Here is a 57,671-nt window from a genome sequence, read left to right as displayed (position 1 = left end):
AGATATGGTGCAAAAGCTTCTAACTCTATTCTTTGTCTAAAAGATAAAACCAAAGACAATAAAAATGGTACTGCTGTTATGAACCACAATATTTCTACATCTTTGGTCAAATATCTTCTATACAATATATAAAACAAATAGATAAAAACTATGGGAGTAAATATTGCGCTATAAACACCTATAGCATCTAAGAAGTGCCCTTGTGGTCGACCTCCTGTGTCAATCTCATACAAAAATATTGAGATAAAAAATGTAACTATATTGAAGATGAAAAAATTTTTCTCTTTTTTATAAATAGCATAAATACTAAGTGCTAAGAAAAGATAAACAAATTCTCCTGCTACTAAAGCGTAGATAGTCAAAAGGAAGTATGTAAATTTTATAGAGAAATTTTTATATATATAGACAAAAAGCAGAAGTCCAAATATAATGAATCCTGCATTGTTAAGTATGATGGCTGAGCTTACAACGCCTGGCAATAGAACAAAAACAAATACTAACCATAGTCTGATTTTTTCTTTTTGCACATACTCTTTTGATATTTTATAGAGTAGCATTGCACTAAGGAGATGTAGTATAATCATAGGAAGCCTAAGAGCAAAATCATTTGTACCAAAGAAGTAGATAGAAATATTTGCTAGAAAGCTTAAAAAAGAGAACTCTTCATACAAAATCATAGACTCTCTGTAAGAGATGGAGAGTGAAGATGTCTCAAAGAGAAGTATTGCGGCATCTATTCCTAGGATTAAGAATAAGATGATTCTATATTTCATAGTTTTAAAAAATTTCCTATTATCTCATGTCCATACTCACTCATGATGGACTCTGGATGAAACTGGACTCCATAAATAGCTCTATCTTTTATCTTTAGAGCCATTATCTCACCATCATCTGTACTATATGCAGTTGGTTCTATATCTTTTGAAAGCACATCTTTATCAACTATCAAAGAGTGATACCTTGTAGCTATAAACTCTTTTGGAATACCTTTAAATATCTCACACTCTTTTACTACTTTCATAGTTGAAGTCTTACCATGCATCATGTTTTTTGCTCGAACTACATTTCCTCCAAAAGCTTGTGCTATGCTTTGATGGCCTAAACAGATACCCAAAATCGGCACTTTATCTTTAAAATGTTCTATTACACTTAAGGTCACACCAGCTTCATCTGGAGTCGCAGGACCGGGTGAGATGATTATTTTTTTAGGGTTTAGTGCCTCTATCTCTTCTAAACTCATCTCATCATTTCTAATAATTTTTAAATCTGCACCTAATTCTCTACAATACTCAACCACATTATAAGTAAAGCTATCGTAGTTGTCTATCATTAAAATCATCTTTTTATCCATTCTTTTGTTTATCATAAAAATAATTTGTGGCTTCTACAAAGCCATCTACGCTTCCGCAGTCAAATCTTTTACCCTTAAACTTGTAAGCTATTACTCCACCTTTTTTTGCTTGAGCCAAGAGGGCATCTGTTATCTGTATCTCTCCACCTTTTCCAGCTTTTGTCTCTTTTAGGATATCAAAAATATCTGGGGTTAGTATATATCTTCCTATGATGGCTAGGTTTGATGGAGCAAGCTCAGGCTGCGGTTTTTCTACCATATCACTAACTCTTATAATGCCATCTTCTATAGTATCACCAGCTATAACCCCATACTTGCTAGTATCTTTTTGTAAAATCTCTTGGACTGCTACTATACTACACTTGTACTTTTCATAAAGTTTTACCATTTGAGTGAGGACTGCATCTCCACCATTATCACACAAATCATCTGCGAGTATTACTGCAAAAGGTTCATCTCCAATAAGTGTCTCACCACTTGCTATAGCATGTCCTAAACCTTTCATCTCTAGCTGTCTTGTATATGAAAATGTACACTTCGTAAGAACATCTCGTATCTCATCTAAGTAGTGCTCTTTTGAAGTTCCTTTTATCTGATGCTCTAACTCATAAGAGATATCAAAATGATCTTCAATAGCCCTTTTTCCTCTCCCTGTAACTATTGCCATAGTCTCAATCTCGGCTTCAATAGCCTCTTCTACACCATATTGAAGAAGTGGTTTTGTAAGAACAGGTAGCATCTCTTTTGGGATAGCTTTCGTAGCTGGTAGAAATCTTGTTCCATAGCCGGCTGCTGGAAAGAGACATTTTTTAATTTTTTCATTGTTTTTTGACATATTAAGCCTTGAAATATTTTAAAGCAAGAGTCTATCTTCATTACTCTTTTATTTTACTTTTTTTCTACTAAATTATCCGCAGAACCAAGTAAAACTGCTATAAATTTTGTTTCCCTATTAGAATCAAAGACAATTTTTGCCATCATCGTAAGTGGAATAGAGAGTAGCATTCCCACAATTCCAAGTAGCCATCCCCAAAAGATAAGTGATAAAAAGACTACCAAAGTTGAAAGCCCTAAATCTTTACCCATAACTTTTGGCTCTATCACAGATCCAATCACAACATTTATAACTATATATAATAGACTTACTATAGCTGCACTTAGAGAGCCGAGTTGTACAAGAGTTAATAGTACAACTGGGATTGCAGCTATAATTGAGCCAATATTTGGAATGAAGTTTAACATAAAAGCCAAAACTGCCCAAAGAAAAGCGTAGTCTGTACCAATGAGTAAAAGTGCTACATATATAACCAAAGCTGTAAAAAGAGATATAAGTGCTTTTAAAACCATATACCTTTTAATCTTTTTAACTATCTCTTGTATGTTTTCTTTCATACCTCTGTCGCCACTTGCAAACGCTATTCTTTGAGTAAAATGCTCTGATTCTAAGAGCATGAAAATAACACTTAGTAAAATCACGAAACCGTTTGTAAACATAGAACCAATGCCTTGAACTATGCCACTTGAGAGTTGCATAATCTGCTTTGGGTCTATAATGCTTAAGAGTTCGCTCTTTGGCAGATCAAATCCCATACTCGTAAAAATCTCAAAAAGTTTATCAAAACTACTTGAGAGTTGTTGTTCATAAATATAGATGTTTGAGCTAAACTCTTGAACTGAAGAGCCAATAAGCTTTGCCACAAGTAACAAAAATATTACAAATATACTCATAACTAAAGTGAGTGATAGGGCATTTGGCAATCCCTTTTTGTTAAAATAGTTATAAAATGGAGAGAGAATTATAGCGATGAAAAGCGAGAGTAAAAATGGTACAACTATCTCTGAAGCACTTTTTATACCTGCTAAAATAATTATAACACTTGCACAAACTATAAATACGTAACCAAAATTTCTCTCTTTCATTATTGGCCTTTAGCTCTGTATCTGTTTTTGATTTGTGAGTTGTTGGAGATAGTTAGAGATATTTATAAGTGAAAAGGTTACTAAAAATATCATCAAACCTGGAAAAAAACTAACCCACCACGCTATCTCTATAACCTCTTTTCCTCCGCTTAAAATTGTACCCCAACTCATCTGAGGAGCTACAATGCCAAGACCTAAAAAACTAAGTCCTGACTCTGCGAGTATTGCTCCGCCAACTCCAAAAGTAAAGCTTACAAAGTAGATGGGAGCTAAAAGAGGTGTGTAGTACTTAAAAAGTATCTTTATTTTAGATACTTTTGCTATGTTTAGTATCTTTACATATGGTTGGCTTGTGATGCTAAAACTCTCTGAGCGGATAAGTCTAGCAGTTGTCATCCAACCTGTGATGGAGATGATAATTATTAAAACCCATGCAGAGGCATTTACATAACTCACAAGAGCAAGAAGTAAAAAAAATGTAGGAAACGTTAAAAAAAGATCAACTATAATGACAAAAGATTTATCAACTGCTCCTCTAAAGTAGCCTGCCATCGAGCCAAGTATCAAACCTATCATGGAAGCTATAAAAGCACTACCAACACCAATGATAAGTGAGATTTTTCCACCCTCTATAAGTCTAGCTAATATATCTCTGCCTAGTCTATCAGTTCCTAGGGGATGTTCTAGTGATGGAGGAACAAGTATAGAGTTACTTTGTAGTGCGTAAGCATCAACTCCATAAAAAATAGAGCCAAAAAAAGAAAAAGTAAAGATGCAAAACAGAATTGCGATGCTAACTTTTGGCATCTTCTTTATTGCTTGATGCCAAGAAGTGTAGTCATCATTTGATCAACTGTAGTAATAACCTTTGCAGCAGCACCATATGAAGTTTGATATTTAATTAAGTTTGTCATCTCTTCATCTATACTAACTTTAGAGACTGAATCATACTCCATCTCTGTAGCTCTAAATTGCGTTGTAATAGTCTCATTTCTTAGAGTTGCCGCCATAGTTTTACTACCAACTTCTGTAGCTGTTAAATCAAACATAGCATAAGTTGTTAGATCATACTTTTGAGAACCAACTTGAAAATCAAATTTTTCATACTGATGTTGAACCATGTTTAGTGCTACAACATTATCTCCAGATGAAGGAGTTTGTCCAGCCGATACCAAAGTAGGATCGTTGGCTATTGCATAATTTAGTTCTATACTTTGTGCATCATCTCCATCAAAATATCTGTTTAACCCCATAGCTCCTGCAAAGTTAGTTCCTGATTTATAAGAGTCATTTTTTAAAGTATCATGAAGAGCAAAAGTGTAACCTTTTGACTCTGCAGCAGGATCAAGAGTAAGCTCCATTCCACTTTTTCCATTTTTAAACGACGCCCAATTAAAGCTTATAAAGTCATCTATATCATTGTTAGCGTTACCATCGGCATTGTCATCCTTTTGTGCTTCTAATTGACCTTGGATAGAGTTTGAACCAACTGCTCCAGTCATAGTAGTTGCCTGATTTATAGTTATATCTCTAGATGATGTTACATTTCCATCTATATCATATACTACTACGCTAAAAGTGCCTTCATTTATATTTAGTGAGTTCATAATAGCATCTGTAGAATTTAAAGTTGTCTCATTTGACTCCATTTTGGTTGTAGCAGCTCTTGCGTAAATGTTGTTAGTTGACTCTATAAGTCCTTTTGCAAAAGCGTCCATTTGAGATATTACATTTTGGATAACTCCATCAGTTGGCATGCCACTAGTCGTATCAATAGATCCTCCACGAAGATTCAGTATTGAGCCTACAACTCCGCCATTAATTTTTTCATCCATAGGTATAAGAGTACCATCTTGCCTCTCATATGCCACTTCATAAAAGCCATTTGGATTATCTTCATTAGAGATATGTATAGGGTGATGCGTGTTTCCATCTACTATATTAAAGCCATTTACATGGATGCTATAACTTCCTGTTTTTGTATTTGATGAACTATCTATTTGTATATTTGATGTTAATTCTCCTGAGTTTACTTCAGCCCCAATAAGTTTAGATAAGCTTCTCTCTAAGACATTTCTTTGGTCTCTTAAGTCATTTGCTGTAAATGTATCCCCAGCTTCTGCAATATCTATTGACTTGTTTATATCCGCTATCTTTTGAGCTATAGAATTAACTTCATTTATATTTACGCTAAGTTGGTCATTTAGTTGACTTTGGAGAGACTTTACTTGATTTTGCGTAGATGAAATGTGTTGTGTTAGCGTCTCTGTCTGAGTTGTAAGTGCTAGTTTTATCGCATCATTATCAGGGTTATCAGCAAATGTTTGCCACATATCATAATACTTTGTCAAGTCAGCTTTTATACCAACTCCGTCGATCTCTGGAAAATAAGTTGAGAGTTCATCTAGAGTTTTTTTCTCAAAATCACTATACTCTTTATCTCTAGATACTGCACTATATCTATCAAAAACAAAGTTATCAAAGATTCTTTTGATATCTTGAACCTCAGCACCATTTCCAACATTTCCAGGGTACGTACTAAGTGGAGTAGCTGCTTTTGCGACAACTCTTTGTCTGCTATAACCCTCAACTTCTGCGTTTGAAATATTATGCCCAGTCGTATTGATACCTGTTTGAGCTACTTGTAACCCTGTATAACCAATATGCAATGCGTTAAATATAGATGCCATATTACACTCTCACTTGCAAGATAGATGAGTTTTTAGATGCCACTTTGCTGTAACCCTGCATCTCTGTTGGTACTATTTTTTCCAAAAATGTGTTGTACAAGTTACTAACTACTAAAACAAGTCTTGCGTAGTGTTTATTTACATCTCTTAGCTTGTTTAGTTCTATTTTTAGGTCATCTAACTGGCTATGTTGCTCTTTACTTAGGAGTTGTGGGAGATCCATATCAGGGTTTTTACTCATCAAAGAAGATATCTCATGGTCAATCATAGCTTTTTTAGTCTCAAAACTTTTTAATTTTTCCTCTTTCAATGACAACCTATCAAATTGCGGATCATTTTTAGCTTCTTTAATATCTGCAATATCAGACTCTGTAATTTGTATCAAATCTCTTAAATCAGCTAACGCTCCCTGTAAATGATGAGACAACATTTTAACTCCTATCTTTATCTTAAACCTAAAGTAACTCTTGTGCTATCTTTTTTGAGAGTTCTTCTAGGTTGATTTTATACTCACCCGAATCAATCGCTTCTTTTATACGCTCGATTTTGCTCGTATCACCTTGTTTTGTTATATTTGTATTAGTTTTACCAGCTTCTTTTGACTCACCAAAATTACTAGCGTGCAAACTGCGAATAGCAGAACTATTTAGTTGAGAAATCATCACTCATCCTTTTTTTGTCATCATAGACTTTTTCATATTACATCTATATCGACAAAACTCAAAAATACTTCAACCTAATATCTAGCGTTTCTCGCTCAAAAAGTCATAAAGCATCTGTGAAAAACCAAATCCACCAGCACTTGCTTTTGCAAGCTCGTCTCTGTACATGGACTTATAAATCTTCTCACCTGGATCATTTTGCTCGGTAAAGAGATTTTTCTCATCTTTCATAGCATTGTCCATCAGCATCTTAAGTATTACAGATTCAAAAGCATCAGTCTGTTCTCTTAGTTTGTCTTCTTTAGAATTTTCATCTATCTTAGGAATATTCATATTTTTAGACATCATCTGGGCTTGTGCGTCTATAGAGTTACTATACATTATTTTTCCCTCTCATAAAATTTTACATAACCTTTAATTGTGCTGAGATGCTTCCAGCACTCTTCATAGCTTCAAGTATAGCTATGATATCTTTTGGAGTAGCTCCTAACTTTTGAAGTGAACGAACTACATTTGCTACAGTAGTAGTTCCTCTTTTTGTATAAAGTTCATTTTGGTTTAATCCAATGACTAAGTCATTATCCACCGTCAAAGCACCCTCTGGTTGTGACAAGTTATCTTGCTCAAGTATCTTTATAGTTATATCTCCATGAGTTAAAACTACAGGCTTTACTTCTATATTGACTCCAGCAATTATAGTTCCTGTTCTCTCATTTATGATGATTTTGTTTTTAGGTTTGTAATCCATATCTATGCCTTGAACCTCAGCTAAAAACTCTATCATACTCTTGTTTTGTGGTTTTTTTAGGCGAATTGTTCTTGGATCCATAGCAACTGCAACTTGAGTGTTGTAAAAATCATTTATAGCTCTTTGGATTGCTACACTGTTTTTAAAGTTTGACTCCTTTAGTGAAAGGTTTGCGTACTCTTGATTGTAGAGATCTATGTTTATCTCTCGCTCTACAAATCCGCCCTCATATACTATTCCTACCGTTGGGTGCGACTCACTTCCTGCTCCTCTAGTGTTTTTTCCACCGATGCTTATATGACCTTGAGCAAGTGCGTAAATTTTCCCATCAACACCTTTTAGTGGAGTCATCAAAAGTGTTCCACCCTCTAGTGATTTTGCATCCCCGATGGAGGAGACTGTTATATCAAACTTATCTCCTTGTCTAGCAAAGGGAGCTAAATTTGCAGTTACAACAACAGCGGCGACATTTTTTGATTTGATATCTATAGGATTCATGTCAATATTCATGGCTTTTAACATATTTGAGATGGACTGGAGTGTAAACTTTGAAGTAGTCCCATCTCCTGTTTTTTGAAGACCAACTACAAGAGAGTAACCGATAATCTGATTTTCACGAACACCTACAATATTAGCAACATCATTTATTTTAGTAGCCCAAATAGTACTTAGTGTAAGTAAGAGAAGTAGAAAAATTTTCATAGCAGTCCTTTTAACTAGCTATGTTTGAGCAATATTTATTCCACTTCTTAGCTCAACCCTTCTTCTAGATATGTAAGTGTGGTATTTCCAAATTTTTTAGTTTTTTTAATTTTATATGGGCCCATATTTTGTGGTATCTCTAAGACACTTATATGCTCTATGATAATGGATTCTACTACTTCTGCTGGTATTGAGGCTAACATTTTTACCATATTGTCATAGATATCTTCCATCCCTTCTCTAATATTAAAAGGAGGATCTACATAAAAGTAAGCTTTTTGAGAGGTTTTCAAAAGTTTTGATACTACATTTTTCATATTAGCAAAGCTATCTCCACTAAAGATTTCACATGCAGCTGGGTCAGTCAAAGATATGTTTTGTTTTAAAACTTTTATCGCATCTCTATCTTTTTCCATAAAGATAATCTCTTTTGCTCCACGGCTTAAAGCTTCAAGCCCTATGGAACCACTTCCTGAGAAGACTTCCACAAAAGTTGCATCTATGATATCAAACTGAATAGTGTTAAAAAAGGACTCTAAGACTATGGCTTTTGAGGCGCGAGTAGTTGTCTTTGATGGAAGTTTTAAGACTCTGTTTTTAAACTTACCTGAGATTATTTTTTTTGTTAGTGGTTTTGTATTTTTATCTTTCATAAAATGCTCTAACTGCCTTTAAAACATTGTCTTGATACTCTTTTGTCAAGCTCTCTATGCGTCTTTGCAAGATACTAAAATCCATCTCATTTTCATCTAAAATATCTAAGTTATGAACATCTACCTTTGGACTTATCTTTTTATATTTTTTTTGCAAAGCCATAATGAGACTTGATTTTGAAAATGGCTTTATAAGATCTCCATCACTATCTTTTGAGATATAAAATCCTCTATCATCGCCCAAAACTTTATAGTCACGAACAACAATATGAGAGTTTTTTATAGAGCTTAAGTGCGAAGATAAAAAGATTTCTAATGATTTTTGCAATAAGGGAGATTTACATTCAACCGCAACTTTCATGCTTTTCCTTATAAAAAGTAGATACTGTTTTTTCATAAGAAGTATAACACACGACACTTAACTTTTTATAGTTTTAATCTATTTTAACCTCATATTAAATGCTAATATTATAAGTCATTGATTTACTATTTTTATTCATTTTAATTTAAAGGTACCAAATTGTAAAAAGTTTACAATATATTTCAGTGTTATTTCTTTATGGTGAATTTCATCGTGACCAAAGGGTAGTATAATAAACTCATCTGCATCATCTGACATTGCAGACTCTACAGATACCCTGCCATCGCTATTTTCTGGCATAAAAATACGTCCCAATATATCTTTATTGCTACTCCCTGCTATAAGTCCTAGTTTGAATGATTTGTTCAAAAATGGTGTGTAGGAGATGTCACTTGATAGTTCTTTTATAGGCCTAAAAACAGATAAAAACCAAGGTATTTTGCTCTTTGCGATATCTGCTAGCTTAGTTCCTTTGTGTGGAGTGGATATAAATACACATGACCCTACCCTTACCTTTGGATGTGTTTGGATATATCTTCTTGTGATAAGACCACCCATGCTATGTGCTACAAAATTCATCTTGAGCTCTTTGTCTTGAAATACTTTAAGCTGTAGAGCCATAGAGTCTACCATATCCTCAAATGTACCAAAAGTGCTAGGCAAATTGACTACAAATGTTTCAAATCCTAAAGAGTCCAAACCATAGTGAAGATAAGACATATCTGTTTTGTCTCTGTAGAAGCCATGAACCAAGACAGTCATTTTATAAATGCTAACTTAGTTATCAATTTTTTCCAATCATACGCAATCTCTTCTCTATACATTGATTGCACTACATGCATAAAAATCATCCTTTGCTGGTTTTAAGCATGGTCATTATATCAAGTTTTGTAAATTTTAATAGCTAGGTGCTTTAACCTTATTTGCTCAAATACTTTTTTTAAAATGAAGCAAAAGTATCCCCTGTTATTGCTTCGAACCAGCCAACCAATCCTTCACCACCAGATTCATCATAATATTTTCCATCTTCATTTACTTCTAAAGAATCACGAACCCACATATCATTGTTTTTGTCAAATCCAAACTCTTTCATTATATTTATACCAAGTTTAAGCGGTTTTGTAGAGACCATAGAGGAACATCCAACTACAAAAGAATTAAGCTCAGTTTGCTTATTTTTTATAACTCTATTTGCAATCATTGCACCAACCTCTTTTCCCAGAGAGTATGCAGATTGTGCCGCAGGAGGGATACTTACATTTTTACTATTTGCAAGAACGGCACTATCTCCTACAACATAGATACGAGAATCGCTAAGGCTTGTAAGTCTTCTTGGATCTATGAGTGCCCCACCCCAACTATTTGTTTTTATATCTGCCATCTCTACTACACTACTCGCTTTTTGAATTGGAATAAGATTTAAGATATCATATTTTCGTCTTAATACAATGTAGTTCAAATCATCATCAATATCTCTATAGAGTATCTCTTTGGTGTCAAAATCTACATCAATCAAGTCAAAACCACCTACATATTCGATTACTCCCTTGTATAAATCATCAAATACTTGAGCAAAAGCGGCTGGTTTAGCCTGAGGCGAGAGAGAACTATCTAGCACAACTACTTTAGCCTTACCAACAAGATTGTTTCGTTTAATCCAATCGCCTATCATACACGCTCTCTCATAAGATGCGGGTGCACATCTAACCACTGATTTGTGAGAGAGACTTTTCTCTAGAGAGCTAAAGATTTTTGTTCTTTGAGGGATGATAACTATCTCTCCCTTAGCGCCTTGCTCTTTAAACTCCTCTAACTGCTCTAATAAAATAGAGTGTTCCACACCAGCATCACTAATTAGCCCACCTGGAGCTTCAATTTTTGCTCGGGCAATTTTAGCATCACTCCAATTAGGAAACTCTACTCTGTAGTCATATTCAATCCCTGGTGCTAAAACGAGATAATCATAAGATATAGTCTCTTTATTTGTAAATACTTTTTGTTTCTCTCCATCAATATCATTCACTTCTGCATGAAGAACTTCATAACCATAAGCAAGTTGCGCCTTACGGTAGGTAAAGAGGAAGTTTTCTTTTTTAAAGTCCGGATTACCGCTTAAGAGTGTATTGCTCATAGGACAGGCAAAGTAGTATGGGTTTTTTTCTATAACCAACACTTCTATCTCATTATTTGGATCATTTTGTTTGATTGCAGAAGCAGTGTTTAATCCTCCAAAACCACCACCTACAACCACAACACGAAATCCTTTTCTTTTTGCACGTTCAGGTAAACCTGTTGTTCGCTTATCTATCTGTGGTACTTGTACATTTTTACATCCACTCATCGCTAAAGCACTTGCACTAAGTCCCCAAAGTGCTAAAAATTTTCTTCTATCCATCATGAAAAGCTCCATTTATAAGTATCATATATAATAAATATTAGTTTTATAAATGTAAGTCTATAGCTATGCTAATAAAAAAATGCTTAATATTTTTTTTAATATATTATATTAATTATAATTTCATCAAAACTAAAAGAGCTTAAGTATACACATAAAAGAGAGAAAAAAAGTTTTATACTTTTAAGATTATTTGGAAGCTTTGTTCAAAGATAAATAGTTTTATCTCACCCACCAAGATAGTAAGAGATGCTATAGCGTAAGTCTTCATCTAGATCCACGATATTTGCTAGCATCCACTCCAAGTATCCTCTATCACATATGCTTATCTCTTCTATATATCTTCCATTATATTTTCCAAACTCAAACTTCTCAAGCAGAACTTTCTCACTTGTGAGTCTTACAAGTTCACTCTCATTTGCCAACTCTAAAAGCAATTTATAAAGATTCTTAGCAATTAGGGCATCACTGAGTGCATGATGGGCTACTAGTGGCTCTTTTTCTTCTTTATATAGTTTTAATTCGTATCTTAAAAATTGTAAAGAAAAAAACTCACACTCTTTTATGAGATGTCTTGTAGCTCGAAGGGTATCTATAACTTTGCCATAAAACTCAAATCCCGCGACTCTAAGCATTTTAAGATCAAAGTTAATGTTATGTCCAACTATAGTTGTATTTATATCATTGTGATTTTGTAAAAACCTATAAGCTTGTGTATCTTGAAGCTTTGGTCTGTTTTTTATCATCTCGTTTGTTATATGGTTGATGCTAGATGCTAAAGGTGGGATTTTTTTGCCCTCATTTACAAGTTCGTAGATACTCTTTACTTCTCTGTTTTCTTCATATACAACTGCTATAGAGCATATCTTGTCAGCTACTTCTAATCCTGTTGTTTCTGTGTCTAAAAAGATTAACATCTGCTAACCTTCACTCGTTTGCATCTAGCCGACATAAAGATAAAAGAGATATAGCCACTCGCTAAGATAAAGAGATATAACCAGTAGATGTTAAACCACTCAAAAACGCCGCTATATGTGCTAAAGAGATATGTAAAAACTAAAGAGATTATCATAAAAGAGCCTACAAGCCATATCATTAGCATAAACCATTTTCTCCAAACTCTAAGTAAATCTCCATAGCCTATAGCTTTAAGTTCCTCTTTTGCATCGCAACTAAGAAGTGTTAGTTTGTAACCATAAATGCAAGTATTAAAGAGATACTTCATCCCTCTAAAGAGTGCTAAGAGAAGAGTCGCATTTAAAAACAGAGCAAACCAAAATATAAATACCTCTAAAAGTGCTTGTATTATATATCTATCTAAGGCACTCATTCCTTGCGACACATATATATAAAACGTAACTACAAATGAAAAAAGAGCTGCAAAGGCAACGCTACAAAGAGTGAGTCTCACCGCCCATCTAAGCCATAGAAAAAAATAAAATCTAGCCATCTACTTCAAATTCTCTTATCATGTCATAGTAATTTTCTAAGGTCATAAAACTCTTCTCAAACCTATATCTTACGATAAACTCTACCACCATGTCTTTTATTTGCACATTGACATTTTGTGCTTTTCCAAAGTAAGCTAAAGAGACATTTGTACTCTTTTTAGTAGCATTTTTATCGTAGCTAATTGCAAGGATTTGAAGGTATTTTCCCTCTTTTATCTCGCCTAAACTCTCAGCTAAAAGCGAAGCTCCTGATAGATTTATGGCTTTAAATTCAAAAAGATCTTTAAACTCTTTTACTTTTTTGTTTATCTCTAAAACTTTATATAATTTTTGCAAAATTTTTAAGTTCTCTTTTCTAGCTGTCTCATAAGATGATATTTTATTTGTTAAACTCTTTAGTCTATCTAGTGGCGAACTCATCTTTTGCTCTCTCTTTTTTTACATTTTAAAAACATTAGCAGTATAACAAAAAAGCTATCCTTTATAAATAAAATAGTAAAATCATCGGATTTTACTTGATTGGTTTGTATATGAATATATCTTTTACTTCTTTAACATTTAAAACTCTTGGACTACTTTTTGTGTCATCAAGCGTTTTTATACTCTTTATTCTTTTTATAGCCAAAGACTCTTTTTCGGAGGGCTATATATACCTTGTTAAAGAAGAAGTAGCCTCTATAGAGAGAAAACTTCATGACGAGATCTCAACTAACCTACAAAACAGATCTTTTGACAAACTAGAAGTCATAGTTAAACCTTATCTCAAACACAAAAAAATCCTACTTATTAAGATAGACTCAACCCTTATTGATAAGCCTATTTTAGTTTATAAAAAAGAAAAATCCATTCAAAAACTACAAGATGATACTCACTTTGCATCTACTAAAGATATCTACAAGCAAGGTACTTTAAACAAACTAGCTACTGTTACACTCATCTACTCAAATGACTCTTATCAGATATATATGCAAAATTTCTATAGATACTTCATCGGTGGTGTTTTTGTCTTTGGGCTTGCTAGTGTTTTTCTTGGGTTTTTACTATACAACTCTTTAAAAAAGCTCAGACTTCTCGCTTCATCGCTTGAGAAGTTTAACCCCTATGATGCAGATGCTAACATTGTTAGCATAGACACAAATGATGAGATAGGGACTATAAGCAAATCTGCTGGCATAATGGTAAAGAAGCTAAAGTCTTATATACAAAGTACTAAAGAATTAAATGAAACCATCAAGCAAAAAGAAGCCCACTTAAAAGAGGCTCAAAGGATAGCTAAAGTTGGAAGCTGGGAATACAATGTTGTAGAGAAAGAGCTAACTCTAAGTGATGAAGTTTACCGCATCTTAGGAGTGAAATTTGGAACTGTTATAACTTGGGACAGTTTTTTAGCTTATATCTCAAAAAAAGACTCTAAAAGAATTTTAGATATTTTAGAAGAAGCCATAAAAAATGGTTCAAAGTTTAACATAAGATATGCACTTACACTTCAAAACCAAAATGAAATTTTTGTTCAAACAAAAGGCAAAGTTAGAAAAAAACAAGGTGGGCATATAAGAATAACCGCAGTAACTATGGATATAACCAACGATATAAAAAACAAGCAAACTATAGAACGACTTGCTTACTATGACTCTCTAACAGGGCTTGCAAATAGAACACTTCTTCAAGATAGAATGCAAAAAGCTTTGCAATTTGCAAAAAGACAAAAAACAAGTTTAGCAATTATGTTTTTAGACCTTGACCACTTCAAGCTTATAAACGACACTCTAGGCCATAGCGTTGGAGATGAACTCTTAATACACATTGCAAAAATATTGCAAATTCATCTAAGAGAGTCCGATACTCTCTCAAGGTTAGGAGGAGATGAGTTTATCATACTTTTGCCATCAGTAAACTCACACGAAGATGCTCGCATCATAGCCCAAAAAGTTCAAAATACTCTTCAAGGCAAACACGACATTGGCAAACATCAACTCTACATAACCTCAAGTATAGGAATGGCTCTGTATCCACAACATGGAATGAGTGCTGATGAGCTTATAAGAAATGCAGATACTGCCATGTATGAGGCTAAAAATAGTGGTAGAAACAGTTATTCTATCTACTCTAAAACTATGGGAAATTTTGTAGATAAACAACTCAATTTGGAGCAAGACTTAACCCAAGCAGTTAAAAACAAAGAGCAAATAGAAGTATATTATCAAGTAAAAGTCAATGCTAAAGATGAGTTTATTTCAGGAGCAGAAGCTCTAGCGAGGTGGATTCATCCAACTAAGGGAGTTATTATGCCTGATGATTTTATTCATATTGCAGAGAGCACAGGCTTGATGGTTGAACTTGGTAATATCGTTATAGAAAAATCCATCTCAAAACTACAAGAACTAAATATATTGGGACTAAGCGGACTTAAAATTGCCATCAACCTCTCTGCTAGACAGTTCCAAGATCCAAGTTTAATCTCTTTTGTAGCGACTATGATTGAGCGTTATGAAGTAGATCCTGCTCAGGTTGAGTTTGAGATAACAGAGACACTCTCTATGGTAAATATCAACAATACTCTTAGGATTTTAAACGAGCTTAAACAAACTGGAGTCTCCATAGCCATAGATGATTTTGGTACTGGACACTCATCTCTATCCTATCTCAAAAAGTTTCCTATAAATAGCCTCAAAATTGATAGAACTTTTGTCTTTGACATTATAGATGATGCAGATGATAAAGCTATAGTTCATGCTATAATCTCAATGGCACACTCTTTGGGTTTTACCACTGTAGCTGAGGGTGTTGAAACTAAAGAGCATGTAGACTTATTAAAAGAGATGGGTTGTGATGAACTCCAAGGTTATTACTTCTCAAAACCTATTGCAGAAAAAGAGTTAATAAGTTTTATGCAAAACTTTGCACCAACTAAGTAACTAATTTAGATATAATTTCATCAATAAAATATAAAAGATATAAATGGACTATTTACAAATAAAAAGAGTTGAATCTCTAAGTGGAAACATCAAAATTTCAGGTGCTAAAAACGCTTCTCTTCCCCTAATAGCGATGACAATTGTTGCAAAAAATAGTGTACATATAAAAAACTTGCCACATGTTGCAGATATAAACACACTCTTAAAACTACTATCAAATCTTGGTGCAACTTGTGAATTTTGTGACGATAGAGTTATAGTCGATACCTCAAGTCTGACTCAAACTAAAGCAACTTACGACATAGTAAGAACTATGAGAGCCTCTATCCTTGTTTTAGGTCCGATTCTAGCTAGGTTTGGACATTGTGAAGTATCACTTCCAGGTGGTTGTGCCATCGGTCAAAGACCAGTTGACTTGCACTTAAAAGCACTAGAGCAGATGGGTGCAAAGATAAATATAGAAGCTGGTTATATCCAAGCGACTGCACCCAATGGACTTAGAGGTTGCGAGATTATCTTTGATAAGATAACAGTAACAGGAACTGCAAACATTGTTATGGCAGCAGCTCTTGCATCTGGAGAGACAACTATTATAAATGCTGCTAGAGAACCTGAGGTTGTCCAACTTTGTGAGATTTTAAATGCAAGTGGTGCCAAAATAGAGGGCATCGGAACTGCTGTTTTAAAGATTCATGGTACTAATGGAGAGTTAGTTGATATAAAAGAATTTTCAGTTATTCCAGATCGCATAGAAGCTGGAACTTATCTTTGTGCTGGAGCTATCACTCGTTCTGAATTAACTCTTACACATGTAAATGCTCACCACCTAGGCTCAGTATTATCAAAACTAGAAGATATGGGTTCAACTTTTAGTATCACTGAGGATACCATCACAATTCATCCATCTAAAGTCATCAAATCCATAAAGATAGTCACACAAGAGTATCCCGCATTTCCAACAGATATGCAAGCACAGTTTTTGGCCCTAGCAACACAAGCAAAAGGAACATCCATTATAGAAGAAAAACTATTTGAAAATAGATTTATGCATGTGAGCGAACTTCAAAGAATGGGAGCAAATATCTCTTTAAATGGTAATGTGGCAACTATAAATGGCGGTACAAAACTAAGTGGAACTGATGTTATGGCAACTGATTTGAGAGCTTCAAGCGCACTTGTTTTGGCTGGACTTGTTGCAGATGGCATAACAAACGTACATAGAATCTATCACTTAGACCGTGGTTATGATGCACTAGAGAAAAAGTTAGAAGCCGTTGGGGCAAATGTAAAGAGATTAAAAGAGTAAAAACTACTCAAATATAATCATCTCATAAATACTTTTTTTAGTTACTAGTGCCTTATCTGGGGATACTGAGTGAGAGTTTTGTGCACGAGAGACTTTATGTCTTAAGTCCAATATCTCTGACTCCATCTCATCCACATTCTCTTTAAGCCTTAGTATAATATCCACGCCTGCTAAGTTTACGCCAAGCTCTCGAGTTAGTCTAAGTATGAGCTTTATCTTATCTATATCTCTTTGAGAATATAGTCTGATACGACCATTTGAGCGAGAAGGCGATATAAGATTTTCTCTCTCATACTGTCTTAGAGTTTGCGGATGTATATCTAAAATCTTAGCAACAATACTTATTAGATAAACTGGTTCATCGTACTGATGTATCATGATGTCTCCTTTTATTTAATTTGATCACTAAAACGAACTTGTCCGTTTCAGTGGCAGGGACAAGTTTGTCCCTTGCAACCCCCTGAAGCTACGAAAAACTTCTTTTTCGAGAGTTGTACTTGATTGCTAAAACGAACTTGTCCGTTTTGTTTATTCTTTTGGAAGTTTTTCTTTCATGGCTTTTACCAAATCTTTATCTATATCTTCAACCTTGGGTAGAACTATGTTTGCCTCTAAGTAGAGATCGCCACGAATTTTAGTTTTTCTGTTCATTGCACCCATCTCTTTTACACGAAACCTCTGACCATTTTTAGTGTTACTTGGAACTTTAAGCTTTATCTCTTTTTCTAAAGTTTTTATAGAGATTTTATCCCCAAAAAGTGCAGCGTAAAGAGGAACATCAAAGCTCTTTATCAAGTCATCATCTTCTCTTATATAGTCTGGATTTGCGGCTACACTTATTTTTAAAAATAGGTCTCCAGCTCTTCCACCTTGAGCGTGTCCTTTACCTTTAACACGCATCTTCTCACCACTCTTAACACCAGCTGGAATCTTGATATCAAATCTCTCTCCATTTACTGAAACAGAGTGTGAACCGCCAAGTATAGAGACACTAAAAGGAATAGTTACATTTGCTTCTATATCGAGGTTTGGCTGCTGCTGTTGTTGTCTAAAGCCACCGCTCTCAAAAGGGTTAGAGCTACTAAAGCCTCCAAAACCACCCCCTCCTGCAAACATCTGACGAAGTATCTCATCCAAATCAGCACCACCACCTGCTTGAGAACGAGAAAAGTCATGAAAATTTTGACCGCCAAACATATTGTCGCCATGCATATCATACTGTTGTTTTTTCTCTTTGTCACTTAATATTTCATAAGCGGCATTTATCTCTTTAAACTTATCTTCAGCACCCTTATCTTTGTTTACATCAGGATGATATTGACGTGCAAGCTTTCTATACGCTTTTTTAATCTCACTCTCACTAGCATTTTCTGATACTTCAAGAGTCTTATATAACGATTTAGCCATTTGTTTTTTCCTATGTTTTGTATTATAATTGTTAGATTAACTAAGTGATATTATATCACAAGAGTTGAGTGGATGTCAATCAAGGTCTATCAACCACGGAACCGCGAACTTATTTGGGGCTAGTGTGTCTTTTAAGCCTAAAAGTTCTGAACAAGTTCGGGGTTTTATTATTTATAAAATCTTGAGAGCTAGAAACTCTTTTTGTCACTTTGGATTTTAGCTTTTTTGACCAAGTGGAGTCGTTAAGAAAATGCAACTGTATGAGCAAAGCGAGTTTTGCATTTTTAGACTTAGCGACTGAAAAAAAGCGTTAAGAAATCCAACTCGTGACAAAAGTTATTGCTTACTTTTTTAAAAAAGTAAGAGAGAAACCTTAATGTAAAAAATGTCTTACTTCTGAAAAATAAAGACTCATCCCAAACTCATTAGCAGCCTCGATAATCTCATCATCACGGATACTTCCACCTGGCTCTATTACGCTTTTAACTCCAGCCGCTGCCGCTGCATCAATAGAGTCACGAAATGGAAAAAATGCCTCAGATGCAAGAGCTGCACCAGTTACATCTAGTCCCATCTCTTTGGCTTTTTTAAGTGCACACTGACTTGCATCTACACGACTTGTCATACCCATTCCAACTGCTACCATTGCAGAGTTTTTAACATAAACTACACAGTTTGATTTTGTAAGAGATGCTACTTTATATGCTATCTCCATATCTTTTAGCTCGTCTAAACTTGCTGCCTTTTTACTAACAAGCTTTGCATCTCTTACTTCATTGTCATCAACTTTGTCTGCATCTTGATATACAAAGCCACCATCAACATGCTTGAAGTCTTTCTTATCATCTGCTAAAATTAACTTATCACTCCCTTGCTCAAAAAGTTTGATACGTTTTTTAGATGCAAAGACCTCTTGAGCCTCCTCTGTAATACGACCAGCTATGATAACTTCTAAGAAAATCTCATTCATCTTTAGTGCTAGCTCACGTGTTACAACACCATTAACTGCCACAACTCCACCAAAAGCAGAAACAGGATCACACTTTAGTGCCTCTTCATAAGCTTCAAGTAGCGTGTCTTTTATAGCAAATCCACAAGGATTTCCATGCTTTGTAATACAAACTGCATTTTCATCTCCAAAAGCAGATGCTATCTTTATAGCTCCACTTAAATCATTTAAGTTGTTAAAACTAGCCTCTCCTTTTAGAGTTTTAAAATTATCACTATAGTGTTTGTCAAACTCATATAATGCACCTTTTTGGTGAGGATTTTCGCCATAACGAGTATCCATAACTTTGCTTCCAACTATAAACTGTTTTTTTCCAAAACCGCCATTAAATCGTTCATTCATATAATTTGCTATCATTGAATCATAAGCGGCAGTGTGCTCGTAGGCTTTTATCATGTAAGAGCGGCGAAACTCTTTTGTATTTTTCTCATTTTCTATTGCCTCTATAACCTCATCATAGTCAGCTACATCTGTTACTATTATGACACTATCAAAGTTTTTTGCAGCACTTCTTACCATTGCAGGTCCGCCAATGTCAATGTTTTCTATGATATCATCAAAGTCATCAGTTTTCTCGATAGTCTCTTTAAATGGATAGAGATTTACACAAACTAAGTCTATAGACTCTACGCCTAACTCTTTTGCTTGGCTGATATGCGAATCTTTATCACGGCGATATAAAATTCCACCATGAACGAATGGATTTAAAGTTTTTACACGTCCTTCAAAACATTCAGGGAACTTTGTAACCTCATCTATTTCAATAGCTTTTACACCATTTTCAAGAAGTATCTTGTAAGTTCCTCCTGTTGAGATTATCTCATAACCATTTTTTACTAAAGATGTACAAAACTCTACAACGCCACTCTTATCACTAACACTTACTAATGCTCTTTTTGCCAAAAAACTATCCTTTTATTTTCTAGTAATACACTTATCGCAATTTTAGCTAAAAGATTATTATGAAACTATAAGCTTAATATTCTAACTCTTGGTTCAACTCTCTTAAAGAATAGTTTAAATACTCTTTCATAACACTGATGATGAAAAATATTTATAGAGGTTCTTATATGAAAAATATTGCAATTCTTTGCTCTGGTGGTGATGTATCTGGAATGAATCCCGCACTAAAACACTTTGTAGAGTACTCCATCCAAAAAGGTTTAACCCCATACTTTGTATACAATGGATATGAAGGATTAATAGATGATGATATGAAAGAAGCAAGCTACTCTGATGTCTCTGGCATCATAAACCGTGGTGGCACAAAGATAGGAAGTGCAAGAAGCCAGAGATTTCGTGAGAAAAAATATAGAGATATCGCAAAACAAAACCTAGATGCTAGAGGCATTGACATGCTTGTAGCTATGGGCGGTGATGGTTCATTTAAGGCTCTTGATATTTTTTATAAAGAGAGTGGTGTGAGATTTTGTGGGATTCCTGCGACTATTGACAATGATATAAACGGAACCGACTACTCTTTAGGAGTTGACACTGCCCTTAACATTATAAAAGTCTCCATAGATGCCATAAGGGACACTGCTTCATCATTTAGAAGAGCCTTTGTTATAGAGACTATGGGAAGAGATTGTGGCTATTTAGCGCTTATCTCACATCTAACATCTGGATCTGAGTTGTGTCTTATACCAGAGGTTGATTATGATTTAAAAAAGTATGAACAAGAGTTTAAAAAGCAGATTAAAAATGGTAGAAGATACTTTATAGCAATAGTTTCAGAAGGCATAAAACAAGACTCATCTGAGATATCCGAATGGTTTGAATCAGTTATAGGAATGGAGTCAAGAGTAAGCATCTTAGGTCATATTCAAAGAGGTGGTAATCCTAGTACTTATGATAGACTTATGGCTTACAAGCTTGTAAACAAAGCCATAGATGGACTACTTGATGGAAATCAAATGAGTGTGATTTGCTATACAAAAAGTGGATTTGAGTTTAAGACTATAGAGGAAGTTACTTCAAAGAAAAAAGAGCTAGATCCTGAGCTTTTAAGCTATTTAGAGAGATTTTAGATGTATAAGCTAAACTTTTTTGTTCCTTTAGAAGACAAAGAGAGTGTTAAAGAGGCACTATTTAGCATAGGTGTTGGAAGATATGAAAAGTATGAATCTTGTAGCTTTGAGACCTTAGGAGCTGGACAATTCAAACCCATAAAAGACGCAAATCCATATATCGGTAAAGTAAACAAATTAGAAAAGGTTCAAGAGTATAAGGTTGAGATGATTTGCAGTGATGAGCTTATAAAAGAGGCTATAAAAGTTTTAAAAGAGAGTCATCCGTATGAGGAAGTGGCTTATGAGGTTTTTAAGATGGAGGAGTTTTAAATAGAGATAAAAGATGAGAATCGGACAAACGTCCGATTCGAAGCCGTTGTAAGAGTTTTTGGTATTTTTTGCTAACAAAAAATATGAATAGAAATCTTATAAATCTCTCTCAATAACTCTCTTAAAAGTATTAAAGTAGTTGTCTTGCAACTCTTCTAGACTCATTAAAACATCATTTATTCTAACACTATCTCCGCCAACGACTCCGATTTTCTCGCAAGCTAGTGACTCATCAAGCATAGCTTCAAAAGCTTCGCAATTTTCAGGCTTAACTTCGATAATAGCTCTACTCATAGACTCAGCGAAGATATCTCTTACATCACCTACACTCATCTCTACATCACATCCTAAGCCTGATGTAGCTGCCATTTTTGCAAGTGCGATAGCAACACCACCACTACTTGCATCTTTAGCACACTCTAGTAGATGCTTTTTATTTCCTTCTATGACTAGATCCCAAAGTGCCAACTCTCTTTTATAATCAATCTCTGGCATCTCACCAGCAACTTTGTTAAAAAGTTCTTTCATATAGAGTGAACCACCAAATTCGCTTTTTGACTCTCCAACTAAGTACAGAGCGTTGCCCTTGCCCCTAAAACTAGACATCAAGACATTGTTTTGATCATCATTTACACCAACTGTTGCAATTGATGGAGTGGGAAAAACAGATACTCCATTTGTCTCATTATAGAGTGAAACATTTCCACCAATAACAGGAGTACTAAGTGCAAGACACGCCTCTTTTATACCTAAACATGCTTGTGCAAACTGCCACATAACCTCTGGATTTTCTGGATTACCAAAATTTAGACAATCAGTGATAGCCAAAGGTCTAGCTCCACTCATTGCAACATTTCGCCCTGCTTCTATAGTTGCAGCTGCGGCTCCCGCTTTTGGGTCTATATAGCAGTAACGAACATTACAATCAGCACTCATAGCAAGAGCCTTGCCATTCTCTTTTACTCGGATAACTGAGGCATCAAGCATACCGCCATTTTTGATAGTGTTAGTTTGTACCATAGAGTCATACTGAGTATATATCCATGATTTATCTACAACTTCCATAGACTTAGTAAGCTTCTCAAAGGCTTCTTGATTTGAAACTGTCTCAAAGTCATCTATTGTAACGCTCTTTAGTGCGTCTAGATAAGTTGGGCGACTCATAGGACGATTTAACTCTGGTGCTTCTTCGCTTACAGGATCAACTGGAACCTCAGCTACTTTATCTTTGTGCCAAAAAAGTTCCATATTGCCAGTATCAGTTACTTCACCGATAACCGCTGCATCTAAGTCCCACTTTTCAAATATATCTATAATAGCCTGCTCACTACCTTTTTTTGCACAAAGAAGCATACGCTCTTGAGACTCACTAAGCATAAAATCATAAGGAGTCATCCCCTCTTCACGCGCTGGAACACGGTCAAGGTGCATTATCATACCAGCACCGCTCCGCCCTGCCATCTCAAAAGATGAAGAAGTAAGTCCAGCAGCTCCCATATCTTGGATACCCACAACGTGGTCAGTTTTAAAGAGTTCCATACAAGCTTCTAGTAGAAGCTTTTCAGTAAAAGGATCTCCCACTTGAACAGTTGGACGAAGAGATTTTGACTCTTCTGTAAAGCTGTCACTACTCATAACAGCTCCACCTAGTCCATCTCTTCCAGTTTTTGCACCTACATAGATTACAGGATTGCCAACACCATCAGCACGACCGTAAAAAATCTCATCAGTTTTTGCAATACCTAAGTTAAAAGCGTTTACTAAGATATTGCCATTATAACACTCATCAAAGCTAACTTCTCCACCAATAGTAGGCACTCCCATACAGTTTCCATAACCACCGATGCCAGCTGTTACACCACGAACTAAGTATCTTTGATGAGCCGAAGTCTTATCATCATTTAAGATGTTGCCAAACCTTAATGCATTTAGAGATGCAACAGGGCGAGCCCCCATAGTAAAGATATCTCTCATAATTCCACCAACACCAGTAGCAGCACCCTGATATGGCTCTATAAAGCTTGGATGATTGTGTGATTCCATCTTAAATACAGCAGCATATCCGCCACCTATATCAATAACTCCAGCATTTTCACCCGGACCTTGAATAACCCACGGAGCTTCTGTAGGAAATCCTTTTAAGTGTACTTTTGAAGATTTGTAAGAGCAGTGTTCACTCCACATAGCGGAAAAGATTCCAAGCTCAACTAAATTTGGCTCTCTTTTTAAAATCTCTTTTATATGTGTATAATCATCTTGAGAAAGTTTATGATTTATAAGCTGTGTCTCTATATCTGGTAGTTGTTGGATCACTTTAGATTCCTAAAAATTGATTTTTAATGGGGGATTATATCCAATTTGTTCTAATAAGAGTTTTAATGAAAGGTGAAGTCTGTTTTTGTTCGAATATTTTTCTTTAAAGAGAAGATGTTTTTATACTCGATTTCTAAAATTTCATACTCTTTTTTACCTTTTGGAAGATTGATTTTAAAGTCATCATCTATCTCTTTTCCTATCAAAGCTTTTGCTATTGGAGAGTGGATAGATATCAGCCCATTTTCTGGTTCGCTCTCTAAAACTCCACAGAGTGTATATCTCTCTTCTTCGCCACTCTCTATATTTAATATTGTTACTGTGCTTCCAAAACTTACTTTATCATGGCTATAAGAAGATGGGTCTATTATTTGCGATTTTTCAATCATGGAGTTTAAATAAAAAAGTCTTTTATCTATAAAACGAAGTTTCTCTTTTGCAGCGTGATAGTCAGCATTTTCACTTCTATCACCCTGTGCGGCTGCTACTAGCTTTTCTTCAGCTGTTTTAGGTTTTTCTACTTCTAGTAAAAACTTAAACTCTTCTACTAAAAGGTCATAACCCTCCATTGTCATCGGTTCTTTAAGCATATTTTAAAGAGCCTACTTTCTTCACTACCACTTAGCCCTCATAACCTAGAATATAGTAGGTTTCTTTATTATTAAGCTTATTTATCTTAACTTTAAACTTATCGCTAAAGTGCTTGATTTTTTCGTGTGCTTCAAGTGCTGACTCTGAGCTTGGAGCTTCAACTTTTATCTTAAAATAGTCATTTGAATTTGATAGTGCTACATAAGAACCATCAACTTTTAAGTGATCATGGAGATCCATAATGTGCTTCTGAATTTTGTCATATCCAATAGTGTTATTTTCAATCTTCTCAAGTTGGCTCAAAAGAGCATTGTTTGGTGCATAACCTAGTTGAGTAAGCATAGCATCTCTTTGCATATCAGTCCTTTTTGATGTAATACAAAAATAGTATCACTATATTGTAAATATTAAGTTATAATTGTACCAATAACTTAATTTCAATCAAAGAGAGCACTTATGACTGATGAGATACTAAAAAAAATCAAACAATTACCCCCACTCCCAGAGTCTGCACTACAGATAGAAGCTGTCTATCAAGATCCAGATAGTAGCTTTAACGATATGGTAAAAATCCTAGAAAAAGACCCTCTTCTTACCGCTGACATCTTAAAAGCTGCAAATTCGCCACTCTATGGTTTCTCAAGAGAGATAAATGCCATTTCTCAGGCTGTAGGGCTTTTTGGAATGGGAACAGTTAGAGGTTTTGCCCTTGCAAGCATAGTTAAAAAAAGTTTTGCACTTGATCTGTCTCCATATAATATCAGCAACGATATGTTTTCAGCACTCTCAAAAAAGCAACATGGGTTAACCACTGCCTGGTGCTTAAGAAAAGAGAACAAGCTTCTTGGAGTTCTCTCTCCAGCTGCTTTTCTTGTAGAAATTGGTAAGGTGCTAATATCTCAACAAATCATAGCAGATGGAACCATTGAGGCATTTAGAGAGGCTTTAGATGAACTTAAAAATGTTGAAGCTGCTGAGAGAAAAATCGCAGGAGTTGATACGCCAGAGGTAAGTTCTACTATATTTAAGCACTGGAGATTTGAAGAAGGACTTGTAAATACTATAGCATTTTGTCAAGATCCAGATAAAGCAGAAGATCAAGACAAAAGACCTGCACAAATCTTACATGTTGTTAGAACAACCGTCCCAGTAGATGGGATGGTAACAGATGCAAGTGTAGAAGCCGCAAAAAAGTTGATAGGAAGGTATGGACTTGATATGCCAAGCTATGAACAAGCTTTAGAAAACATTAGATAAGCCCGCTTTGAAATCTTTACTAATCAAACTCACCTTAGGGTTAAATGAACAAGACATAAGCCCAGATGAGCTCCCCCATATAAATAGTTTTTTAACTAAAGGCTACATCACTAAAAAAAATAACCTCTACAAGTTTAACTCAAAATACCGAGCTGGAACTCTAGGTCTTGTTCAAAAATCGACTGCTTATTTAAATGTTATAGGTGAAAATGTACGTGACCTTTTTATTGGCGAAGCCGACCTAGCGGATGCTAAAGAGGGAGATCTCATCATCGCTCAAAGACTCTTAGGGGCCAGAGGCACTCCTAGTGCAAAAGTAGCCGAGATTGTAGGTCGTGCTGATAGCTATAGCGTAGCTTACATAGTTTTAAAACATAAGAAAAAATCTTTAGTTAACCTAAAAAATGACTATCCTGTGGGTGTTGAACTCTCTCAAGAAGAGTTAGATAAATATGAGATTGATGATGTTTTTAAAGTGAGTAATCAAGAAAATATCCTTATGGAGAGACTTGGAAATCTACAAGATCCAAAAATAGATGAAAAAATAGTTTTAGCACAGTATAACAAGCATGATGAGTTTGATGAAGAAGTTTTAAAAATAGCAGGTTCATTTGAAGAAGTTGATGCCTCTCACTACCCAAATAGAGTTGATTTACGAAGCTTATCTTTTTGTACCATAGACCCTGTAACTGCAAAAGATTTTGATGATGCCATCTACTGGGATGATAAAAATTCAACTCTTTATGTAGCCATAGCTGATGTTAGTGAGTATGTAAAACCCTTTGGAGCTATTGACAACGAAGCCATATACAGAAGTTTTAGCATCTACCTTCCACATCGCTCCATCCCTATGCTTCCACGAGAGTTAAGTGAGACTCTATGTTCTCTTCAACCAAACAAAGATAGGCTCTCATATGTATTTGAGATGAAGCTAGATTTAGACTCGCTTGAAGTTAAGCACTCTAAGGTTTATGAAGCCATCATACACTCTAAAAGAAGATTTGATTATGAAGAGATAGATGCACTTTTTGAGGGCAAAGTAGCTGCAAAAGATGGTGCTGAAAAAGAGATATTTGACTGGCTAAAAAAACTTCGACTTATAACAGATGCTTTAAAGAAAAAGAGACTAAAAGTTGGTTATGACTTTCACTCTAATGAGCTTGAGTTAGAGCTTGATGATGAGTCAAACATAGTCTCAACCTCTTATGCCGAGGAGACTCCATCACATGCCCTCATAGAAGACTGTATGCTTCTAGCTAACAAAGAGGCTGCTGCAAAATACTCTCGTGGTATCTTTAGAATTCACGAAGAGCCAAGCCAAACAAAACTCCAAATCTTATACCAAGAACTAGCTGGTATCGGTATGTCAATAGACATCAAAAACTCCATCAAAGAGACCATCACAGACATACAAAAACAAGCCAAAGAGATGGATCTTGTTTCAGAAGTAGATACGCTTATCATCCGCTCTCAGATGCAAGCGAAGTACGCACCGCTAAACTCAGGGCACTTTGGGCTTGGATTTGAGGCTTATACACACTTTACCTCGCCCATCAGACGCTACTCAGACCTTATAGTTCATAGACTCCTAAAAGCCATCAACAATAACGATACACAAGAAGGCTCTTATGTGTTAAGAAACATAGAAGTACTCACAATGACCATCAGTGAAAAAGAGAGAGAAGCTAGTAGTATCGAAGCTGAGTTTGCTCAAAGAAAGTTTGCAAGATGGGCAAATGAAAATATTGAGAAAAACTTTAAAGCTAGAATCACAGCAACAAAGCCAGAGTACAGAGCTGAAATCATAGATGAGATTAGTGGGGCTAGACTTTTGATAACTGCTGCAAATAACGCAGTCTTATTTCAAGATGTTGTGGTTTGTATAGATAAAGCAGATATTGCAAAGGCTAAAATTTATGCCCATGTTGTAGAGAGTAGCGATGTACAGAGCTGAGTTTGATAAGCATCTTCAAAACAACTCTATATCAAACAGTTTTATTCTCTTTGGGGAGAGCCATTTTCTTATAGAGAACTATGCAAAAAAACTCACAAATATACCCGACGCTTCAACTTTGTCCCTTTATCATGATGAGTATGATGCAAAGCTTGCAAGGGCACATCTATCGCAAGCTTCACTCTTTAGTGATGTAAATGTTTTATTTATCAAAAGTGAGAAAAAAGTCCCAAAAAAAGAGCTAGATGAGTTAGTAGAGCTTTGTGAAAAAAACAAAGACAATATCTTTGTTTATGCTTACTTTGGGAGTGACCATAAAACTTATAGCAACGCTTATAAAAACAAAAGTACAATGTGTGTAAGATTTTTCAATCCAAATCACAATGAAGCACTGCAAATACTACTACAAATCGCAAAAGAAAAAGATGTAAATATAGACAAGTACTCCATAGCTCATCTACTAAATATCCACAACTCAGATATAGCTTTAGCTACAAATGAGATGGATAAGTTTAGTGTTTATGACAAAGAGATAACTACTAAAGATATAGACAAGCTTGTTTGGGGACTTGGCGAGATAAGTTTGGATGATTTTATCAAAAAAATCCTCTTAAAAAAAGAGTTCAAAGAGGACCTACAAAATATCTTAGAGCATGGTGAAGATGAGATAAGAGTCCTAACTACTATCTGCTCATATATAACGCAACTCTATATGTTTAACATATATATTAGAGTAAATGGTAGAGCAAATGCTCTTGAAATACTTGGGTATCCAGCTCCTGGTTTTGTAGTCGATGAAAAAGCAGCACTAAGTTTAAAAATAAAACCAAATACTTACTATAAACTACATAGTTTACTACTTGATAGTGAGTTAAAGATGAAGAGCTCTCATATAGATAAGAGTGCTATTTTACTCTCAACACTAATAAGGGTCCAGAAGTTATTGTAAAATAAAGGGTTACTATTTTTAGATTGGAGTTTAAAATGGCCAGACTTTTTATATTTGTTCTAATTTTTTTAACAAATTTATTCGCTGAGTCAAAAGAGAATAACTCTAGCACAAAAGCAGAGGCTTTAAAAGCTACTGTAAATGAAGAGTCCCCTTTATATGAAAAACTTTTATCTTTAGATTATATTCAAAGCAGTATCTCAAAAAAAGTATTGATTTTTTCAAATAGGCTAGATCATAGTTTAACAAATAATATAGAAGATGATGCCAACGCTTCTACTAAAGAAGCATCTTCGCTTTACGGGATTGTAAATCTTTATGATAATTTTTTTAAAGATGAAACCTATTTAAGCACTACAAATAAAAGTTATATTCGTTTAAGATTGGGTGCAGAACTAAATGCTGAGGAAGGGTTTGAATATTTTAACAATATTCGAGTAAGCTTAAGGCTCCCTAAAACAGAAAAAGCACTATACTTTTTTGTAGGTGATGAGACAGATGAGGAAACAAGAACTATAAATAAAGTTGATGAAGATAAACCTACAAGTATAGGTATAAAATATGTACTTGACAATCTAGATATACTCGATGCAAGTCTATTTGGTGGATTTCGAGGTATTTCCAACCCTTTTATAAAATTACGTTTTCAGTACCCAATAGCTTTTGAACATTTACTATTTAGACCTGTACAATATATAGAATACTCTCTTGAAGATGAGTTTAAAGAAGAGACACAATTTTATTTTGACCATAGACTAGAAAATAGAGTGGACTTAATGCGCTTATCATTAAAAAGATACACAAAAACATATCTCAAAGGTATGAATTACTCCGCTCAATTATCTTATATAAGCACTCTAAAGCACTCCATAGGCTTTCAAGTATACGCCTTAGCTCAAGGGCAAACAAAGATTCAAACAACTCAACCTGCCAATATAAAGTACAATGTAACCCCGACAAAGGGTATCTACAATTATAGTACTGGTATTGTTTGGAGACAACAATTATTTAAAAAATACCTCTTTTATGAACTACAACCACTCGTAGAATTTGACCAACAATATAATTATAGTGCCAATTATATATTTCGTGCTCACATAGAGCTCTATTTTGGTAATATTTAACTCACAAGGGCAAAACTTATAAACTTATAATGAAAAAGACCATTAGTTAGCGTTCCTAAAAGCACCACCATCAAAAGCACTGACAATTTTAAAGTCTTACACATTTTAAAAACGAGGTTTTAACCTCGTAGATAAGGTTTAAAAGTTACTTACCAAAAATTGTAAAAATATAAATTTATTGAAAAACTAAAAGAGTGATGTAACTTCAAGGATTCTAGCGATGAAGCGCACTGCTGCGCGTGAAGAGTGTAACGACGCAGAAGTTGCGTCGTTATTTTAGTTTTTGTCTTGGTTTACTATCTTATTTGCAGATATCCACGGCATCATTTCACGAAGCTTATTACCAGTTTTAGTAATCAACATCTCTTTGTCATTGTTACGCTCAGCATTCATGCGAGGATAACCAGCTTGACCTTCAAGAATAAAGTCTTTTGCAAATCTACCATCTTGAATCTCTGTTAATATGTCACGCATAGCTTGCTTACTCTCGGCATTGATAACACGTTTGCCTGAAACATAGTCCCCATACTCAGCAGTATTAGAGATTGAGTATCTCATATCAGCGATTCCGCCTTCAAACATCAAGTCAACGATTAGTTTAAGTTCATGTAAACACTCAAAGTATGCAAGCTCAGGAGCATAACCAGCCTCAGTTAGTGTCTCAAAACCAGCTTGAACTAAAGCCGCTGTACCGCCACAAAGAACAGCTTGCTCACCAAACAAGTCTGTCTCTGTCTCATCTTTAAAAGTAGTCTCAATAATTGCAGTCCTACCACCACCAATAGCTGATGCATATGAAAGTGCTAACTCTTTAGTTCTACCACTTGGATCTTGTCCAACAGCAATTAGATCTGGGATACCACCACCACGAACAAACTCACTTCTTACAGTATGCCCTGGAGCTTTTGGTGCTATCATAGTAACATTGATATTAGCAGCTGGAATAATACGACCATAGTGAATGTTAAAACCGTGACCAAAAGCGATAGTAGCACCATCTTTTAAGTTTGGAGCGATTTCATTAGCATAAATCTCCGATTGGTTCTCATCTGGAAGAAGAATCATAATCACATCAGATACTTTTGTAGCCTCAGCAACAGTTAGAACTTCAAAGCCTTTAGCCTCAGCTTTTGCCCATGAAGAGCCACCTTTACGAAGTCCTACACATACTTCAACGCCACTATCTCTTAAGTTTTCAGCGTGAGCGTGTCCTTGAGAACCAAAACCAATCATTGCTACTTTTTTGCCCTTAATTAGTTCGATATTACAATCTTTGTCGTAGTAAACATTTAATGCCATTATTTTTCCTTCTCTTAATATTAAGCCTTGCTGCTCAATCATTTTTTCGCATTATACTAAAATAAAGCAAAAACTTTTATAATACTCCTCATATTTACAAACAAAGGGCTAAAGATGAAAAAATTCAACCTATTTAAAGAGATAATCACAGTAGATAAAAGTGCTCTACTAAATGCTATAAACTCTTCTAAAATCTTTGCTATAGACATTTATGGAGAGATAAAAGAGGCACCATTTAACAACAAAGAGATACTAATATATCAAGGACAACCTGAAAAAGTGCACAAGATTGAGAATGCCTTAGGAAAAAATTATCAATTAGTAGAAGATAGAGATAGAGTTTTGATAAAGGCCTTTGCAAATTGGCAAGAGCTAATAGGGCTAAATACACCTCGCGCATCTTATGATGATACAACTGCTGATGGCGTAGCTGAGTTTTCAAGCTCCGCACTTGAAGATATTGGTTGGCATGCTACTGAGTTTAATATTAGTTATAGAGCCTTAGTTGAAGTCTTAGAAGAGAGATGCGAAGGCATTATGTATTGTATAGAACAAGAAGATCCATATCAGTTTAGTGGGCTTGGATTTTTAAGTGATGATGCAGAGGCAAAAGAGGTTCTCTTTAAATATTGTCAAGAACATATAAAGGAGTTACTAGAAAATGACCCTGACTTTAAAAGAGATGAACTAACTAGTGATGAGCTAGAAGCTGCAGAGTTTTTTAATCTTTAAGTGTGCGAAGATATCTTTGCAGTATTATCATAGCTGAGATGGAGTCTATGCGTCCATCTCGGATCTGTTTCATCTCGCCTCTGATAATATACTCTGCTTCTTTAGAACTTCCAGCTTCATCTTGAAAAAAAATTTCACCTTCAAAATCTACTAAATTCATAAAATGTTCTATTCGTCTTCGCATCTCAGCTTCACTACTTCCACCAAGAGGGATACCAATAACTACTGCGTCTATTTCCCACTCTTTTAAAGCTTTTTTAACTTCACAAGATGCTTGATTTCTATTTTTTCTAATAATTGCAGGTAGTGGAGTGACTATATCTTTATGTGCACAATATGCTAAACCTATCCTTTTAAGTCCTAAATCAATAGCAATATATTTCATTTATTCTTCTTTAATTTGTAAAGCGCTTTTATAAATAAGTCTATTTTCCTAAACAAAAAGAGCCAAACATCTTATCTAATATCTCATCATTTTCAAATGGTCTCGTTATTGAGGAGACCTCCTTTATAGCCTCATTTAGATGAAAAGAGAATATCTCAAGCTCTTGATCTAGCAGAGGTTCTCGTGCCTCATGGATGTTACTTAGCGTGTTTTGTACAGCTGATACTTGTCTTTGAGAGATAAGCATAATCTCATCAGAGATATTGCTTTTATCCATAATACTCTTTAGTGCATCTATAAGTGAGACTACACTATCTTTTGAGTTTAACTCCAAGTCAAACTCTCTCTCTTTTAGCTCAAAGAGGCTCTCTAAATCTATCTTGTTTTTAACAAACAGAACCTCTTTATCTTTTGCGTGTTTGTTTATCAAAGAGAGTATCTGCTTATCTTCTGAGTCCATAACTCTTGAACCATCAAAGAGTGCTATAACAATATCTGAATCTTCTATAGCCTCAAGTGACCTCTCTATTCCTATGCGTTCTATCTCATCGCTTGACTCTCGTATGCCAGCAGTATCTACAATGCGGATAAGATGCGATCCAACCCTTACCTGCTCTTCTATGGTATCTCTTGTAGTTCCTGCGATATCGCTAACTATAGCTCTATTGTAGTTTAGAAGCGAGTTTAGAAGTGAGCTTTTACCAACATTTGGTTTTCCAACGATGGCTACCTTAAAGCCTTGCATCAAGCCCTCTCTTGACTTTGATGCTATAAGAGTTGACTCAAGTGATGATTCAAGTTTACTTAGTTTATTCTCGATTTGACTTATCAAATCTTGTGGCAAATCTTCTTCTGCATAGTCTATACTAACTTCTGAGTAGGCAAGTATATGGATTATTTCATCTCGGATATTTTCTATATACTCTTTGAGCGAACCTTTCATCTGGCGAGCTAAAATCTTTGCCCCGTCTTCGCTCTTAGCTTCTATAAGTCCAGCTATCGCTTCTGCTTCACTTAAATCTATACGACCATTAAAAAAAGCTCTTTTAGAAAACTCTCCAGCATTGGCAAGTCTAGCTCCAGCATCAAGAGTAGCCTTTAGTATACTTTGTGCCACAATATAGCCACCATGACACTGAATCTCTACAACATCCTCAGCAGTAAAAGAGTATGGAGCTTTAAAGTATATGATAATGGACTCATCTATAAGAGTATTTTGTGCATCGTAGAGTGTGCTTAAGGTTGCATATCTTGGGGAAAAATCTTGCTTTTTGCTTAACTTTTTTGCAATACTCAAAGCACTATCGCCACTTATACGAATAATTGCGATAGAGCCTATGCCATTAGCTGTAGCTATGGCACTTATTGTATCAGTTTGCATTATGAAGTGTGATAGTCATTTATAATGATATATTTGAGTCCATCACGAGTGGAGCGTATAGCTACATATTTATCAGGATATATCTCTCTTAACTCTCTTAGAGCGATCTGCACTAACACGCCATCAAGCACTTTAGTTTGAGCTCTTCCATCTCTCTCTACGCTCTCTTTTACACCATTTAAGTATCTTGAGATGGACTCTTCTTGATTTTTCAAAAACTCTGCAATTTCAAGGCGAAGTTGGAGTTGATATTTTGTGTTTATCCAGTTAAATATCATGTATGAGAGTGCCTTATATCTATAGCCCTCTTTTCCGATAAGAAGTGCTGCATCTTCACCTTTAAACTCAACTAGAAGGGTATTTTCATCATAAACACTAACCTCTATCTCGTCTATTTCAAAACAGATATATTTAAAGAGTTTGTTTATATCTTTTTGAACACTCTTTGCTATCTCTACACTTGATGGTATCTCATTATTCTCATCATACTCATCATCGTAATTTGCAAGATATGATTCTATATCATCATCATACTCTTCATCTTGAGTACTAACAAATGACTCAGGCATGATGGTATTATTTATGATTGTTTGGCTTGGCTTAGCTATTTTGCTTTGTTTAAATTCTTCTTTTACTTCTTGTTTTTTTAACTTAGGAGCTTTTTCTTTTTTTATCTCTTTAATTTGTTTAGCATTTGTCTCTTTTTGGCTTGGGTCAAACTTCTCACCCTCTTTTATAGCAACTATAATAGCGCTCTTTTTAAAAAGTCCTAAAAAGCCTCTAGAAGGATACTGAACAACTTCTATCTTAAGCTGTGTAACAGAACACTCCAACGAAGAAGCAGCATCTTTATACGCTTCTTCTAGAGTTCTTGACTCTATCTTAATCATCTTTTCTTCCAGTAGATTTTTTTGAGTCTTGCGCTTCTTTATGTTCTATCTTTTGTGCGTGGTCACTCGCAGCAATCTCTGCCTCTTTAGCATTTTGAAACTGTTGATTTACTATGAACTGTTGAGCTATTGAGAAGAGATTGTTTACAAACCAGTAAAGAACTAAACCTGATGGAAAAGTTAAGAAAAACAGAGTAAATATAACTGGCAAATACTTAAAGACTTTCTCTTGCAAAGGGTCTGTAAAGTTGTTTGGTGTAAGTCTTTGTTGATAATACATAGATGCACCCATTAAAATAGGTAAGATATAGTATGGGTCTTTTAGTGAAAGGTCACTAACCCACATAATCCATGGTGCACCTTGAAGCTCAACCGCATTTAAAAGTACACGATAGATTGCGAAAAACACTGGAATTTGCAGTATCATAGGCAGACAACCACCAAGTGGATTTGCATTATGTTTTTTATACATATCCATAACTGCAGCATTCATACGTTGTGGGTCACCTTTATGTTTTGCTTGAAGCTCTTTTATCTTAGGTGAAATCTCTTTGATCTTTTGCATAGAGACCATACCTTTGTATGTCAAGGGATATAAAATAGTTCTGATAATTAAAGTAAGAGCTATAATAGACCATCCCCAGTTACCAAAGATTCCATGGAGCCATGAAAGAAGCTGAAAAAGAGGCTTAGATGCAAAGGTAAACCAACCATACTCTATGGCATTTGTTAGAACTGGCTTGATATTTTTTAATACTTTGTACTCTTTTTGACCTATATATCCACTAAAACTCATGTTTTGTAGCGCATCAAAGTAGACTACAGGATTGTCCTCTCTATCTCTCTCAAGAGTTATAACTGTGTCTTTTGCAAAGTCGTACATTATGGTTGCGGAGTATTGGTCAAATGCAGAGATTAGCTCAACTCCAGTAAAGGTTTTTCTACCCTCAGCATCTCCATCTTCTACAATTGTAGCTATCTCATCATCTGTATAAACCATAGCACCTGAGACTGTCATCATCTGCTCAGTTACTTGTGGTCTTTGACCTAGATATATAAAGTATCTCTTATCTTGTGAGAGTGAAACTTTTGCATCGTAGTGTCCATCAGCATAAAAAGTTAGCTCTTTTGTCACTGTAAGTGATGATAGTTTTTGAGTTAGAGTAACTTTTTGAGGACTACCATCAAGTGCAATGTTTTCTACTGATGCACTATATGCAACTGTTTTAGATTCATTGTCTATCACCTCATCTAAAAATCTTATATAGAGTGGTTTCATTCCTGTCTCTGGGATGAGCTGGGCATGTCCGCCTTCTTTATTGTTAAACTTTGCCTGTAGAAGCTCTTTTGAACTAATGCGACCTAGCGTGTCAATTTTTAAGATAAAATCTTTGTGAGTAACTGTTGAAATAGTGTTTGAACGACCTGCTACTTCTCTAACTTCTTTAGTTATAGAGTGTCCAGTTGTAGGCTCTATTACATCTTGAGAAGCTTGAGTAGTATCTTGATGTTTTACTTTAACATCTTGCTGTGTTTTTACCACTTGTGTTTGTGGCTCCGCTGGTGGAAAAATTGCTGTATAAGCTACGAAAAAGATTATAGACGCTGCTACTGCTAGCATTAGTCTTTGATTTGGTGTCATTTTATCTAACACATTCACCCTTTAAAAGAAAAATTTTTTATTATATAAAAGCGGTTTTTTTTATCTGGAACCAGCCAATATTTTATAGAACCAACATCAAGCATCTTGGGCTTTAGAGTAAGTTTATCAAGTAAAGGATACTCTATGCCACCAATAAAGAGTTGATTACAACGCAGTATTCTAATCAAAGTGTGGTAAAAAGCACTTGAAATAGAATTATTTTCAAAATGAATTCTTGCATATTCGCTACAAGATGGGTAGTATCTACAACTTCCAAAGCCAATAAGGGTAAAAAATTTCTGATAAACCCATAGGATCTTAAGTAAAATTTTTCTTATCATCTGTTCTTTTCTAAAATGCTATTTGACTTTTGGAGAACCTTTTTAAAGTCATTTTGTAGTTGTTTATGTGATGCTTCATTGATGGCTTGCTTTGCTACAAATATATAGGTGGCATCTTTGAGTGACTCGGAGTACTGGCAAAAAAGAGACCTAAGTCTTCTCTTTGCTCTATTTCTTTTTACCGCATTTCCAATTTTCTTAGTAGCGGTAAATCCAACATTCTTAAGATTTGCTTTTGGGAGATAAAAAAGAACAAGATTCGCAGAGTGAATGCTTTTGCCTTTTTTATATATGTGCTGAAATTCTTTATGCTGCTTTAGGGTATAAAAACCGCCTATACTGACAATTTTTTACGACCTTTTGCACGACGGCGATTTATTATATTACGACCATTTTTAGTAGCCATTCTATGTCTAAAACCATGAGTTCTTTTTCTAGGTGTACTATGAGGTTGGTATGTTCTTTTCACGACATATCCTTCTTTAAAATTGAGTTTGCAATGTTACATAAAAGTTACTTAAAGTGTGTTTAAGGTTCATCCCAAGGTCATTTAACACATATTTAACAATGATATGATTATAATTGTCTATTAAAAATACAAACTACTATTATATATAAATATCTCAATGGAGAATAAGTGAACTTTAATAAAAAATTGCTAACGAGCGTCTTTATAAGCTTATTGCTCCTATCTTACTCTCTGTTTCTTAATGTAAAGAGTATAAACTTCACAGATACAATATTAAAATCAATACACGCAAAAGAACAATTGCCTACCAATATAGAGGCAAACTTAAAATCTCAAAAGTATATGCTCTATATCTCCATAACTGCCATTTCTATTTTATTGTTTGCTCTGTATAAGCTTCTATTGCGATATATAGAGACTCAAAAACGGCTTCTCCTTGGCAAAAGAAATGAAAAACATCATAAAAACATGCACTCCAAACTTCTAAAATATAGCAACGATTTAGAAAAAGAGGTGTCTAAAAAGACTGCTGAGTTAGAGCAAAACACCTATACCAACTTCCTAAGCGCTCTGCCAAATAGAAATAGGCTCCTAGAAGATTCTATGAGCTTTGAATTTAAACAGATGGCACTCTTAAATATAGACAAGTTTCAAAAATTCAATGACGTTTATGGAGAAGATATAGGAAATGTTGCACTCAAACTTAGTGCTGACTTTTTAAACTCCAAAATCAATGACAACAGCACTTTTTTATACCATATAGGTGGAGATGAGTTTGTTATCGCTGTAAAGGACTCTATAAAACTTAACAACACACTCTTTATAAACAAAATTGAAGATATTTTAAAGAGTTATAGAAGAGAGAGCTTTATATATGAGGACAAAAAGTTCAACTTTATGATGAGTGCAGGCTTAGCATTTAGCGGCTCTAAAAAGATGATGGCTTATGCTGACATGGCACTAAAAGATGCAAAAAAGAGAAATGTCGGCATATCCATATTTAACGATGATAAAGAGCTAGAAAAACTCCACAAAGAAGATATTGAGTGCCATGAAAAGCTCTCATTTGCTCTAGAGAATGACAATGTTATCTCCTATTTTCAACCTATCTCTGCTATTCAATATGCATCATTGGAGATAAAGTATGAATCTCTTGTTAGGATTAGAGATAAAGATGGAACTATTATCGCTCCTTTTAGATTTTTAGATGTTGCTAAACAAAATCGCATCTACTACAAGATTACAAAAGCTGTTATCAAAAATACTTTTGAAGCAATAACAAAATATGACATACAGTGCTCCATCAACATCTCTATGGAAGATATAGAGAATGATAGAACCTTAGAGATGCTCTATAGTAAGTTTGATGAGTTTGAGCACAATCATAATTTAACTATAGAACTACTTGAGACTGAAGAGTTTAAAGATTATAAAAGAGTTTACGATTTTTGTATGAGAGTTCGCTCTTATGGCATAAAAGTAGCTTTAGATGATTTTGGATCTGGTTATTCTAACTTCTCTCACGTTCTAAACTTACCAATAGACTACATAAAGATAGACTCTTCTCTTATCTCAAACATAGATAGGGATATTAACTCTCAAATAATGGTTTCAACTATTGTAGGCTTAGCACAAAAGCTAAAGATTCACACCATTGCAGAATTTGTCTCATCTAAAGAAATCTTAGACACTGTAAAGAGTTTAAATGTTGATTTTGCACAGGGTTATTATATAGGTAAGCCTCAAGAGATAAAGAAATATATTCCCTATCTATTTGACTAAAAAGTCTTTTAAAGAGTCACCTCTTGACTGATCATGTGGTGTAGTAGCATCAAAGAGTCTCTCATTTTGTCCAACATGGCAATCTCTACAGCCTTGGATTACATCATGTTCTCTAATATTTGGTTTATTTATTTTTGACATAGGATGACATGAAAAACAGTCATCCCCACACTCAGCCATAGCACTAGGCTCAGCAGAGTGGCAGTTTATGCAAGTTAACATCGGCTTATGTCTTTCATCTTCGTGTATAGTTGGTACTAGCTTTGGATGACAAGTCATGCAGTCACCCGTACAAGCTAGAATATTTAGCGTTAGTAATAAAAGAGTTACTATGTATTTCATACCTATAAACTCTCTATTCTCACCTCTATTTCACCATCTTTTATATCAAAATAGACTTTTGAACCCTCGCTAACTCTACCCTCAAGTATAAGCTCTGCTAGTCTATCTTCTACTATTTCATAAAGAGCACGTTTGAGCGGTCTAGCTCCATAAACAGGATCAAACCCAGCTTCTGCTATATAAGCTTTTGCCTCGTCACTAAGGTACAGCTCTATATCTCTTTGCTCAACTTTTTTGCGTATATCTTCAAAGAAAATATCAACTATGCCTATAATCTGCTCTTTTGCAAGTGCATTAAAGATAACAACATCATCGAGTCTATTTAAAAACTCTGGTTTAAACACTTGCTTTAGCTCACTCATAACCATAGCTTCTAAATCTGATGATGATGGGTTGTTTATGATTTTATCACTTGCAATATTTGAAGTCAGTATTATTATAGTGTTACTAAAATCGACCGTGACTCCTTTGTTATCAGTAAGTCTTCCATCATCTAAGACTTGTAAAAGCATATTAAAAACATCAGGGTGGGCCTTTTCTACCTCATCAAAAAGCACTACGCTATATGGCTTTCTTCTAACAGCTTCTGTAAGTTGACCACCCTCTTCATAGCCAACATATCCAGGTGCTGCACCGACCAAGCGAGATACAGCGTGTTTTTCCATATACTCACTCATATCTATTCTAATCATTGCATCTTCGCTGTCAAAGAGAAACTTTGCAAGTGTCTTTGCAGTTTGAGTCTTACCAACTCCTGTTGGACCTAAAAATAGAAAACTTCCTATGGGAGTGTTCTGGCTTGATAGCCCCGCTTTATTTCTCTTAATAGCACGAGCAACCGCATGTGTAGCTCTCTCTTGGCCAACTACATCACGATTTAGCTCCTCTTCAACATTTAAGATCTTCTCTTTATCACCTTGGAGCATCTTGTTAACTGGGATCTTTGTCCATCTAGAGATGATAGATGCTATGGCTTCTTCATCAACGCTATTTTTAAGAAGTGTTCCCTCTTCTTGCATCTTAGTCCACTTCTCATTTATCTTTTTTTCTTCTTCTAAAAGAGATGGAATCTCTCCGTACTCTATCTCTGCTGCACGGTTAAACTCTGAGTTAGACTTTGCAAGATGTGCCTCTTTTCTCTTTTTTTCAATCTCATTTTTAATCTCAGAAGTTCTCTCAAAAACCTCTTTTTCAGTTGCAAACTTAGCTTCAAGGCTTCTAACCTCTTCTCCTACATCTGCTAACTCTTTTTCAATCTCTACAAGTCTTTTTTCATTTGCAGGAGTTTTTTCCATCTTTAGAGCCTCTTGCTCTACATGAAGCTCTGAACTTCTTCTCTTTGCAGAGCCTAGTGCGTTTGGTTCAGACTCTATCTGCATCTTAAGTTCAGCTGCTGCTTCATCTATAAGGTCTATCGCTTTATCTGGTAGAAATCTATCGGCAATATATCTATCTGAGAGCCTAGCAGCTGCAACTAGGGCACTATCTGTGATGGTTACATTATGGTGAGTCTCTAGACGATCTTTTATACCTCTTAATATTTGGAGAGATTGGTTGACCGTTGGCTCATCAAGATTTATAGGTAAAAATCTTCTTTGAAGTGCCATATCTTTTTCAAAATATTTTCTATACTCTTTTAGAGTCGTAGCACCAATAGTGTGAAGCTCTCCACGGGCTAGAGCTGGTTTTAGGATATTTGCTGCATCCATACTTCCCTCACTTGCTCCAGCTCCTACAATGGTATGAATCTCATCTATAAACAAGATAACATTTGCACTTTTTTTAACCTCATCTATAACAGCTTTTAATCTATCTTCAAACTCTCCTCTATACTTCGCACCAGCAATTAGAGCACTCATATCTAGTGCTACAACTCTTTTGTTTTGAAGTGAAGTTGGAACTTTGTTATCACTTATACGTTGAGCTAAGCCCTCAACTAAAGCAGTTTTTCCAACTCCTGGTTCACCCAAAAGCATAGGATTGTTTTTCGTTTTTCTGATAAGGATCTGCATCATACGAGTTATCTCTTCATCTCGCCCTATAACAGGAGATAGTTTTCCTTCCTTTGCCTCTGCAGTTAAGTCTATACCGTACTTAGCTAAAGACTCCAAAGTCTCATCTGAGCTTTGAGAGTCTATCTTTGCTCCAGCTCTTGCAGCTTCTATAGTTTTTGCAAGTTCTGATATATCCGTATATTTTTTGAGTATGCTCGCAAATGGCTCGTTTTTTAAGTTTGCAAGCAAATATGTATCTACCGCTAAAAATTTATCGCCATTTTTTGTCATAAGTCCAGCACCATTTTCTAGTGATGAAACAAATTCTCTAGAGAGTTTGATATTTTCTTTTGTCACACTTGAAGATTTTGGAAGTTTTTCACTCATACTTCTCACATCAAGCTCTATAGCAGTTTTATCTATGTTCATCTTGTTAAACATCTGGTTTAGTACTGAGTTTGAGTTAGTTAGCATTGCCCAAAAGAAGTGCAGGCTTACAACTTCTTGATTTTTGTTGTGAAGTGCTAGCGATACTGAGGACTCTATCGCCTCTGTCATATTATGTGTTAGTTTTTCAAATATATTGTTAGTGTTCATAAATTTCTCCATTTGTAAGTTAGCAATATTATATCAAGTTGAGTGTAGTTGTGTCAAGTCTTTTTAGTCACCTCTTCTTAAAAACTCATTTAGTGATAAATTAGCTATTTTATATTATAATCAAAGTTATACTATTAAAATCTTAACTCCAAAGGATCTATTTTGCCTACAATCTTAGAAGCCATTAACGCTCGTTCATCAAAAAGAGCATATCACTCAAAGAGTGTCCCTAAAGAGATTCAAGAAAAAATCTTGAAAGCTGCTAGCATGACGCCAAGCGGAGCAAATATGCAACCGTGGATAGTTTACGCCATCAGCGATGAAAAAGTTTTAAAAAAAATAGGTGATGCAATCATTGAGAAGATGGAAACTGGGGTAAAGCATGACCAATTCATTCAATACTATCCTATCAAATGGAAAAATCCCTATAAAAAAAGACGCTTAGAGACTGGTGTGGGACTCTATACTCTGATGGATGTAGGCAGAAAAGACATCGTGAAAAGAACTAAGATGTGGCATGATAATTTTAGGTGGTTTGGAGCCTCAACTGTCTTTTTTGTATTTACTGATAAAGATCTTATAGACAATGCTCAAGGAGCTTTAATAGACTGTGGAGCTTACCTACAAAGCCTCACACTCTTGGCTCAAGAGTTCGGACTTGATACTTGTCCGCAAGGCTCTACCACAGAGTTTGGAAGGGTTGTAGCGGATGTTTTAAATACACCTGAGAGTCTTGCACTTTTATATAGTGTAGTTATTGGTTATGCAAAAGAAGATGCAAAGATAAATACATATCAACCATCTCGCGTTCCTTTAGAAGAGTATGTTACTTTTATATAATGGCTTTAAAGTTTATCAAATTTTTCGGAAGCGATGCTTCAGCTTCGCCCTTTGAACTTTGAAATTAAAACACTACTTTTAAACCCTCTCTACGAGGTTAAAACCTCGTTTCCGATATCTTGTGAGCATATTTTCATTACCACTCACACCACCACTATGAACATATAATACCTTCTCTTTAGTTTGACTCAAAAGAGCCTCCCACATAGCAGGAGCGTAGAGCAGATCAAACTCTACTCCTGTTGTGAGCAGTTTTTTATATATCTCTAAAAATTCCTTATAGGGCTTTGCAAAGTGATACTTTTTTTTAGGCTCCAGTATTATTAAGTTCTCTGGTATCTCATGTAGGGCTTGCATCTGCTCTCTTAAGTAGGCTACATCACCGATGCATGGTGTTGTATAAACTCTAAACTCTTTAAGTGCGAGTGCTAAAAAAAGTGCCGTAGTTCCAGTGCCTGATGGAGTAGCAATAGATCTTGCATCTATATTAGAGTCTCTTATCTCATCTGCTAAGACCTCTATTCCCTCTCTAGCCTCACTTACAGCTCCACCTTGATGTACTACAAACTCTCCATCATTAGTATTTAAAAAGAGTGAAGCTATATAATTTTTATATAGTATTTCGTCTACTTCTATATGATTCATACCCATCTTTATAGAGTGATAGTAGTTTCCAATACTAAGCGTTTTTTGAGTACGACTCTGTGGTTTTGTATAGTAGTCAAACTTCCAGCCTTTGTTTTTACACATAGCTGCAATGGCTAACATGGCATTTGATTGAGTTCCACCATAAGATATGATTTTGTTAAGTTTATTTGGAGGAGTTTTTAGCAGTTTGTAGAGTTTTCTGTACTTATTACCTGCTAAATATGGGTCTATAAGGTCGTCTCTCTTTACATAAAACTCTCTGCCTTCTAATTTTATATTAGAGATAGCAGAGATATTCATAAAGGTTTATTTTATAGTTGCTTTGTTTTTTAACTCTTTCATCTTCTCTTCTACAACAACTTTAAACTTTTCCATCTTTAGTCTTTGATCTATAAAAGATTTAACTTCTGTAAAAGATAGTGTTTTCTTAGCTTTTTTATCTTCAAGGTAGATAATATGGTAACCAAATTGTGTTTTTACCGGCTCAGAAATAGTTCCCGTTTTCATGCTAAAAACTTTGGCATCGAACTCTGGAACCATCTGTCCTTTAGAAAAATAGCCTAGATCTCCGCCTTTTGGTCCACTAGGTCCTGTTGACTTCTCTTTTGCAAGCTGGATAAATTTGTTTTTAAGAGCATTGCCTGAGAGTGATTTTAACTCTTTTTCTATTGCTTTTGCTTCGCTCTCTTCTTTTACTAAGATATGACGAGCGTGAACACTACTCTTTTCGTTAAACTCTTCTTTGTTGTTGTCATAGTAGTTTTTTAACTCTTTATCAGAGACACTTATTTTGTCAAACTGTTGCTTTTGCCAAACTTGAATAGCTAAATCTTTTTTAACTCTATCTTGAACTTTTGCATACTCATCTTTAAAGTCTTTGCTTTTTAAAACACCTGTTTTTTTAGCATCTTCGTAAACTAACTCTTTTGCTATGAGCTGCTCTAATACTTGTTTTCTAAACTCTGCTTGTTTATCCTCAGGAACTTGGTTAAATCTACCCTGAGTAGCATTCATAAGAGCAGTATCAACATCTTCTTGAGTGATTTTAGTTCCATTTACTGAGACTAGCGTTGTGGCAGATGCTAGCGAACCAGCTAGAAGTAGAGTAGCAACTATTTTAGTCATTTTCATCATTTATTATCCCTAAGTATTAAATCTTTTAAAATTCAATTTAGTTCATCTTTTGCACAAATGGCAAAAAATCATCTAAATCTGTTTTAGGCAAAAAGTTTATACACTTTATACTAACCATTAATAAACAAGGGTAATTTTTGGTTTATCTAACAAATTTCAGTACACTTCTTATTATGAAAAAAGCAACAAAAAAAGAGATACAACTAATCCATGAACTATTCATCCAAAGGTATAGCGATGCTGTAACCGAACTAAATTACTCAAACGCTTATGAACTAGTTATTGCAGTAGCTCTCTCAGCACAATGCACTGACAAAAGAGTAAATCTAATAACACCAAAACTATTTCAAAGATATCCAAGCCCTCAAAAGTTAGCTCTTGCATCTTTAGATGATGTAAAAGAGCTTATTAAGAGCTGTTCCTTTTTTAACAACAAGGCAAAAAACCTCATTGCAATGGCTTCAAGAGTAGTTAAAGTTTATGGTGGAGAAATTCCCATGAATGAAAAAGACCTTATAACTCTCGCTGGAGTTGGACAAAAGACTGCCAATGTTGTGATGATAGAGTACACAGGCGCAAACTTGATGGCGGTTGACACTCACGTCTTTAGAGTCTCTCATAGATTAGGACTTAGTGATGATAAAACTGCTTCAAAAACAGAAGCCACACTGGTTAAAAAGTTTAAAAATAATCTTCAAGCACTCCATCAAGGCATGGTTCTTTTTGGTCGCTATATTTGCAAGGCTCAAAATCCAAAATGTGATGAGTGTTTCTTAACTAAATTTTGTAAAACAAAAGAGACTTTTAAGGTTTAAGGCACCTTTAGAGTATTTGGTATAACAAATGCTTTATCAAAGATATGATGAAAACTATACTGCTAATAATCTTAACACTTCTTTTAACTGGATGTATGAACAAACACGGCATATCGGCAAAATACTATAGCGATTGCAAAGAGTACTACGATTTGCAAGGTTACTACCACAAAGAGTGCGGAGATGATGACTTTGTATCCTACAAAGAGATAAAGGAAACTGCATCATACTTGTTTGGGGTAGAAAAAGAAGAAAAAAAACCAAAAGGCAATGTTTGGTAGAGTAAGGAAGTAAATAAAAAAGCAATTTTCACTTTATAGCTATAAAAGTCGCAAAGTTTGCCCAACGAAAAATCACCTCGCAATGTTTAAAACCGCAATTTTTCGCCATCTTGATATTTTCGTCCTCACTATATGGCACCAAAACATTCTCTAGTGCTTCTCTTTTTTGAACTATCTCATACTCTGAGTAACCCTGCTCTTTTTTATAGTCATAGTAGCACTCTATAAGGTCTTTGTTTAGTTTTGAGTGATGGCTTATTACTTTTTCACTAAAGATAAAGATGCCATCACTCTTTAGTGAGTCATATATCTTTTTAACTAACTCTTCACGAACCAAAGGGCGGATAAACTGCAGGGTGAAGTTACTTATAAAGAGATCCGCATCCTTATAGTCATACTCTAAGATATCTGCGTTTTCAAGCTCAATACTTACTCCAAAGGCTTGTGCTTTTTTTCTAGCTTGCTCTAGCATCGCCTCTGAGTTATCAAGTCCGATAAGCCTTGCATCTACTGCTAAATCTTTTGCGATACTAATAAGTAGAGATGCAGTTGAAGATCCAAGATCATAAACAATAGACTCTTCTTTTATACTCTTTAGTGCAAAAAACTTTGTAATCTTTTGCGACTCCCCGTAAAAAGGAACACTTCGCTTGAGCATATCGTCAAAGACCGCTGCGACCTCTTCGTCAAACTCAAAATGCTTCTTTATGGGTTTTGTAAATACTTTATCATTCATAACGGAATTTTAGCTAAACTTTTAGTACTATTTCAATTTATAGGGTTATTTTATGCAACTAAGTACTTCTTCGTGGATGTTGATTTTTTTTATAGCACTGCTTGTTGTTAGCATATGGAAGATCTATGCATTTTTACCAAACAAACCATTAGTAGATGACGACACAACAAAAGAGTCCCAAGAGGAGCTTTTAAAAGTTATCCTAAAGGTGATAAAAGAGAGCCAAGGTGAGCTAAGTCGTGAAGATCTTTTTACAAGGGTAAAAGCGGATGAGACATTTGATGAGAAGAAATTTTGGAGATTTAACCAAAACAGACTAAACCAGCTCATAACTCACTACCACTTAGAAAACCCACATACTAAAAATATAGAAGATATCTACAAAGATTTAAAGGCTTAAAACCTCTAAATCTTTATATTTTTTAGTTTCTACCAATCGCATTTAAATCTTTAAATGCTTCTTCTACGCGAACTACTAAAGCCTCTTGTCCAGCTCTTTGCCATTTTCTAGGATCATAGTATTTTTTGTTTGGCTTATCTTCGCCCTCTGGGTTTCCGATCTGAGATTGTAGATAGTCTTTATATTTTTCTATATAAGCCTTTGTTCCAGACCATAGAGCCCACTGAGTATCTGTGTCAATATTCATCTTTATAACACCATAGCTGATAGCTTCACTTATATCTGACTCAGCTGAGCCTGAGCCACCATGAAATACAAAATTTACTGGTTTTGCAGATGTTTTATATTTTTCTTCTATATATTTTTGAGAGTTGTCTAAAATTTTTGGAGTCAATTGTACATTTCCCGGTTTATAAACACCATGAACATTTCCAAAAGATGCTGCTATTGTAAAGTGTGGAGATACTCTACTTAGCTCTTCATAAGCGTAAGCTACTTCTTTTGGTTGTGTATATAAAAGAGAGTTGTCAACGCTGGTATTGTCCACTCCATCTTCTTCTCCTCCGGTAACCCCAAGCTCTATCTCAATGCTCATGCCGATTTTGCTCATTCTCTCTAGGTAAGTTTTAGATATAGATATGTTCTCTTCTATACTCTCTTCTGAGAGGTCTAACATATGTGACGAATAGAGTGCTTTACCTGTATGCTTGAAGTGTTTCTCACCTGCATCTAAGAGTCCATCTATCCAGGGAAGGAGTTTTTTTGCAGCATGGTCAGTGTGCAAAATAACTGCCACACCATAAACCTCAGCCATCATGTGGACATACTTTGCTCCAGCTATTGCACCAGCTATTGCGGCCTTTTCCCCCTCATTACTAAGACCTTTTCCAGCAAAGTAAGATGCTCCACCATTACTAAACTGGATAATTACAGGTGATTTTACTTTTGTAGCCGCTTCTAAAACTCCATTGATGGAGTCAGTTGAGACAACATTTACAGCAGGGATAGCAAACCCTTGCTCTTTTGCCATGTTATAAACTTTTTGTACATCATCTCCAAAAAGGACACCTGGTTTTACGATATCTAATATGCCTTTGCTCATTGCTCTTCCTAATTTTAGATTGTAGGAGTGATTATAATATAAGCTTTATTTGAAATAACTTTCTTGTAATATTTTTATGCTAAAATGGCTAAAAATTTAGTTATATATATTTTAAACTCAACACAGATCTACACTCAATTTTTACAAGAAGGACATATTATAATGAGACTAACTATAGATGAGTATTCAAAAAGATTTAAAATGTCAAAAGAGATGATAAACTCTAAACTAAGAGAAAAAAAACTCGATTATATTATCGAAGATTCTATAACTTATATCATAGTAGATGACGCATTTAGACAGCCCGAAGAAGTAAAAAAAGAATTCTTACAAACGCAAGTGATTACAAAAGCTCCAACTAAAGCAAAAACAACTGTTGCAACTGTAATAGCACTCTACCAAAGAGAAAATGCACAACTTAAACAAAAAATCATACAACTAGAACAGAAGATAGATGGACTCATAGATGATAAAGAGCAGATGCTTCGTGATGAGATGAACAAAATAGAGCAACTCTATAACAAAAAAGATGAACAACTAAAAAATATTTTAGAACTTGTAAATGCAAAAATGATGCAAGAACAACAAGACCGCAGAGCTCATGAAGTTAAAACTCTTCAAAACAAAAACCAAAAACAAGAACAATATTCTGATATAGTTGAACTAAAAGAGTATTTAAAGAGTTTAAATATTAAATCTTATCAAAGAAAAGTTATAAAAAGAAGGTTTTTAGCTGTTTATGACAACGATATAAGAGTTCTTCATCAAGATGGAAAGTTATACTTAGATTTTTCAAAGTATGACTATAGCGACCTTCTCTCGTACTAACAAACGGAGTAGCTGATGAGCAAAGAGACACTAAAAAGTATTAAAACCAAAAACATCAAAGCTGCTATGAGTAACTTTGCAGCCCAAAATCTTACTCCCTTAAATGAGTGTGATTTTGAGATAAAAGAGACTGCAACATATATAAAAACTAGCTCTGATGATAGTTTTAGACTCTTTAATGAAAACCTTTATGAGCGTTTCGAGGATGAAGCATCTATCTTAAACAATCGCCTACAACTTAAACAGGTTCATACTATAGTACCAAAAATTTCGACAGAAGTAACCATAAAACTTCACTATACCTTAGAGCTAAGTGAATACAAAACTCATCCAAAACTCATCTTACATCCAGATTCACACATACTTTATAGAAGTTATAAACCTAGCGAGACATATGCTCTGTTAGTAAAAGAGTTTAACAAGATAAAAGCCAAAAACAACATTATCATAGGTCTCTTTGATGAGAGTATGCTAAAGACCCTCAAAGCCTTTACCAAGCATTTATATGAGGGTAAATTTATAAAAAAAGTTCGTATACCTCTTTTTGATGGGATAGAACCAGAAATTGCTAAAGCTGGAAAACTCATACTTTGGTTTGAGCAAAAAGATTTGCTTAAAAAACAAAAAGTTATAGAAGTAGAAACAAATGAAATCTTAGCAGAGTACAAAAAACCGCGCTATGCTAAGAGCGGTTTTAACTCTCTTGGAGAACATATAAATAGTAACTATTCTAATGGCTATAATGACATACAGACTCCCATCGATGAGGAGAGCATCTATATAGAAGAAGATGAACATAAAAAACTATATAGAAGTAGATGTAAAGGTTTTGTCGTACTAAATGAGAAAATCTTTGGCGTTAACAACAAACTAAAGATGAAAAAACTCTCAAGAATCGAGAGTAGCATATCAAAACAAGAAGATAATAACATAGAAGTTTTTGTGTCTCAAAGCGATACTACTAAGGATAGTATTGGCGAGGGAGTTGAGTTAAAGAGTGAGAAGATTCATGTCAATGGACACATTGGAGCAAATAGCATCTTAGAAGCTCTTGACTTACAAATAGATGGGGCCACACATAAAGACTCTATGCAGTTTGCAAAAAGTGCTATGATAAACAGACATAAGGGCACTCTGAGATGCAATAATGCAAAGGTAGCACTACTTGAAGGTGGAGTAGTAAATGCAACAAATGTAGAGATAGAAGCTTGTCTTGGTGGAACTATTTACGCTCAAAATGTAAAAATTGGGCATGTAAAGAGTAACTTAAAAGTATATGCAAGCGAATCAATAGAGATCAATCTTGTTAGTGGAGAGGATAATCTCTTTAAAATTAACTACAAAGATATTCCCATACTCAACTCAAAAGTTGAGCTTTTAAATGAAGACATTAACAAGCTAAAAGATGAACTAGAAGATGCAAAGAGACATAATATCTCTAAAGTTCAAAAAATACAAGATGAGATAAAGCTTTTAAAAGAAGAGATTGTAACTATTCAAAACTCTGCTCTAAGAGCTAAGATAACTATCCATAAACCGCTAAAGGGCTTAAACTCTATAGTATTTACTTTAGCAAACTCTCAAGAGTTAGTTTATAAAACACAAGCAAGAAAATATAAGCCTTTTTATTTAAATCTTGAAGATGATAAAATAACTCTAGAACCTGTCAAAAAATCAATCTCCCTTTAAAAAATCTAAAAACACCCTTTTATAAATGCCGCTTTAAAATATATATTTTTATAAATAATATACGCTAAACCGTATATTATACATGCTATTATGGTTTTAATAATAGTTTTATTGTATTTTTATGTCTATATAAAGTATTTTTTATACTGAATAAACTATAATATTATTTAATAAATGTATATTTAAGTATATAACCCGTATAATTTTTCATGCAAATTTATGATCTATTTAATATTCTTCATAACTCTCTAGAGTCAAAAAACAATGGCCGAAAAATATCTTTAAAAGATATGGCTGCTTCACTAGGGATACCCATGCGTACATATCAAGACTGGAAACTTGGGCGTGCGAAGCCTCAAGCAGCTAGTGTTGTTATGAAAATGTTAGGTAAATTGGATGATGATGAAATCATTAGAGCTGTTAGAAAAATAAACAAACTACAAGAGGAACGATAAATGGGTGCATTAACAAAGCAAGAGAGAGACTCCCTAGAAGAGATATTTCTCTCCATTGGAAAAAGCGATGACAAATACTCAAAATTAAAGCAATATACAGCTATAAATATCTCCAAAAACATAAGCTTTAACGCTTCTAGGCTACTAAAGATGGCTAAAGTAGGAATAAAAGGGTCGAAATTATCGCAATTTATCACACTTTTGGGTAAAAAGAAGAAAAATTTAAGCAAATAAACTATAAAGTATCCATAGCTGAATTATTTAAGCACAAGTATTTGTGGTGCTTTTGCTAAATAATCTCGGAAATCTTTATGAATCTAAGGGTAAATATATGAATAAAGCTCAATTTGTTGAACTAGTACAATCATGTGGTGAGTACAAAACTAAGGTTGAAGCAGAAGCTGCAATCAAGGCGTTTACAGAGGCTGTAACAGTGGCATTAGTAAAAAAAGAGGATGTTTCTTTAGTTGGTTTTGGTAGCTTTGCTGCAAGCCTTCAAAAAGGTAAAAGTGGTAAGGTTCCAGGAACTGATAAAACTTATACAACTCAGGATAAAATGGTTCCTAAGTTTAAAGCTGGCAAAGGTCTTAAAGACCGCGTTGCTGCTGGTAAATAACTTCTTAAAACTCATTGCTAGTAAGCGATGGGTTTTTTTCACTATATGAATATCACCTCATTTTTCTCCAATTTTAAAAAAAAACAAAAAAATCTAAAACTTCCTGACTCACTACTTATAAAGCAACTAAAAGAAATTAGTAAAAAATACAATTTTAGTCTATATAAAAACATAACAATTTATCATCATGCCAAAGATCACTTTATCCCCCTTTTAATTTTGGATAAAAAAAGAGGAATTTTTCTTTTTGAGTACAAAGAGTGGTCATATAATGATCTTAAAAATTCTACAATATCAAAAGCCTCACATCAAGATTCAAGCATGCAGAGCATTGCTTATGAAAAAACTCATGAGTTTATAAAACAAAAATTCAATGAGCTAACCCATAAAGATGGTGTACCCATCTACAACTATCTTTTGATGCAAAACTTAAATAGCGATGAGTATGAACACCTAGATAGCTCATTTAGAGAACTTCTACCTTTAAAAAAGATCCTTTTTAACGATTCTAAAGAAGAACAAATTGTTCAAAAGCTAAATGATGTTCCATGCTTAAAAAACCCAATATTAAATGAAGCTGATATTATGGGCAATCTCTTAGTACAGTATCTTATACTCTCTAAAGACAACAGCTTAAACTTAGCCACTCCATCACAGATAAAATTTATCGAATCAGATTTACAAAACATAACAACTCTAAGTGGTACTGCATTTTCTGGTAGAACAAGTTCTATACTTTTAAAGTCAATTTTAGAGGTTTTAAAAAGTCCAAAATTAAAAATTATCATTATAGAACCTACTAGACTAGCTTGTGATCTACTAAAACAAAAACTTCTACATATCATAGAGTATGCAATAATTGAGATTGATCTAAACTCTATTGAAATTATCACACCTCTAGACCTGCTAAACAGGCATCTAAGCAAACTTAAAAAACCAAAATTAGAGCTTGTTTTGCATGTTAATGAGAAGCTGATGCAAAAGAGTTTTAAGGTCGCAGATCTGATCATCTGCGACGATACAGACATACTGCCTTTAGAATTTATAGAGTATCTAAAACATATACAAAAAAACTCTTTTTTAATTTTAGTAGATACCTACGATAAATATGATTCAAGCTTTACTTTAGTTGAGTGTTTTAGAAAAACAAAACCAAAAGCTCTATTTAAAAAAGCAAACCAACATGCAAAATCTCTTCAAATCATCTCAACTCTCTTAGAAAAGTACAAAGCAAAAGAGATTTTAATAATAAGTGACAATTTAAGTAAAAAAAAGCTCTTAGATGATTTGGATGGTTTTGTAGATGAACAAGTTATTGCAGTCGATAGCTCTTTGAGTTTAGCTTCTCAAGACTTAGATGGGTTACTTTTGTGCTCATACTCTGATATAGCCTCAATGAACACTAAGATAGTTGTGCTTATGGACATAGAAGACACTTCTTTAAATCAGCTACAATACGCAGCCTCTTTAGCACAAAAGACTATTTATATTCTTTATGAACAAGAGTGCCAAAACATAAAAATACTAAAGGAAAAATATGAATAAAATCTTACTTTTAATTCTACTAATGCTAAGTATAAACCTCAGCGCAGATGAGAAAAAGCAGAGTGTAGTTTTAGAGACTACACAAGGTAAAATAGAGTTAATCATGTTTAATGACATTGCACCACTAGCAGTAAAGAACTTCACTACACATGTAAAAAATGGTTATTACAGCGGTGTAGCCTTTCACAGAATCATCAAGAACTTTATGATTCAAGGTGGAGATCCAACTGAAAGCGGTCGTGGTGGAGAGAGTATTTGGGGCAAAAGCTTCAAAGATGAGTATAAAAACAAAACCTTTAACAAGGCTGGCATTTTAGCTATGGCAAACGCTGGACCTCACACAAATGGGAGTCAGTTTTTTATAACAACCGCAAAGACTCCTTGGTTAAATGGAAGACACACAATATTTGGCGAGGCAACAAAAGAGTCGATGTCAACTATTAAAAAACTAAACAGTGTTGCGACTCTTGGCTCAAGCGGGGCAGATAGACCTATAGAGCGTCAAGAGATTATAAAAGCATATTTAAAATAGAGTTTCGTAATCCTCATGTAACCCAAATAAAGGTATAATTTTTAAAATATATTTTTGAGGTAATGATGGAGATTTCAACTTTTAAAAGGCTAGAAAAAGTTGCTCTTAAAAAGAGCGGTACTGACTTTACAAGACTAGGTTTTTCACTATTTTTTATGATTGGTGTTTTAACCTTTAGTTTTTTAAGCAATGGTGGAATTTCTAACAATATGTTCTTAGCGATTGCTGCACTCATTGGTGCATATATGGCTATGAACATCGGTGCTAATGATGTAGCTAACAATGTAGGGCCTGCTGTTGGTTCAAGAGCACTAACTCTAACTACTGCTATTATTATTGCTGCTGTTTTTGAAGCTGCTGGAGCTTTGATTGCTGGTGGAGAGGTTGTAAATACCATCAAGAGTGGTATCATAGATATAACAGCCTTTGGAGATAATGCCGACCCTTTTATATGGGCAATGATGGCAGCTCTTTTAGCAGCAGCCCTTTGGCTTAACTTTGCTACTATGATGCGCGCACCAGTATCTACTACACACTCTGTAGTTGGAGGTGTAATGGGGGCAGGTATTGCTGCTGCTGGTTTTTCCATAGTCTCTTGGAGTACTATGGCAAAAATCGCTGCATCATGGATAATCTCGCCTATTATGGGTGGAATTATCGCAGCTCTTTTTCTCTATGCTATTAAAAAATCTATAGTTTTTAAAGAAGACAAAGTTTTAGCAGCAAAAAAATATGTCCCCTTCTTTGTATCTATAATGGCATGGTCGTTTGTAACGTATATTATAATAAAGGGTTTTAAAAAAATATGGCCACAAACTGTTGAGTTTTTAAACCTTATACCTTTAGTCTCTATAGAGATGAGTGACAAACCAACTATGTTGGTTGCCCTTTTAATAGGTTTTTTAATTGCTATAGTTGTTTATTTTACTGTAAAATATAGAGTTGGATCCAACAATACTGCGCTTGAAAATACAAAAGCCTCTGTAAATGCACTCTTTACAATCCCCCTAATTTTTTCAGCTGCACTTTTAAGTTTTGCTCACGGTGCAAATGATGTCGCAAATGCAATCGGACCATTAGCCGCAATAAATGATGCGGTTGTAAATGGTGGAATAACTTCTAATGCATCTATCCCTTTATGGGTCATGGCAGTCGGTGCTTTAGGTATCGCTCTAGGACTTGCTCTTTATGGACCAAAGCTTATCAAAACAGTAGGTAGTGAGATTACAGAGCTTGACCAAATCAGAGCATTCTCAATTGCTATAGCAGCAGCTATTACTGTTATCATAGCATCTCAGCTAGGACTTCCTGTTAGTTCGACTCACATCGCTATTGGTGGTGTATTTGGTGTTGGATTTTTAAGAGAGTGGTTGGATTTAAATGATGTCGATAAAACCATAGAAGAAGAAAAGCAAAGTATCATCGAAGATAAGGAAATTCTCAATGCTCTAAATGCAGAGCTCTTAACTCTAGAGGCAAAAGAGGGCAAGATACAAGAAGATTATGAAAGAATTGTAGATCTATATAAAAGTATAGCTATAGAAAAATCGCAGATAAAGTCCACAAAAAAGAGCATCAAACAGGCTAAAAAAATCGAGTATGTAAAGAGAGAAGCTATCAAAAAAATCATCACAGCATGGGTCGTAACAGTTCCAGCAGCAGCAGTTCTAGCAGCTATGCTATTTTTTATGATAAAAGGGATAATGGTTTAAGGGTTGATTATTTTCAACCCTCCAGTAACATTTTTTATTGTTGAGTAACTTTTGTTCTTGTAGATGACAAATTAGGTTCTATAGTCTGCATTGATTTTGACATACTCATAGCCTAGATCACAACCATAAGCTTTAAAGCTGCCCGCTCCTACTCCTAAGTCACAAGAAATAGTAAACTTTTTATGGCTCATTACCACTGCACACTTTTTCTCCATCTCAGCATCGAAATTTAGTCTGCCTCTATCATAAACACAAAGATTGTCAAATGAGATTTTCAGCATCTGTTCATAAGCTTCAACTCCACTTGCTCCCACAGTAGAGGCTATCCTTCCCCAGTTTGGATCTTCTCCAAAAAGAGCAGTTTTTACTAAGAGTGAGTCACTTAGAGTCTTTGCAACTACCTCAGCATCTGCATTATTTTTTGCACCCGTGATTTTATAAGTCACAAGTTTAGTAGCGCCCTCCCCATCTCTTACTATCTCTAACGCTAAAAAGTGCATAACTTTAAAAAGTGCTTCTTTAAAAGCTTCTCTATCATATGCACCACTTCTAGAGTTGCTTAGAAGTAAAACTGTATCATTTGTAGAAGTATCACCATCAACACTTATAGCGTTAAAAGTTGTCTTTGTGACCTCATCAAGAATCTCTTGCATCTCTTGCTTTGAAACCTTAGCATCTGTAGTTATAAAGCAGAGCATCGTAGCCATTGCAGGGTTTATCATTCCAGCACCCTTTGCCATAGCTCCTATACTAAAACTGCTACCATCATCGAGTGTAACCTTTAGAGCTATCTCTTTTGAAAATGAGTCAGTTGTCATAATGGCTTTTGCAGCATTGTTTGGATTTTTCTTCTTTATGTCAAAGAGCTTCATACCCTTTATGATTTTTTCTTTTGGAAGTCTCACTCCAATAACACCAGTTGAACTCATGATAGGATTTAACATCTCTGAGCAGTTGCTTAACACCTCATCTATATCATCAACTCCAACCTTACCAGTCATTGCATTTGCATTTTTTGAGTTAATTAGCACAAAGTTAGTCTTAAACTCACCCTTAGCCCTAAAGTGCTTTATAGGAGCTGCAAACATCTTGTTTGTGGTAAAAACTGAGGCTATTTCACACTCACTATCACTATAAATAAAAGCCATATCTAGTGCATTGTCTTTTTTAAGTCCAGCGCTTATCCCATCAGCAAAAAATCCTTCCGATGCACAGACTCCACCAGTTGCTTGAACTATATTATACAAATCTCAACTCCTTAGGTTTAGTTCTCTTTCTAAGCAGCTCTTTTGTGGTTGTGATATCACTCTGCATACCAATAATAAGGAGTTTACATTCACTAGTAATGAGTACATCACCCTTTGGCATAGAGATAAATTTACCATCTTTTTTCGTTATACCAATAACTGAAGTATTGGTGATTTGGCGAATATGTGTCTCTTTTATCTTCTTAAGAACTGCCCAACTATACTTTGGAACCTCTACTTCTTCCATATCTAGTGGATTATCACTCTTATATAAAAACTCTTCTAAAAGATTTTCCATATCAGGGCGGGCCGCCATTGCACTAACTCTTTGGGCAGTTAGTTTTGTAGGCGAGACAACTGTGTCTGCGCCTAATTTTTTAAGTTTTTCAACATCGTTCATAGCCTCAGCTGCTGAGATAACATAATATGGACGTGGCAAAAAATGTTCCTGTTCAAAAAGTCTTACAGAAGCTATAAGAGCAATATTATCAGCTATAGATGAAGATAGAGTTATAAGTCCTTTTGCGGATGCTAGATGTGCCTTTAACATTGAGAGTTCAGCATGAGGCTCTGCTTTTAAGTAGCTTTGATAGTTATGCTCTATTGCCCACTCATGAATCTCTTCTCTAGGATCAACAACAACAAAAGGAATATGATTTTTTCTTAGCTGTTTGGTAACTTCAAGAGTGTAATCATTATGATAACAAACAACAAAATGCTTCTTTAATCTTGCTATCTTATATAACATTTTTCGCTCCTTTAAAATCTTAAAAATAGTACCTCTATTTAACTCAGTCGCCATGATACCTATAGCACTAGTAAATATAGCAAAACCAGCAATAATTAGTGTTATAGTAAAGAGTCGTCCTGCATTAGAGACTTCAAAAACCTCCCCAAAACCAACGGTAGTAAATGTAATACCTGTTTGGTAAATGGCATCCATTAGAGATACTTTTTCTAAAAGTAAATAGCCTATAGTTCCAAGTAACATTGTTATGATTGTTAAAATAAGAGGTAGACGAAATTTTCTCAGATGTGGATAAACTTCAGGAAGAAGTTTAGTTTGGGGTTTGGGAGCAGACTCCCAATGTAGGAAGTTGCGAATCCTTTGTAAAAGATTCAACTCTATTTCCTATA

General features: G+C 34.8%; 61 protein-coding genes (1 of these 61 cut by a window edge). 22 read left to right on the top strand and 39 right to left on the bottom strand.

Annotated features, from left to right (window positions below; translation table 11 throughout):
- From M947_RS15945 to M947_RS15865, 17 genes are all read right to left on the bottom strand, one after another.
- A protein-coding gene (locus M947_RS15945) for a cation-translocating P-type ATPase (RefSeq protein WP_021287063.1) crosses the window boundary here: on the bottom strand, positions 1-773 show its 5' portion. It extends 421 nt beyond the left edge of the window; the window shows 773 of its 1,194 coding nt (coding positions 1-773); the start codon lies at positions 771-773; the stop codon falls past the left edge of the window.
- Positions 770-1,339 carry an anthranilate synthase component II gene (locus M947_RS15940; protein ID WP_031347881.1) on the bottom strand — a complete coding sequence of 190 codons (570 nt, stop codon included), beginning with the start codon at positions 1,337-1,339 and terminating at the stop codon, positions 770-772. Before M947_RS15940 ends, M947_RS15945 begins: the two co-directional genes overlap by 4 nt.
- Positions 1,340-1,343: 4 nt before the next feature.
- Entirely contained in the window at positions 1,344-2,186 is an 843-nt protein-coding gene (gene galU / locus M947_RS15935; RefSeq protein WP_021287061.1) for a UTP--glucose-1-phosphate uridylyltransferase GalU, read from the bottom strand.
- 53 nt (positions 2,187-2,239) lie between these two features.
- Complete coding sequence (locus M947_RS15930) at positions 2,240-3,271, bottom strand: AI-2E family transporter (RefSeq protein WP_021287060.1); 1,032 nt, start codon at positions 3,269-3,271, stop codon at positions 2,240-2,242.
- Positions 3,272-3,280: 9 nt separating this feature from the next.
- Positions 3,281-4,078: an ABC transporter permease gene (locus M947_RS15925; RefSeq protein ID WP_021287059.1), complete on the bottom strand. Its 798-nt coding sequence runs from the start codon at positions 4,076-4,078 to the stop codon at positions 3,281-3,283.
- A 5-nt stretch (positions 4,079-4,083) separates the two neighbouring features.
- A complete protein-coding gene (gene flgK, locus M947_RS15920; RefSeq protein WP_021287058.1) occupies positions 4,084-5,961 on the bottom strand; it encodes a flagellar hook-associated protein FlgK in 1,878 nt (625 codons plus the stop codon).
- Between the two features lies 1 nt (position 5,962).
- Entirely contained in the window at positions 5,963-6,391 is a 429-nt protein-coding gene (locus M947_RS15915) for a hypothetical protein (protein WP_021287057.1), read from the bottom strand.
- 25 nt (positions 6,392-6,416) lie between these two features.
- Positions 6,417-6,623, bottom strand: coding sequence for a flagellar biosynthesis anti-sigma factor FlgM (locus tag M947_RS15910; RefSeq protein WP_021287056.1), 207 nt, complete (start codon positions 6,621-6,623; stop codon positions 6,417-6,419).
- Between the two features lie 81 nt (positions 6,624-6,704).
- Positions 6,705-7,004 (bottom strand): rod-binding protein, encoded by a 300-nt coding sequence (locus tag M947_RS15905; protein ID WP_021287055.1) that lies wholly within the window; start codon positions 7,002-7,004, stop codon positions 6,705-6,707.
- Positions 7,005-7,026: 22 nt separating this feature from the next.
- On the bottom strand, positions 7,027-8,073 hold the full coding sequence (locus tag M947_RS15900; protein WP_021287054.1) for a flagellar basal body P-ring protein FlgI: 1,047 nt from the start codon (positions 8,071-8,073) through the stop codon (positions 7,027-7,029).
- 47 nt (positions 8,074-8,120) lie between these two features.
- Positions 8,121-8,726, bottom strand: a complete 606-nt coding sequence (gene rsmD, locus M947_RS15895; protein ID WP_021287053.1) for a 16S rRNA (guanine(966)-N(2))-methyltransferase RsmD — start codon at positions 8,724-8,726, stop codon at positions 8,121-8,123.
- Positions 8,716-9,087: a hypothetical protein gene (locus M947_RS15890; RefSeq protein WP_021287052.1), complete on the bottom strand. Its 372-nt coding sequence runs from the start codon at positions 9,085-9,087 to the stop codon at positions 8,716-8,718. The genes rsmD and M947_RS15890 overlap by 11 nt, the downstream gene beginning before the upstream one ends.
- Before the next feature lie 135 nt (positions 9,088-9,222).
- Positions 9,223-9,849 (bottom strand): alpha/beta fold hydrolase, encoded by a 627-nt coding sequence (locus tag M947_RS15885; RefSeq protein ID WP_021287051.1) that lies wholly within the window; start codon positions 9,847-9,849, stop codon positions 9,223-9,225.
- A 178-nt stretch (positions 9,850-10,027) separates the two neighbouring features.
- Complete coding sequence (locus M947_RS15880; RefSeq protein WP_162139346.1) at positions 10,028-11,482, bottom strand: FAD-dependent oxidoreductase; 1,455 nt, start codon at positions 11,480-11,482, stop codon at positions 10,028-10,030.
- 227 nt (positions 11,483-11,709) lie between these two features.
- Positions 11,710-12,399 (bottom strand): exonuclease domain-containing protein, encoded by a 690-nt coding sequence (locus M947_RS15875; protein ID WP_021287049.1) that lies wholly within the window; start codon positions 12,397-12,399, stop codon positions 11,710-11,712.
- A complete protein-coding gene (locus M947_RS15870; RefSeq protein WP_021287048.1) occupies positions 12,393-12,932 on the bottom strand; it encodes a hypothetical protein in 540 nt (179 codons plus the stop codon). Before M947_RS15870 ends, M947_RS15875 begins: the two co-directional genes overlap by 7 nt.
- Positions 12,925-13,353, bottom strand: a complete 429-nt coding sequence (locus tag M947_RS15865) for a hypothetical protein (protein ID WP_021287047.1) — start codon at positions 13,351-13,353, stop codon at positions 12,925-12,927. The genes M947_RS15870 and M947_RS15865 overlap by 8 nt, the downstream gene beginning before the upstream one ends.
- Positions 13,354-13,463: 110 nt before the next feature.
- Between M947_RS15865 and M947_RS15860 the strand changes: the two genes are divergently transcribed.
- Both M947_RS15860 and murA read left to right on the top strand, forming a co-directional pair.
- A complete protein-coding gene (locus M947_RS15860) occupies positions 13,464-15,848 on the top strand; it encodes an EAL domain-containing protein (RefSeq protein ID WP_021287046.1) in 2,385 nt (794 codons plus the stop codon).
- Positions 15,849-15,891: 43 nt separating this feature from the next.
- Complete coding sequence (gene murA / locus M947_RS15855; RefSeq protein WP_021287045.1) at positions 15,892-17,154, top strand: UDP-N-acetylglucosamine 1-carboxyvinyltransferase; 1,263 nt, start codon at positions 15,892-15,894, stop codon at positions 17,152-17,154.
- 3 nt (positions 17,155-17,157) lie between these two features.
- Here the strand turns inward: murA and M947_RS15850 are convergent, their stop codons facing one another.
- The 3 genes from M947_RS15850 to purH form a co-directional block, all read right to left on the bottom strand.
- Positions 17,158-17,532: a heat shock protein transcriptional repressor HspR gene (locus M947_RS15850; RefSeq protein ID WP_021287044.1), complete on the bottom strand. Its 375-nt coding sequence runs from the start codon at positions 17,530-17,532 to the stop codon at positions 17,158-17,160.
- Between the two features lie 150 nt (positions 17,533-17,682).
- The gene (locus M947_RS15845) at positions 17,683-18,561 is read right to left on the bottom strand and encodes a DnaJ family protein (RefSeq protein WP_021287043.1); all 879 of its coding nucleotides are present in this window, start codon (positions 18,559-18,561) and stop codon (positions 17,683-17,685) included.
- A gap of 373 nt (positions 18,562-18,934) precedes the next feature.
- Positions 18,935-20,473, bottom strand: coding sequence for a bifunctional phosphoribosylaminoimidazolecarboxamide formyltransferase/IMP cyclohydrolase (gene purH / locus M947_RS15840; RefSeq protein WP_021287042.1), 1,539 nt, complete (start codon positions 20,471-20,473; stop codon positions 18,935-18,937).
- A 167-nt stretch (positions 20,474-20,640) separates the two neighbouring features.
- Between purH and M947_RS15835 the strand changes: the two genes are divergently transcribed.
- Both M947_RS15835 and M947_RS15830 read left to right on the top strand, forming a co-directional pair.
- Positions 20,641-21,600: a 6-phosphofructokinase gene (locus M947_RS15835; RefSeq protein WP_021287041.1), complete on the top strand. Its 960-nt coding sequence runs from the start codon at positions 20,641-20,643 to the stop codon at positions 21,598-21,600.
- A complete protein-coding gene (locus tag M947_RS15830) occupies positions 21,601-21,912 on the top strand; it encodes a YqfO family protein (RefSeq protein ID WP_021287040.1) in 312 nt (103 codons plus the stop codon).
- Between the two features lie 96 nt (positions 21,913-22,008).
- On the opposite strand, the gene purL is transcribed toward M947_RS15830, so the two are convergent.
- The 3 genes from purL to M947_RS15815 form a co-directional block, all read right to left on the bottom strand.
- A complete protein-coding gene (gene purL / locus M947_RS15825) occupies positions 22,009-24,225 on the bottom strand; it encodes a phosphoribosylformylglycinamidine synthase subunit PurL (protein ID WP_021287039.1) in 2,217 nt (738 codons plus the stop codon).
- A 62-nt stretch (positions 24,226-24,287) separates the two neighbouring features.
- Positions 24,288-24,815 carry a transcription elongation factor GreA gene (gene greA / locus M947_RS15820; RefSeq protein ID WP_040765900.1) on the bottom strand — a complete coding sequence of 176 codons (528 nt, stop codon included), beginning with the start codon at positions 24,813-24,815 and terminating at the stop codon, positions 24,288-24,290.
- 31 nt (positions 24,816-24,846) lie between these two features.
- The gene (locus tag M947_RS15815; protein WP_021287037.1) at positions 24,847-25,173 is read right to left on the bottom strand and encodes a hypothetical protein; all 327 of its coding nucleotides are present in this window, start codon (positions 25,171-25,173) and stop codon (positions 24,847-24,849) included.
- A 99-nt stretch (positions 25,174-25,272) separates the two neighbouring features.
- Here M947_RS15815 and M947_RS15810 point away from each other — a divergent pair, with 99 nt between their 5' ends.
- The 4 genes from M947_RS15810 to M947_RS15795 are packed head-to-tail and all read left to right on the top strand — an operon-like array spanning position 25,273 to position 30,100.
- Positions 25,273-26,073 (top strand): HDOD domain-containing protein, encoded by an 801-nt coding sequence (locus M947_RS15810; protein ID WP_021287036.1) that lies wholly within the window; start codon positions 25,273-25,275, stop codon positions 26,071-26,073.
- A gap of 7 nt (positions 26,074-26,080) precedes the next feature.
- A complete protein-coding gene (locus M947_RS15805; protein WP_021287035.1) occupies positions 26,081-28,027 on the top strand; it encodes an RNB domain-containing ribonuclease in 1,947 nt (648 codons plus the stop codon).
- Positions 28,014-28,976 carry a DNA polymerase III subunit delta gene (gene holA, locus M947_RS15800; protein WP_021287034.1) on the top strand — a complete coding sequence of 321 codons (963 nt, stop codon included), beginning with the start codon at positions 28,014-28,016 and terminating at the stop codon, positions 28,974-28,976. The genes M947_RS15805 and holA overlap by 14 nt, the downstream gene beginning before the upstream one ends.
- A gap of 35 nt (positions 28,977-29,011) precedes the next feature.
- Positions 29,012-30,100, top strand: coding sequence for a hypothetical protein (locus tag M947_RS15795; protein ID WP_021287033.1), 1,089 nt, complete (start codon positions 29,012-29,014; stop codon positions 30,098-30,100).
- A 276-nt stretch (positions 30,101-30,376) separates the two neighbouring features.
- Here the strand turns inward: M947_RS15795 and ilvC are convergent, their stop codons facing one another.
- A complete protein-coding gene (gene ilvC / locus M947_RS15790) occupies positions 30,377-31,399 on the bottom strand; it encodes a ketol-acid reductoisomerase (RefSeq protein ID WP_021287032.1) in 1,023 nt (340 codons plus the stop codon).
- A gap of 114 nt (positions 31,400-31,513) precedes the next feature.
- Here ilvC and M947_RS15785 point away from each other — a divergent pair, with 114 nt between their 5' ends.
- Positions 31,514-32,131 carry a hypothetical protein gene (locus M947_RS15785; RefSeq protein WP_021287031.1) on the top strand — a complete coding sequence of 206 codons (618 nt, stop codon included), beginning with the start codon at positions 31,514-31,516 and terminating at the stop codon, positions 32,129-32,131.
- Here M947_RS15785 and ruvX read toward each other — a convergent pair.
- Genes ruvX through rpmH form a run of 7 tightly spaced genes read right to left on the bottom strand, consistent with a single transcriptional unit; the run spans position 32,121 to position 37,239 of the window.
- Entirely contained in the window at positions 32,121-32,516 is a 396-nt protein-coding gene (ruvX, locus tag M947_RS15780) for a Holliday junction resolvase RuvX (RefSeq protein ID WP_021287030.1), read from the bottom strand. The genes M947_RS15785 and ruvX overlap by 11 nt on opposite strands.
- A gap of 40 nt (positions 32,517-32,556) precedes the next feature.
- A complete protein-coding gene (gene mnmE / locus M947_RS15775; protein ID WP_174349082.1) occupies positions 32,557-33,900 on the bottom strand; it encodes a tRNA uridine-5-carboxymethylaminomethyl(34) synthesis GTPase MnmE in 1,344 nt (447 codons plus the stop codon).
- Positions 33,897-34,787 (bottom strand): Jag N-terminal domain-containing protein, encoded by an 891-nt coding sequence (locus tag M947_RS15770; RefSeq protein ID WP_021287028.1) that lies wholly within the window; start codon positions 34,785-34,787, stop codon positions 33,897-33,899. Before M947_RS15770 ends, mnmE begins: the two co-directional genes overlap by 4 nt.
- Entirely contained in the window at positions 34,780-36,408 is a 1,629-nt protein-coding gene (gene yidC, locus M947_RS15765) for a membrane protein insertase YidC (RefSeq protein WP_040765925.1), read from the bottom strand. The genes M947_RS15770 and yidC overlap by 8 nt, the downstream gene beginning before the upstream one ends.
- Before the next feature lie 35 nt (positions 36,409-36,443).
- Positions 36,444-36,770: a membrane protein insertion efficiency factor YidD gene (gene yidD, locus M947_RS15760; protein ID WP_021287026.1), complete on the bottom strand. Its 327-nt coding sequence runs from the start codon at positions 36,768-36,770 to the stop codon at positions 36,444-36,446.
- Positions 36,767-37,108, bottom strand: a complete 342-nt coding sequence (rnpA, locus tag M947_RS23345) for a ribonuclease P protein component (RefSeq protein ID WP_071779280.1) — start codon at positions 37,106-37,108, stop codon at positions 36,767-36,769. Before rnpA ends, yidD begins: the two co-directional genes overlap by 4 nt.
- Complete coding sequence (gene rpmH, locus M947_RS15755; protein ID WP_021287024.1) at positions 37,105-37,239, bottom strand: 50S ribosomal protein L34; 135 nt, start codon at positions 37,237-37,239, stop codon at positions 37,105-37,107. Before rpmH ends, rnpA begins: the two co-directional genes overlap by 4 nt.
- Before the next feature lie 168 nt (positions 37,240-37,407).
- Here rpmH and M947_RS15750 point away from each other — a divergent pair, with 168 nt between their 5' ends.
- Positions 37,408-39,021 (top strand): EAL domain-containing protein, encoded by a 1,614-nt coding sequence (locus tag M947_RS15750; protein WP_021287023.1) that lies wholly within the window; start codon positions 37,408-37,410, stop codon positions 39,019-39,021.
- On the opposite strand, the gene M947_RS0111875 is transcribed toward M947_RS15750, so the two are convergent.
- Together M947_RS0111875 and M947_RS15745 are read right to left on the bottom strand one after the other, a co-directional pair.
- Positions 39,010-39,363 carry a hypothetical protein gene (locus tag M947_RS0111875; protein WP_031347877.1) on the bottom strand — a complete coding sequence of 118 codons (354 nt, stop codon included), beginning with the start codon at positions 39,361-39,363 and terminating at the stop codon, positions 39,010-39,012. The genes M947_RS15750 and M947_RS0111875 overlap by 12 nt on opposite strands.
- A gap of 2 nt (positions 39,364-39,365) precedes the next feature.
- Positions 39,366-41,954: an ATP-dependent Clp protease ATP-binding subunit gene (locus M947_RS15745; protein ID WP_021287021.1), complete on the bottom strand. Its 2,589-nt coding sequence runs from the start codon at positions 41,952-41,954 to the stop codon at positions 39,366-39,368.
- A gap of 162 nt (positions 41,955-42,116) precedes the next feature.
- Between M947_RS15745 and M947_RS15740 the strand changes: the two genes are divergently transcribed.
- Complete coding sequence (locus M947_RS15740) at positions 42,117-42,794, top strand: nitroreductase (protein WP_021287020.1); 678 nt, start codon at positions 42,117-42,119, stop codon at positions 42,792-42,794.
- Between the two features lie 78 nt (positions 42,795-42,872).
- Here the strand turns inward: M947_RS15740 and M947_RS15735 are convergent, their stop codons facing one another.
- Both M947_RS15735 and M947_RS15730 read right to left on the bottom strand, forming a co-directional pair.
- On the bottom strand, positions 42,873-43,742 hold the full coding sequence (locus M947_RS15735; RefSeq protein WP_021287019.1) for a pyridoxal-phosphate dependent enzyme: 870 nt from the start codon (positions 43,740-43,742) through the stop codon (positions 42,873-42,875).
- Between the two features lie 6 nt (positions 43,743-43,748).
- Positions 43,749-44,576, bottom strand: a complete 828-nt coding sequence (locus tag M947_RS15730; protein ID WP_021287018.1) for a peptidylprolyl isomerase — start codon at positions 44,574-44,576, stop codon at positions 43,749-43,751.
- A gap of 173 nt (positions 44,577-44,749) precedes the next feature.
- Between M947_RS15730 and nth the strand changes: the two genes are divergently transcribed.
- Positions 44,750-45,391: an endonuclease III gene (gene nth, locus M947_RS15725; protein WP_031347876.1), complete on the top strand. Its 642-nt coding sequence runs from the start codon at positions 44,750-44,752 to the stop codon at positions 45,389-45,391.
- A 47-nt stretch (positions 45,392-45,438) separates the two neighbouring features.
- The gene (locus tag M947_RS15720; protein WP_021287016.1) at positions 45,439-45,672 is read left to right on the top strand and encodes a hypothetical protein; all 234 of its coding nucleotides are present in this window, start codon (positions 45,439-45,441) and stop codon (positions 45,670-45,672) included.
- 28 nt (positions 45,673-45,700) lie between these two features.
- On the opposite strand, the gene cmoA is transcribed toward M947_RS15720, so the two are convergent.
- Complete coding sequence (gene cmoA / locus M947_RS15715; protein WP_021287015.1) at positions 45,701-46,408, bottom strand: carboxy-S-adenosyl-L-methionine synthase CmoA; 708 nt, start codon at positions 46,406-46,408, stop codon at positions 45,701-45,703.
- 52 nt (positions 46,409-46,460) lie between these two features.
- Between cmoA and M947_RS15710 the strand changes: the two genes are divergently transcribed.
- Positions 46,461-46,808, top strand: coding sequence for a hypothetical protein (locus tag M947_RS15710; RefSeq protein WP_021287014.1), 348 nt, complete (start codon positions 46,461-46,463; stop codon positions 46,806-46,808).
- Positions 46,809-46,830: 22 nt separating this feature from the next.
- Here M947_RS15710 and fbaA read toward each other — a convergent pair whose 3' ends face one another.
- On the bottom strand, positions 46,831-47,910 hold the full coding sequence (fbaA, locus tag M947_RS15705) for a class II fructose-bisphosphate aldolase (protein WP_021287013.1): 1,080 nt from the start codon (positions 47,908-47,910) through the stop codon (positions 46,831-46,833).
- Positions 47,911-48,072: 162 nt separating this feature from the next.
- On the opposite strand from fbaA, the gene M947_RS15700 reads away from it, so the two are divergent.
- The 8 genes from M947_RS15700 (at position 48,073) to M947_RS15665 (ending at position 55,287) form a co-directional block, all read left to right on the top strand.
- Positions 48,073-48,738 carry a hypothetical protein gene (locus M947_RS15700; RefSeq protein WP_021287012.1) on the top strand — a complete coding sequence of 222 codons (666 nt, stop codon included), beginning with the start codon at positions 48,073-48,075 and terminating at the stop codon, positions 48,736-48,738.
- A 15-nt stretch (positions 48,739-48,753) separates the two neighbouring features.
- Positions 48,754-50,427, top strand: coding sequence for a flagellar assembly protein A (locus M947_RS15695; RefSeq protein ID WP_021287011.1), 1,674 nt, complete (start codon positions 48,754-48,756; stop codon positions 50,425-50,427).
- 209 nt (positions 50,428-50,636) lie between these two features.
- Entirely contained in the window at positions 50,637-50,882 is a 246-nt protein-coding gene (locus M947_RS15690; protein ID WP_021287010.1) for a helix-turn-helix domain-containing protein, read from the top strand.
- Positions 50,883-51,116, top strand: a complete 234-nt coding sequence (locus M947_RS15685) for a hypothetical protein (RefSeq protein ID WP_021287009.1) — start codon at positions 50,883-50,885, stop codon at positions 51,114-51,116.
- Positions 51,117-51,213: 97 nt separating this feature from the next.
- A complete protein-coding gene (locus M947_RS15680; protein ID WP_021287008.1) occupies positions 51,214-51,498 on the top strand; it encodes an HU family DNA-binding protein in 285 nt (94 codons plus the stop codon).
- A 45-nt stretch (positions 51,499-51,543) separates the two neighbouring features.
- Positions 51,544-53,043 carry a hypothetical protein gene (locus M947_RS15675; RefSeq protein ID WP_031347874.1) on the top strand — a complete coding sequence of 500 codons (1,500 nt, stop codon included), beginning with the start codon at positions 51,544-51,546 and terminating at the stop codon, positions 53,041-53,043.
- Entirely contained in the window at positions 53,036-53,575 is a 540-nt protein-coding gene (locus tag M947_RS15670; protein WP_021287006.1) for a peptidylprolyl isomerase, read from the top strand. The genes M947_RS15675 and M947_RS15670 overlap by 8 nt, the downstream gene beginning before the upstream one ends.
- A gap of 65 nt (positions 53,576-53,640) precedes the next feature.
- Complete coding sequence (locus M947_RS15665) at positions 53,641-55,287, top strand: inorganic phosphate transporter (protein ID WP_031347873.1); 1,647 nt, start codon at positions 53,641-53,643, stop codon at positions 55,285-55,287.
- A 71-nt stretch (positions 55,288-55,358) separates the two neighbouring features.
- On the opposite strand, the gene argJ is transcribed toward M947_RS15665, so the two are convergent.
- Entirely contained in the window at positions 55,359-56,534 is a 1,176-nt protein-coding gene (gene argJ / locus M947_RS15660; RefSeq protein ID WP_021287004.1) for a bifunctional glutamate N-acetyltransferase/amino-acid acetyltransferase ArgJ, read from the bottom strand.
- Positions 56,527-57,657, bottom strand: a complete 1,131-nt coding sequence (locus M947_RS15655) for a potassium channel family protein (RefSeq protein WP_021287003.1) — start codon at positions 57,655-57,657, stop codon at positions 56,527-56,529. Before M947_RS15655 ends, argJ begins: the two co-directional genes overlap by 8 nt.
- Positions 57,658-57,671: the final 14 nt, after the last annotated feature.

This window comes from Sulfurimonas hongkongensis, assembly GCF_000445475.1.
Lineage (GTDB): Bacteria > Campylobacterota > Campylobacteria > Campylobacterales > Sulfurimonadaceae > Sulfurimonas > Sulfurimonas hongkongensis.
Note: the sequence above shows the minus strand (reverse complement) of the source record. Positions and strands in the feature narration are given on the sequence as shown.

What these genes read in the sequence shown, in the direction of transcription:
- M947_RS15940 (WP_031347881.1), bottom strand. Translation starts at nt 1,339, where the DNA reads ATGATTTTAATGATAGACAACTACGATAGCTTTACTTATAATGTGGTT.
- galU (WP_021287061.1), bottom strand. Translation starts at nt 2,186, where the DNA reads ATGTCAAAAAACAATGAAAAAATTAAAAAATGTCTCTTTCCAGCAGCC.
- M947_RS15930 (WP_021287060.1), bottom strand. Translation starts at nt 3,271, where the DNA reads ATGAAAGAGAGAAATTTTGGTTACGTATTTATAGTTTGTGCAAGTGTT.
- M947_RS15925 (WP_021287059.1), bottom strand. Translation starts at nt 4,078, where the DNA reads ATGCCAAAAGTTAGCATCGCAATTCTGTTTTGCATCTTTACTTTTTCT.
- flgK (WP_021287058.1), bottom strand. Translation starts at nt 5,961, where the DNA reads ATGGCATCTATATTTAACGCATTGCATATTGGTTATACAGGGTTACAA.
- M947_RS15915 (WP_021287057.1), bottom strand. Translation starts at nt 6,391, where the DNA reads ATGTTGTCTCATCATTTACAGGGAGCGTTAGCTGATTTAAGAGATTTG.
- M947_RS15910 (WP_021287056.1), bottom strand. Translation starts at nt 6,623, where the DNA reads ATGATTTCTCAACTAAATAGTTCTGCTATTCGCAGTTTGCACGCTAGT.
- M947_RS15905 (WP_021287055.1), bottom strand. Translation starts at nt 7,004, where the DNA reads ATGTATAGTAACTCTATAGACGCACAAGCCCAGATGATGTCTAAAAAT.
- M947_RS15900 (WP_021287054.1), bottom strand. Translation starts at nt 8,073, where the DNA reads ATGAAAATTTTTCTACTTCTCTTACTTACACTAAGTACTATTTGGGCT.
- rsmD (WP_021287053.1), bottom strand. Translation starts at nt 8,726, where the DNA reads ATGAAAGATAAAAATACAAAACCACTAACAAAAAAAATAATCTCAGGT.
- M947_RS15890 (WP_021287052.1), bottom strand. Translation starts at nt 9,087, where the DNA reads ATGAAAGTTGCGGTTGAATGTAAATCTCCCTTATTGCAAAAATCATTA.
- M947_RS15885 (WP_021287051.1), bottom strand. Translation starts at nt 9,849, where the DNA reads ATGACTGTCTTGGTTCATGGCTTCTACAGAGACAAAACAGATATGTCT.
- M947_RS15880 (WP_162139346.1), bottom strand. Translation starts at nt 11,482, where the DNA reads ATGGATAGAAGAAAATTTTTAGCACTTTGGGGACTTAGTGCAAGTGCT.
- M947_RS15875 (WP_021287049.1), bottom strand. Translation starts at nt 12,399, where the DNA reads ATGTTAATCTTTTTAGACACAGAAACAACAGGATTAGAAGTAGCTGAC.
- M947_RS15870 (WP_021287048.1), bottom strand. Translation starts at nt 12,932, where the DNA reads ATGGCTAGATTTTATTTTTTTCTATGGCTTAGATGGGCGGTGAGACTC.
- M947_RS15865 (WP_021287047.1), bottom strand. Translation starts at nt 13,353, where the DNA reads ATGAGTTCGCCACTAGATAGACTAAAGAGTTTAACAAATAAAATATCA.
- M947_RS15860 (WP_021287046.1), top strand. Translation starts at nt 13,464, where the DNA reads ATGAATATATCTTTTACTTCTTTAACATTTAAAACTCTTGGACTACTT.
- murA (WP_021287045.1), top strand. Translation starts at nt 15,892, where the DNA reads ATGGACTATTTACAAATAAAAAGAGTTGAATCTCTAAGTGGAAACATC.
- M947_RS15850 (WP_021287044.1), bottom strand. Translation starts at nt 17,532, where the DNA reads ATGATACATCAGTACGATGAACCAGTTTATCTAATAAGTATTGTTGCT.
- M947_RS15845 (WP_021287043.1), bottom strand. Translation starts at nt 18,561, where the DNA reads ATGGCTAAATCGTTATATAAGACTCTTGAAGTATCAGAAAATGCTAGT.
- M947_RS15835 (WP_021287041.1), top strand. Translation starts at nt 20,641, where the DNA reads ATGAAAAATATTGCAATTCTTTGCTCTGGTGGTGATGTATCTGGAATG.
- M947_RS15830 (WP_021287040.1), top strand. Translation starts at nt 21,601, where the DNA reads ATGTATAAGCTAAACTTTTTTGTTCCTTTAGAAGACAAAGAGAGTGTT.
- greA (WP_040765900.1), bottom strand. Translation starts at nt 24,815, where the DNA reads ATGCTTAAAGAACCGATGACAATGGAGGGTTATGACCTTTTAGTAGAA.
- M947_RS15815 (WP_021287037.1), bottom strand. Translation starts at nt 25,173, where the DNA reads ATGCAAAGAGATGCTATGCTTACTCAACTAGGTTATGCACCAAACAAT.
- M947_RS15810 (WP_021287036.1), top strand. Translation starts at nt 25,273, where the DNA reads ATGACTGATGAGATACTAAAAAAAATCAAACAATTACCCCCACTCCCA.
- holA (WP_021287034.1), top strand. Translation starts at nt 28,014, where the DNA reads ATGTACAGAGCTGAGTTTGATAAGCATCTTCAAAACAACTCTATATCA.
- M947_RS15795 (WP_021287033.1), top strand. Translation starts at nt 29,012, where the DNA reads ATGGCCAGACTTTTTATATTTGTTCTAATTTTTTTAACAAATTTATTC.
- ilvC (WP_021287032.1), bottom strand. Translation starts at nt 31,399, where the DNA reads ATGGCATTAAATGTTTACTACGACAAAGATTGTAATATCGAACTAATT.
- M947_RS15785 (WP_021287031.1), top strand. Translation starts at nt 31,514, where the DNA reads ATGAAAAAATTCAACCTATTTAAAGAGATAATCACAGTAGATAAAAGT.
- ruvX (WP_021287030.1), bottom strand. Translation starts at nt 32,516, where the DNA reads ATGAAATATATTGCTATTGATTTAGGACTTAAAAGGATAGGTTTAGCA.
- M947_RS15770 (WP_021287028.1), bottom strand. Translation starts at nt 34,787, where the DNA reads ATGATTAAGATAGAGTCAAGAACTCTAGAAGAAGCGTATAAAGATGCT.
- yidC (WP_040765925.1), bottom strand. Translation starts at nt 36,408, where the DNA reads ATGCTAGCAGTAGCAGCGTCTATAATCTTTTTCGTAGCTTATACAGCA.
- yidD (WP_021287026.1), bottom strand. Translation starts at nt 36,770, where the DNA reads ATGATAAGAAAAATTTTACTTAAGATCCTATGGGTTTATCAGAAATTT.
- M947_RS0111875 (WP_031347877.1), bottom strand. Translation starts at nt 39,363, where the DNA reads ATGAAATACATAGTAACTCTTTTATTACTAACGCTAAATATTCTAGCT.
- M947_RS15745 (WP_021287021.1), bottom strand. Translation starts at nt 41,954, where the DNA reads ATGAACACTAACAATATATTTGAAAAACTAACACATAATATGACAGAG.
- M947_RS15735 (WP_021287019.1), bottom strand. Translation starts at nt 43,742, where the DNA reads ATGAATATCTCTGCTATCTCTAATATAAAATTAGAAGGCAGAGAGTTT.
- M947_RS15730 (WP_021287018.1), bottom strand. Translation starts at nt 44,576, where the DNA reads ATGATGAAAATGACTAAAATAGTTGCTACTCTACTTCTAGCTGGTTCG.
- nth (WP_031347876.1), top strand. Translation starts at nt 44,750, where the DNA reads ATGAAAAAAGCAACAAAAAAAGAGATACAACTAATCCATGAACTATTC.
- M947_RS15720 (WP_021287016.1), top strand. Translation starts at nt 45,439, where the DNA reads ATGAAAACTATACTGCTAATAATCTTAACACTTCTTTTAACTGGATGT.
- cmoA (WP_021287015.1), bottom strand. Translation starts at nt 46,408, where the DNA reads ATGAATGATAAAGTATTTACAAAACCCATAAAGAAGCATTTTGAGTTT.
- M947_RS15710 (WP_021287014.1), top strand. Translation starts at nt 46,461, where the DNA reads ATGCAACTAAGTACTTCTTCGTGGATGTTGATTTTTTTTATAGCACTG.
- fbaA (WP_021287013.1), bottom strand. Translation starts at nt 47,910, where the DNA reads ATGAGCAAAGGCATATTAGATATCGTAAAACCAGGTGTCCTTTTTGGA.
- M947_RS15700 (WP_021287012.1), top strand. Translation starts at nt 48,073, where the DNA reads ATGAGACTAACTATAGATGAGTATTCAAAAAGATTTAAAATGTCAAAA.
- M947_RS15695 (WP_021287011.1), top strand. Translation starts at nt 48,754, where the DNA reads ATGAGCAAAGAGACACTAAAAAGTATTAAAACCAAAAACATCAAAGCT.
- M947_RS15690 (WP_021287010.1), top strand. Translation starts at nt 50,637, where the DNA reads ATGCAAATTTATGATCTATTTAATATTCTTCATAACTCTCTAGAGTCA.
- M947_RS15685 (WP_021287009.1), top strand. Translation starts at nt 50,883, where the DNA reads ATGGGTGCATTAACAAAGCAAGAGAGAGACTCCCTAGAAGAGATATTT.
- M947_RS15680 (WP_021287008.1), top strand. Translation starts at nt 51,214, where the DNA reads ATGAATAAAGCTCAATTTGTTGAACTAGTACAATCATGTGGTGAGTAC.
- M947_RS15675 (WP_031347874.1), top strand. Translation starts at nt 51,544, where the DNA reads ATGAATATCACCTCATTTTTCTCCAATTTTAAAAAAAAACAAAAAAAT.
- M947_RS15670 (WP_021287006.1), top strand. Translation starts at nt 53,036, where the DNA reads ATGAATAAAATCTTACTTTTAATTCTACTAATGCTAAGTATAAACCTC.
- M947_RS15665 (WP_031347873.1), top strand. Translation starts at nt 53,641, where the DNA reads ATGGAGATTTCAACTTTTAAAAGGCTAGAAAAAGTTGCTCTTAAAAAG.